38 protein-coding genes, 3 tRNA genes and 3 rRNA genes (2 of these 44 cut by a window edge) are annotated in these 57,671 nt (G+C 35.2%); 25 read left to right on the top strand and 19 right to left on the bottom strand.

Annotated features, from left to right (window positions below; translation table 11 throughout):
• Positions 1–1,143, bottom strand: partial view of a pyridoxal phosphate-dependent aminotransferase gene (locus tag DNC80_RS01375; protein ID WP_182648564.1) — the 5' portion only. 51 nt of this gene lie to the left of the window's left edge; the window shows 1,143 of its 1,194 coding nt (coding positions 1–1,143); it begins with the start codon at positions 1,141–1,143; its stop codon lies beyond the left edge, outside the window.
• A gap of 127 nt (positions 1,144–1,270) precedes the next feature.
• Between DNC80_RS01375 and DNC80_RS01370 the strand changes: the two genes are divergently transcribed.
• Entirely contained in the window at positions 1,271–2,602 is a 1,332-nt protein-coding gene (locus tag DNC80_RS01370; RefSeq protein WP_220485184.1) for a retropepsin-like aspartic protease, read from the top strand.
• A 24-nt stretch (positions 2,603–2,626) separates the two neighbouring features.
• Here the strand turns inward: DNC80_RS01370 and DNC80_RS01365 are convergent, their stop codons facing one another.
• Complete coding sequence (locus DNC80_RS01365) at positions 2,627–3,013, bottom strand: DUF1573 domain-containing protein (RefSeq protein WP_182648563.1); 387 nt, start codon at positions 3,011–3,013, stop codon at positions 2,627–2,629.
• A 182-nt stretch (positions 3,014–3,195) separates the two neighbouring features.
• Between DNC80_RS01365 and DNC80_RS01360 the strand changes: the two genes are divergently transcribed.
• Positions 3,196–5,829 carry a valine--tRNA ligase gene (locus tag DNC80_RS01360; protein WP_182648561.1) on the top strand — a complete coding sequence of 878 codons (2,634 nt, stop codon included), beginning with the start codon at positions 3,196–3,198 and terminating at the stop codon, positions 5,827–5,829.
• A 223-nt stretch (positions 5,830–6,052) separates the two neighbouring features.
• Entirely contained in the window at positions 6,053–6,430 is a 378-nt protein-coding gene (locus DNC80_RS01355; protein WP_144893321.1) for a hypothetical protein, read from the top strand.
• Positions 6,431–6,521: 91 nt separating this feature from the next.
• Here DNC80_RS01355 and DNC80_RS01350 read toward each other — a convergent pair whose 3' ends face one another.
• From DNC80_RS01350 to DNC80_RS01315, 8 genes are all read right to left on the bottom strand, one after another.
• Positions 6,522–8,861 (bottom strand): TonB-dependent siderophore receptor, encoded by a 2,340-nt coding sequence (locus DNC80_RS01350; protein WP_182648559.1) that lies wholly within the window; start codon positions 8,859–8,861, stop codon positions 6,522–6,524.
• Between the two features lie 380 nt (positions 8,862–9,241).
• The gene (locus tag DNC80_RS01345; RefSeq protein ID WP_255493144.1) at positions 9,242–10,252 is read right to left on the bottom strand and encodes an FAD:protein FMN transferase; all 1,011 of its coding nucleotides are present in this window, start codon (positions 10,250–10,252) and stop codon (positions 9,242–9,244) included.
• Between the two features lie 167 nt (positions 10,253–10,419).
• On the bottom strand, positions 10,420–12,615 hold the full coding sequence (locus tag DNC80_RS01340; protein WP_182648557.1) for a PepSY domain-containing protein: 2,196 nt from the start codon (positions 12,613–12,615) through the stop codon (positions 10,420–10,422).
• 137 nt (positions 12,616–12,752) lie between these two features.
• A complete protein-coding gene (locus tag DNC80_RS01335; protein WP_182648555.1) occupies positions 12,753–13,235 on the bottom strand; it encodes a DUF2271 domain-containing protein in 483 nt (160 codons plus the stop codon).
• 4 nt (positions 13,236–13,239) lie between these two features.
• Positions 13,240–14,745, bottom strand: coding sequence for an ankyrin repeat domain-containing protein (locus tag DNC80_RS01330; protein ID WP_182648553.1), 1,506 nt, complete (start codon positions 14,743–14,745; stop codon positions 13,240–13,242).
• A gap of 202 nt (positions 14,746–14,947) precedes the next feature.
• Positions 14,948–15,421 (bottom strand): DUF6265 family protein, encoded by a 474-nt coding sequence (locus DNC80_RS01325; RefSeq protein ID WP_182648552.1) that lies wholly within the window; start codon positions 15,419–15,421, stop codon positions 14,948–14,950.
• A gap of 188 nt (positions 15,422–15,609) precedes the next feature.
• A complete protein-coding gene (locus DNC80_RS01320; protein WP_182648550.1) occupies positions 15,610–17,901 on the bottom strand; it encodes a DNA topoisomerase 3 in 2,292 nt (763 codons plus the stop codon).
• Positions 17,902–18,396: 495 nt separating this feature from the next.
• The gene (locus DNC80_RS01315; RefSeq protein ID WP_182648548.1) at positions 18,397–19,488 is read right to left on the bottom strand and encodes a M42 family metallopeptidase; all 1,092 of its coding nucleotides are present in this window, start codon (positions 19,486–19,488) and stop codon (positions 18,397–18,399) included.
• 82 nt (positions 19,489–19,570) lie between these two features.
• Between DNC80_RS01315 and DNC80_RS01310 the strand changes: the two genes are divergently transcribed.
• From DNC80_RS01310 to rrf, 6 genes are all read left to right on the top strand, one after another.
• Positions 19,571–20,248 carry a DUF4294 domain-containing protein gene (locus DNC80_RS01310; RefSeq protein WP_182648546.1) on the top strand — a complete coding sequence of 226 codons (678 nt, stop codon included), beginning with the start codon at positions 19,571–19,573 and terminating at the stop codon, positions 20,246–20,248.
• An 876-nt stretch (positions 20,249–21,124) separates the two neighbouring features.
• Positions 21,125–22,638 (top strand): 16S ribosomal RNA (locus DNC80_RS01305).
• A 131-nt stretch (positions 22,639–22,769) separates the two neighbouring features.
• Positions 22,770–22,843: transfer RNA gene (locus DNC80_RS01300), tRNA-Ile, on the top strand.
• A gap of 104 nt (positions 22,844–22,947) precedes the next feature.
• Positions 22,948–23,021 (top strand) — tRNA-Ala (locus DNC80_RS01295).
• An 18-nt stretch (positions 23,022–23,039) separates the two neighbouring features.
• Positions 23,040–25,925: ribosomal RNA gene (locus tag DNC80_RS01290) — 23S ribosomal RNA — on the top strand.
• 150 nt (positions 25,926–26,075) lie between these two features.
• Positions 26,076–26,185 (top strand): 5S ribosomal RNA (gene rrf / locus DNC80_RS01285).
• The 16S, 23S and 5S rRNA genes sit together here with 2 tRNA genes alongside, the layout of an rRNA operon.
• Positions 26,186–27,306: 1,121 nt before the next feature.
• On the opposite strand, the gene murF is transcribed toward rrf, so the two are convergent.
• Positions 27,307–28,590 carry a UDP-N-acetylmuramoyl-tripeptide--D-alanyl-D-alanine ligase gene (murF, locus tag DNC80_RS01280; RefSeq protein WP_182648544.1) on the bottom strand — a complete coding sequence of 428 codons (1,284 nt, stop codon included), beginning with the start codon at positions 28,588–28,590 and terminating at the stop codon, positions 27,307–27,309.
• 65 nt (positions 28,591–28,655) lie between these two features.
• Positions 28,656–30,335: a gliding motility lipoprotein GldJ gene (gene gldJ / locus DNC80_RS01275; protein WP_182648542.1), complete on the bottom strand. Its 1,680-nt coding sequence runs from the start codon at positions 30,333–30,335 to the stop codon at positions 28,656–28,658.
• Positions 30,336–30,539: 204 nt separating this feature from the next.
• Between gldJ and porU the strand changes: the two genes are divergently transcribed.
• The 6 genes from porU (at position 30,540) to DNC80_RS01245 (ending at position 39,665) form a co-directional block, all read left to right on the top strand.
• Positions 30,540–34,370, top strand: coding sequence for a type IX secretion system sortase PorU (porU, locus tag DNC80_RS01270; protein ID WP_182648540.1), 3,831 nt, complete (start codon positions 30,540–30,542; stop codon positions 34,368–34,370).
• Positions 34,371–34,408: 38 nt separating this feature from the next.
• Positions 34,409–35,578, top strand: a complete 1,170-nt coding sequence (gene porV, locus DNC80_RS01265) for a type IX secretion system outer membrane channel protein PorV (RefSeq protein WP_182648538.1) — start codon at positions 34,409–34,411, stop codon at positions 35,576–35,578.
• Positions 35,579–35,658: 80 nt separating this feature from the next.
• A complete protein-coding gene (gene cdd, locus DNC80_RS01260; protein WP_144894288.1) occupies positions 35,659–36,141 on the top strand; it encodes a cytidine deaminase in 483 nt (160 codons plus the stop codon).
• A 143-nt stretch (positions 36,142–36,284) separates the two neighbouring features.
• Positions 36,285–37,283 carry a pyruvate dehydrogenase (acetyl-transferring) E1 component subunit alpha gene (gene pdhA / locus DNC80_RS01255; RefSeq protein ID WP_144894289.1) on the top strand — a complete coding sequence of 333 codons (999 nt, stop codon included), beginning with the start codon at positions 36,285–36,287 and terminating at the stop codon, positions 37,281–37,283.
• 7 nt (positions 37,284–37,290) lie between these two features.
• On the top strand, positions 37,291–38,955 hold the full coding sequence (locus DNC80_RS01250; RefSeq protein WP_182648536.1) for a pyruvate dehydrogenase complex dihydrolipoamide acetyltransferase: 1,665 nt from the start codon (positions 37,291–37,293) through the stop codon (positions 38,953–38,955).
• A 338-nt stretch (positions 38,956–39,293) separates the two neighbouring features.
• Positions 39,294–39,665: a RidA family protein gene (locus DNC80_RS01245; RefSeq protein WP_182648534.1), complete on the top strand. Its 372-nt coding sequence runs from the start codon at positions 39,294–39,296 to the stop codon at positions 39,663–39,665.
• Between the two features lie 40 nt (positions 39,666–39,705).
• On the opposite strand, the gene DNC80_RS01240 is transcribed toward DNC80_RS01245, so the two are convergent.
• Complete coding sequence (locus tag DNC80_RS01240; RefSeq protein ID WP_370628665.1) at positions 39,706–40,941, bottom strand: glycosyltransferase; 1,236 nt, start codon at positions 40,939–40,941, stop codon at positions 39,706–39,708.
• Between the two features lie 346 nt (positions 40,942–41,287).
• Here DNC80_RS01240 and DNC80_RS01235 point away from each other — a divergent pair, with 346 nt between their 5' ends.
• The 6 genes from DNC80_RS01235 (at position 41,288) to DNC80_RS01210 (ending at position 48,531) form a co-directional block, all read left to right on the top strand.
• Positions 41,288–41,869, top strand: a complete 582-nt coding sequence (locus DNC80_RS01235; protein ID WP_182648532.1) for a tRNA-(ms[2]io[6]A)-hydroxylase — start codon at positions 41,288–41,290, stop codon at positions 41,867–41,869.
• Between the two features lie 270 nt (positions 41,870–42,139).
• Positions 42,140–42,505 carry a hypothetical protein gene (locus tag DNC80_RS15955; protein WP_255493143.1) on the top strand — a complete coding sequence of 122 codons (366 nt, stop codon included), beginning with the start codon at positions 42,140–42,142 and terminating at the stop codon, positions 42,503–42,505.
• A gap of 865 nt (positions 42,506–43,370) precedes the next feature.
• Positions 43,371–44,906: a hypothetical protein gene (locus DNC80_RS01225; RefSeq protein ID WP_182648531.1), complete on the top strand. Its 1,536-nt coding sequence runs from the start codon at positions 43,371–43,373 to the stop codon at positions 44,904–44,906.
• Positions 44,907–45,191: 285 nt separating this feature from the next.
• On the top strand, positions 45,192–45,815 hold the full coding sequence (locus DNC80_RS01220) for a hypothetical protein (RefSeq protein WP_182648529.1): 624 nt from the start codon (positions 45,192–45,194) through the stop codon (positions 45,813–45,815).
• Between the two features lie 352 nt (positions 45,816–46,167).
• Positions 46,168–48,066: a hypothetical protein gene (locus DNC80_RS01215; RefSeq protein WP_182648527.1), complete on the top strand. Its 1,899-nt coding sequence runs from the start codon at positions 46,168–46,170 to the stop codon at positions 48,064–48,066.
• 126 nt (positions 48,067–48,192) lie between these two features.
• A complete protein-coding gene (locus DNC80_RS01210; protein WP_255493142.1) occupies positions 48,193–48,531 on the top strand; it encodes a DEAD/DEAH box helicase family protein in 339 nt (112 codons plus the stop codon).
• 231 nt (positions 48,532–48,762) lie between these two features.
• Here DNC80_RS01210 and DNC80_RS01205 read toward each other — a convergent pair.
• Positions 48,763–48,837, bottom strand: a tRNA-Val gene (locus DNC80_RS01205).
• A gap of 86 nt (positions 48,838–48,923) precedes the next feature.
• Positions 48,924–50,144, bottom strand: coding sequence for a folylpolyglutamate synthase/dihydrofolate synthase family protein (locus DNC80_RS01200; protein ID WP_182648525.1), 1,221 nt, complete (start codon positions 50,142–50,144; stop codon positions 48,924–48,926).
• A gap of 128 nt (positions 50,145–50,272) precedes the next feature.
• Between DNC80_RS01200 and DNC80_RS01195 the strand changes: the two genes are divergently transcribed.
• Together DNC80_RS01195 and DNC80_RS01190 are read left to right on the top strand one after the other, a co-directional pair.
• Positions 50,273–50,968 (top strand): MotA/TolQ/ExbB proton channel family protein, encoded by a 696-nt coding sequence (locus DNC80_RS01195; protein WP_182648522.1) that lies wholly within the window; start codon positions 50,273–50,275, stop codon positions 50,966–50,968.
• A gap of 1 nt (position 50,969) precedes the next feature.
• Positions 50,970–51,365: a biopolymer transporter ExbD gene (locus DNC80_RS01190; protein ID WP_144894004.1), complete on the top strand. Its 396-nt coding sequence runs from the start codon at positions 50,970–50,972 to the stop codon at positions 51,363–51,365.
• A gap of 203 nt (positions 51,366–51,568) precedes the next feature.
• Here the strand turns inward: DNC80_RS01190 and DNC80_RS01185 are convergent, their stop codons facing one another.
• From DNC80_RS01185 to DNC80_RS01170, 4 genes are all read right to left on the bottom strand, one after another.
• Positions 51,569–52,474, bottom strand: a complete 906-nt coding sequence (locus DNC80_RS01185) for an energy transducer TonB (protein ID WP_182648520.1) — start codon at positions 52,472–52,474, stop codon at positions 51,569–51,571.
• Positions 52,475–52,649: 175 nt separating this feature from the next.
• The gene (locus DNC80_RS01180) at positions 52,650–53,876 is read right to left on the bottom strand and encodes a Glu/Leu/Phe/Val dehydrogenase dimerization domain-containing protein (protein WP_182648518.1); all 1,227 of its coding nucleotides are present in this window, start codon (positions 53,874–53,876) and stop codon (positions 52,650–52,652) included.
• 90 nt (positions 53,877–53,966) lie between these two features.
• Positions 53,967–54,551, bottom strand: a complete 585-nt coding sequence (locus tag DNC80_RS01175; RefSeq protein WP_182648516.1) for a chalcone isomerase family protein — start codon at positions 54,549–54,551, stop codon at positions 53,967–53,969.
• Positions 54,552–54,697: 146 nt separating this feature from the next.
• The gene (locus DNC80_RS01170; protein ID WP_182648514.1) at positions 54,698–55,762 is read right to left on the bottom strand and encodes an anhydro-N-acetylmuramic acid kinase; all 1,065 of its coding nucleotides are present in this window, start codon (positions 55,760–55,762) and stop codon (positions 54,698–54,700) included.
• 88 nt (positions 55,763–55,850) lie between these two features.
• Here DNC80_RS01170 and DNC80_RS01165 point away from each other — a divergent pair, with 88 nt between their 5' ends.
• Positions 55,851–56,990, top strand: coding sequence for an acyl-CoA dehydrogenase family protein (locus DNC80_RS01165; protein WP_144893994.1), 1,140 nt, complete (start codon positions 55,851–55,853; stop codon positions 56,988–56,990).
• 213 nt (positions 56,991–57,203) lie between these two features.
• On the top strand, positions 57,204–57,671 hold the 5' portion of the coding sequence (locus DNC80_RS01160) for a DinB family protein (protein ID WP_182648512.1). 21 nt of this gene lie beyond the right edge of the window; the window shows 468 of its 489 coding nt (coding positions 1–468); its start codon is at positions 57,204–57,206; its stop codon lies beyond the right edge, outside the window.

The following is a 57,671-nucleotide window of genomic DNA, read 5'->3' as shown; positions in this document are numbered from 1 at the left end:
TATTAAATCTTCTTTCTTTAAAACATACGCAATTCTAACTTGATTTAGTCCCATTCCTGGAGTTGAGTAAAAACCAGCAGCTGGTGCAACCATTACAGTTTCTCCATTCAAATCAAAACTTTCTAGTAACCACTGTGCAAAAGCATCAGCGTTATCTATTGGCAATTGTGCGATACAGTAAAAAGCACCTTTTGGCTTGCTAATCACAACACCATCTATTTTGTTTAATTCTTCAATTAGGGTATCACGTCTTTCTCTATATTCTGATATAACTTCGTCAAAATAAGATTGTGGTGTGTCTAGAGCTGCTTCGCTAGCAATTTGTTCAATAGTGGGAGGACTCAAACGTGCTTGTGCAAATTTCATAGCCGCTGCCATCACTTCTTTGTTTTTTGATGTGATACAACCTATTCTTGCGCCACACATACTGTAACGTTTTGATACAGAATCAATCATTATGGCGTGCTCCTCAAGTCCAGGAATACTCATTACAGAATAATGTACATCACCATCGTATGTAAATTCACGGTACACTTCATCAGATATTAAGAATAAATCATGCTTTTTTACAAGTTCTGCCAGTTGCAAAATTTCTTCTTTTGAGTATAAATAACCTGTTGGATTTCCAGGATTACAGATTAAAATTGCTTTTGTTTTTGGTGTAATTAACTTTTCAAAGTCGGCTATGGCAGGTAATGCAAAACCGTTTTCGATAGTTGATATTACTGGAACAACGGTAACACCTGAAGCAGTTGAAAAACCATTGTAGTTTGCATAAAAAGGTTCAGGAATAATAATTTCATCCCCTTGATCCATGGTGCTTCCCATTGCAAAAAGTAATGCTTCAGAACCTCCAGTGGTAATTATAATATTTTCTGTAGATACATCAATACCTTGTTGGGTGTAATAATTCGATAATTTTTTACGATACGATTCATTTCCAGCAGAATGACTGTATTCTAAGATGGTTAAGTCAATATTTTTTACAGCTTGCATTGCAACTTCAGGAGTTTTTATGTCCGGTTGTCCAATGTTTAGGTGGTATACTTTATGACCTTTCTTTTTTGCAATTTCAGAGAATGGGACCAATTTACGTATTGGTGATTCAGGCATTTGTTTGCCTTTGTTCGATATAGTTGGCATATTTTTGAATTATTGATGCACAAAATTGCGATTTTTTTTCGAAAGTAAATGCAATAAAAAGGTTTATCAATTGTTAAATCTTTATTTTTTAACTTTTTATTTATTATTTTTATGACAAATATAAATAATGAAAGCAATTCTACTTTTCTTCTTACTGTGTGTAATTTTTCCTATTTATTCTCAAGATGGTTTTCAGTTTCAAGGTAAAGCGACTAAAACGGTTGTTCCTTTTCAGTTGATTAATAATTTAGTTTTTGTACCCATAAAAGTAAACGGTGTTGAGCTTAATTTTTTATTGGACACAGGTGTTGCCGAAACCATTCTTTTTAGTCTAGAAGAAAAAAAAGAGTTCCGTTTTCTAAATACAGAGAAAATAACCTTAAGAGGTTTGGGAAGCCAAAAATCTGTAGAAGGATTAAAATCAACTAACAATACACTAGCCTTTGGTCATATGATTAATAGAAATCATTTGTTGTATATTGTTTTAGATCCAGAATTTAATTTTTCTTCTCATGTGGGTATTCCAGTAAATGGAATCATAGGTTACCAGTTTTTTAGAAATAATCTGGTAGAAATTGATTACCAGCATAAGAAAATTATTGTTTACAAGGATGATGAAAAGAATCGACTAAGGGTATCTAAAAAAGCAACTGTTTTACCCATTATAGTAGAAAAATCTAAACCTTATATATATAGTAATGTAAGTATTGATACTAGTTTTATTCCTGTTAAATTATTAATTGATATAGGTAATAGTGATGCGTTATGGTTGTTTAATAACAATGGAAATGATTTGCAAATTCCCTCTAAAAATTTTGATGACTTTCTAGGAAGGGGTTTTAGTGGAGACATTGAAGGGAAAAGAGCTAGAATAACTCGTTTTGAGCTGGGATCTTTTCATTTTGATAGTCCATTAGCTGCCTTTCCTGATAGTGTGTCTATTAAAAATGTTGAAATGGTTCCTGGTAGAATGGGATCGGTGGGAGGTGAAATTATGCGTAGATTTAAAGTGGTTTTTGATTATAAGAAACAAAAACTTTTTTTGAAAAAAAATAGTAATCTTAAAAGCTCATTTACTTATAATAAAAGCGGCATAGAGATAGAACATTACGGTCTTGTATGGGTACAAGAAACAGTAAAAATGGAAAGTGTATCTTCAAGTGTAGGTTATAGTAAAAGTAGAGGAGGAGTAACAGTTTATCCCAATGATTTTAAATACAAGTTTCAGTTAAAACCAATTTTTCAAATATCACATGTAAGAAAAAATTCAGCAGCTGCAAAATCAGGTTTGAAAAGTGGTGATATAGTTGTGAAGATTAATAGACTCAATCCTTATGAAATGACACTACAAGAGATTAGAGCTTTGTTTAAATCCGAGGATAATAAGTGGATTACTCTAGATGTAAAGCGTAATAATATACCCCTAAAATTTCAATTTCAACTGGATGATATTTTGTAGTTTATCATCCAGAGAAATAAAGAATTAGTTTGTAATGACTTCGCCTTTTATTTTTAGAGCAATTCTACCTCCTTCATAATTGACGGCATTAGATTCAACAGTTATTGTTTTTCTAATTGGACCTGGAGCCATGTTGTATTTTACACTTATTTTTCCAGTTTTTCCCGGCATTATTGGCTCGTTTGGTTTGGTTGGAACAGTACATCCGCAGGTAGATAACACATTTGTAATGATCAATGGAGCGTTTCCGGTATTTGTAAAAATAAAATCCCGAACTCCATTTTCTGTATTTTTAACTTTTCCGTAGTCAATGGTATTGTCAGGAGCTTCAAAATCAATTTTGGGTCCGTTTTGGGCAAAGCCAATACTTGAAAACAGAATTAATGTCAATAGTGTAATAGTTTTTTTCATTGTAGTTCTTGATTGGGTTAGGTAAATATACCGTGTTTATAATTATAGAACAAAATTTTATTTCTCTTTTTATAGTCTACTTAATTATTTACTTTTGTTCACTATATATAAATACAAATATCAGACCAAAGACTACAGCTGCATTTTTTGGAATGTTCAACTGTCTTAAAACTCTAAATAAAATGACTATTCCTGCACAATTTGACGCTAAAACCATTGAAAATAAGTGGTATGATTACTGGATGAAAAATAATTATTTCCATTCTGAACCCGATCATAGAACGCCATATACCATAGTAATTCCACCACCAAATGTAACGGGAGTTTTGCACATGGGTCATATGCTTAACAACACCATTCAGGATGTATTGATAAGAAGAGCACGTCTTAAAGGATTTAATGCATGTTGGGTTCCTGGTACAGATCACGCATCTATAGCAACTGAAGCGAAGGTTGTAGCCAAGTTGAAAGCAGAAGGGATCAATAAAAATGATTTGACTCGTGAGGAATTCTTATCGCATGCGTGGGAATGGACAGATAAATATGGTGGTGTAATTCTGGATCAATTAAAAAAGCTTGGTGCTTCATGTGATTGGGAAAGAACTAAATTTACTATGGATCCTGATATGTCTGCATCAGTAATTAAATCTTTTGTTGATTTATACAACAAGGGTTTGATTTATCGTGGATATCGAATGGTAAACTGGGATCCTGAAGCTAAGACTACACTGTCAGATGAAGAGGTTATTTATGAAGAACAACAAGGAAAACTCTTTTTTCTTAAATATAAAATTGAAGGGACTGAAGATTTTCTAACAATTGCTACAACACGTCCCGAAACTATTTTTGGAGATACTGCAATTTGTATCAATCCTAACGATGAGCGGTTTGCTCATTTGAAGGGGAAAAAAGCAATTGTTCCTATTTGCGGAAGAGTAATTCCGATCATTGAAGATGAGTATGTGGATATAGAGTTTGGAACAGGTTGTTTAAAAGTGACTCCTGCTCATGACATGAATGATAAAACACTGGGTGAAAAATATAATTTAGAAATTATTGACATCTTGAATGATGATGCAACACTTAATAGTTTTGGTTTGCATTATCAGGGGAAAGATCGTTTTGTTGTTCGTGAAGCAATTGCCATTGAGTTAGAGTCTATCGGAGCATTATTGAAAACCGAAATTCACTTAAATAAAGTAGGAACTTCAGAAAGAACAAAAGCGGTTATAGAACCACGCTTGTCTGATCAGTGGTTCTTAAAAATGGAGGAATTAGTAAAACCAGCTATCAAGTCGGTATTGGAGGATGGTGATGTAAAGTTGCATCCAGCTCGTTTCAATAATACGTATGCGCATTGGTTAAATAATATCCGCGATTGGAATATTTCGCGTCAATTGTGGTGGGGACAACAAATTCCTGCGTATTTCTATGGTGATGGGAAGGAAGATTTTGTAGTTGCGGAAAACATTGAAGACGCCTTAAAATTAGCACAAACCAAAACTTCAAACCTATCACTTCTAACCTCTGACCTTCGTCAGGATGTGGATGCATTAGACACTTGGTTTTCTTCTTGGCTGTGGCCAATGTCTGTTTTTGGAGGAATTATGGATCCTGAAAGTGAAGATTTTAAATATTATTATCCAACGAATGATTTGGTTACAGGTCCAGATATTTTATTTTTCTGGGTAGCCAGAATGATCATTGCAGGATATGAATATACAGGACAAAAACCTTTTACAAATGTATATTTAACAGGTTTAGTAAGAGATAAGCAGCGCCGAAAAATGTCTAAATCTTTAGGGAATTCTCCTGAGCCTTTAGAATTGATTGAAAAATTTGGCGCTGATGGTGTTCGCGTTGGATTGCTTTTGAGTGCTTCTGCTGGAAATGACATTATGTTTGATGAAGAGTTGTGTAACCAAGGGAAAGCGTTTACAAATAAAATTTGGAATGCCTTCAAATTGATAAAAGGTTGGGAAGTTTCAGATACAATTGAGCAACCCGATTCATCAAAAGTAGCAATCGAATGGTATCAAGCAAAATTGCAACAAATATTAGTAGAAATTGAAGATAATTTTGAGAAATACAGAATTTCAGATGCTTTGATGGGGATTTACAAATTAGTTTGGGACGACTTCTGTTCTTGGTTTTTAGAAATGATTAAACCAGCATATCAGCAACCAATTGACAGCGTAACTTTTGCGAAAGCGATTGAAATGCTTGAAAACAACCTGAAATTATTGCATCCTTTTATGCCTTTCTTAACTGAGGAAATTTGGCATTTAATAGCAGAGAGAACGGCTGATGAAGCTTTAATAATTTCGACTTGGCCAGAATTAACATCTTTTGATTCACAATTAATTACAAGTTTCGAATCTACAATAGAAGTAATTTCAGGAATTAGAACAATTCGTAAAGATAAAAACATACCCTTTAAGGACGCTATTGATTTTAGAGTAGTAAATAATGAAAATGCGTCAACTTATTTTGACAGTGTTATTGTTAAATTAGGAAACATAAAAAACTTAGAATACGTATCAGATAAAGTAGAGGGAGCACTTTCTTTCCGAGTGAATTCTAATGAATATTTTATCCCAATCACTGGAAATATTGATGTGGCTGCCGAAATTGCAAAATTAACAGAGGAACTCAACTACATTAAAGGTTTCTTGAGATCAGTTCAAGTTAAATTGTCAAATGAAAAGTTTGTTGCCAATGCTAAACCAGAGGTAATTGAAAACGAGCGCAAGAAAGAAGCAGATGCGCTCTCAAAAATCGAAACCATTGAACACAGTTTAGCAGGACTTCAATAAGTTTTTACATTTTATTTATTTCAAGCCCATTTCAACTAAAAATTGAAATGGGTTTTTTAATTTATGCATATTTTTTAAAAGAAAATCCTTGTAAAACATCGATGAAAGACATCCTGACTGCTATTTAAAGAGTATTTTATCCTTTAATCGATATTAAATTGAGTTGCTGTTTTTTGTGTGTAATTTTGGAGGATAATTGTATAAATACCACATTTACAAATACATGAGAAAAATATTTAGTATTGCTTATAAGCAAGATTATAATAAAGGATACGCTATTGGACTAAATCCTTTTTTAGAATACAATAGCAACATGCAAAACGATGCTTGTATAGCAGGATTTAATGCAGGAAGATCTGATTATGAGCGAATGAATGGATTTATTAGAGATGGAATTCCTAGTAGAATTGTTACTGAAAAAGTTTTAGAAGATTTTTTAATTGCGGGATTATTAGGATTACCCATAGATGATTCAGGATATACTTCTTATCAACTTGGAATTATTGCAGAATGGTACCAAAGCGGTACTGAGAAATATGAACCAAATTATAGCGTTTCCTTATTAAATGTTTTAGACAGTATAGGTATAGAGATGGGATAGACTATAGCAATTAAAATAAAAAAACACCTCCAAAGCAATTGCTTTGGAGGTGTTTTTTTATCCAGTTAAAGTATGAAATAAAGAACCAGAATTATAATTTATACTTTAAAATAGCCATTATTTGTCTAGGAGCAATTGGATTTGTACTGTAATTTTCGTGAACTGTATAATTCAATTCATTAGTAATGTTAGAAAGTTTACACAAAAGTGAAATTTTATTCCATTCATAACCTAGTGATGCATCAACTGTAATATATCCTTTTAATGGGATGTCTCTGTCTTCAATTTTTACCGTGTACGTTTTTGGTGTTGTAGCAGGAGTAACCTCTGTCCAAACGTAACGGTCGTTCCATCCGCCCAAACGATTTCCTATATAATTACCCATGGCTCCTATTGTGAATCCCTTTAATTTTCCAGAGGGCACTTTGTAAAAGAAACTTAAGTTTGCCGTATTTTTTGGAGTTCTCACAAATAAATCACCTACTACAAAACTACCACTGGTACCAGATGATTTTGAAATTTTAGTTTCATTAAAACTATATCCAGCATTGATGTTTAAACCTTCTATTGGTCGTGCAATAATATCAATTTCTAATCCCTTTCCTTTAGTCGCTCCTACTAACTCGCGTCTATTAGTATCTACATTTGGGGTAACACCGTCTGCACCAAATTGAGCTGTTTGTGCAAGATTATTATTTTCTATTTGGTAAACAGTAACATTTGTACTTAAAATTCCTTTCCAAAAATCTTTTTTAACACCTACTTCGTATTGATCAATAATTGAAGGATCAAGTGGTTTTAAATCTACAGTTGTTCCTGTATTTGGGGTAAATGAGTTGGAATAACTTGCAAAAAAAGAAACCTCTTTATTGGGTTGAAATACTATACCTGCTTTTGGAGAGAATGCTCTGTTAACTGTTTTACCAGAAGTTACAGGTTTTGCATTTTCATAAGTAGTAGTTATAGTGTTGACATTATTGATACGTTCAATTACTTCTCTTGTTGTTGTAGCATCATTTTGCTGCCATGACCATCTAATCCCCGCAAGAACCTTAAAATAATCATTTATCGAAATTAAATCTTGTGCAAAAACTCCAAAGCGCTGTGTACTTGTAGTTGCAAGTTGCGTTACTCTGCTAGGAAATGGTACATCAAGACTTTGTGTATTGTAATTGTAGTTTAACAAGTTTATGGCAGTTGTTTCGGTAGTTATTAGGTCTGCTGGTTTTGCTGAAGCAAAAAATCCGAAAGTATAACTAGGTGCCGAAGAGTCTTCGTAGTCAACACCTGTAAACAATTGATGTTTTATTTTCCCAGTACTGAAAGTACCTTGTAAGCTTAATTGATCTGCAAAAATCTTCTCCGCAGCATCAGCTTGTGTTAAACCTCTTTTCCAGTTTATTTGTTGAACACCATTAGTAGTAGTATATGCTAAATTAGATAATTGCGCTGTTGATTTTTGTGTTCTATTGTAGGATTGAAAAGAAGTATTAAAACCTAATTTCCAATTGTCATTTAAATCATGATTTACAAGAATAGATGCACTTGATGATTTTGTATTTCCTCTTGACCATAATGCTCCAAAATTTACGTTGCGCGGTGTATTGAGTATTTCTTTACCTACAATTCCAGTTCCAAAATCTGGAGTCCAGTCGGCGCTTAAATAATCACCTTGTACGGTTATTTGAGTTTTGTCAGAAACATGGAATAATAACGAAGGATTAATATAAATTCTATCATTTTTTACAAAGTCTCTAAAGCTTTCTGATTTTTCATAAGAAGCATTCACACGATAAGCAATGCTCTTACTCAAAGGGCCATAAAAATCTATTGATGGTTTGTAATAAGAAAAACTTCCCATTTGCATAGATAATTCTCCACCAGCAGTAAACTTTGGAGTTTTTGTTACCAAGTTCAAAATACCTCCTGGAGCCACATTTCCATATAACAATGCCGATCCACCTTTTAAAAATTCTACTTTTTCTAAACCAGAAACTTCTGGAATCGAACCTCCATTGTATCTAAAACCATTTTTAAGCATATTGTTACCTGACATGTCGTAACCTCTTGAAAAAAATGACTCTTGAGCACCACCTCTTGCTGAACCTACATAAATACCGTTAGCATTTTTTATAACATCACTCAACCTAATAGATTGCTGTTGACCAATAATTTCAGATCCTATAACTTGTAAACTTTGTGGAGTATCCATTGGTTTTAAACCAGAACGCAAAGCAGATATTGTTTTTTTCTCTTTATTGCTTGAAACAACAACTTCTTTTAATATTTGTCCTTTTTTATTTTTTACAGTATCAACTGCTGTGTCCATGTAAGCTTCAATTTCCTTTGTCTCTTTCGTGTTTAATCCAGTTTGCGAAAAACTAGAAAGACTCATAAAAAATGCAGCTACGGGTAAAAAAATATATTTCATTTGTATTTATTTAGAATAATTAAAAATAACTTTGCAAATATAAAACCCATCTTTTGAATTACAAAGCTTATTTAGATTAAATACTAATAAAAAATTAATAAATATTTAGTAGTTTGATTTGTAGGGTATTAAATTAGTATTTTTGGAAGAATGAAAGTCTAACTTAACTTTCTATGTTTCAATTAGACCAATTAAATTGTAAAAAAGTAAATGAAAAACGGCAAGATTAGTCTTCTGAATGACGCTTCTGGAAAATAGGAGGTAAGTCAATCTGCAAAAGTGATATTCAATATAGTGATATAAATACCTCTTTATTATTAATTATGGTAAAGAGTGTTAATGAAGTTTCTTATCTAGAATAATACAAAGGGATGCATGAATTACTTCAATTGTAAAAATGAATTTTTTTTCATTTTTTTGAAGGTGCTCGTCTTAATTGTTTTTCCGGTATCTAATATCAAAATACCTGAATAGTCTGGATATCTTTTTAACAACTGTAATCCTTCCTTTTGACCAAGAACCATAATAGAGGTGCTTAATCCATTGGCTGTTTCAGCATTTGGACCTATAATTGTTACGCTACACAACCCCGTTGCAGGATATCCCGTCAAAGGGTTTATAATATGAGAATAGCGTTTGCCTTCAAGAAGTACAAATTTTTCATAACTTCCAGATGTGGTAATAGCACCATCAAAAATAGGGATTATAGTCATTAATTTTTCAGGTTTAAATGGATTTGTAACACCTATTTTCCAAGATTCTCCATTGGGCTGTTTTCCCCACAAACTCATATCTCCAGATCCATTAATGATGCCAGCACTTATACCTTTAGATTTCATTATGGTTCGGCATTTATCGGTTGCATATCCTTCGCCTAGAGCACCAAAACCTATTTTCATCCCTTTTACTTTGAGATAAATGGTAGACTCTAAACTGTCCAAAATGATATTTTCATAACCCACCTTTTCAACTGATTTTTGAATAGCTTCTGCTGTGGGTATTTCGGTCATGGATCCATCAAATTTCCAAATTCGATCCATTGCCGCAAAACTGATGTCAAACCTGCCCTGTGTTTCTTTTGATAATTGAATGGCTCTCTGCGTAAGTTCAAAAACTTCACGATAAACTTTTACAGCTTTTATACCCGCATTTTGATTCACTGCTGACACCTGCGAAGTAGACTTCCAGTCTGAAATCAAATTCTCTATTCGTGTAATTTCGGTAACAATTTCATCAATACTTTGTACAGCTGTTGTAGTATCTTGAGCCACTATAGAAATGTCAAAACGACCACCCATCAATAATGTGGTTCTTTTTTTTAGAACTTGTGCCTCTAGGTTTTGGCCTAATAAGAAGGTTACTAGCAATAAAAATAAACGATATGGAATCATTACTTATTAATTTTTTTAGGGCGTGACCCTCAGTTTCTTTCCAAAGGACGAAACTGAGGGTCGTGCTGTTCGTTCCCGCTTTTATAGAAAAGCCCCGAAAAAGGCTTTTCTATAAAGAGCTCCACTGCCATCACTCACGCAGAGCACACGCGTACAGTAAGGTTTTTTTAATAGCAGTCGGACAGAATTTGATTTTTATTTTTGTAGAAGGCAATTCCAACTCCAGAATGTGCAAGACAAATAGTATCTAAAACACGTTCAACATCTTGCTGCATGGCTAGTGAACCACAAATCATGACTACTCCGCCAGAACCTAGTAATTCTATAAAAAAGGAAGCATCACGCTGAATTAAATCCATGACATACATAGCATTTTCCTCACGAGATAGTGCCACATGAAATTCAGCCAGCTTCTTTTTCTCTATCATTTCATTTAGGAAAAACTCATACCCTTGTACGGTTTCAGTTCTTTTCCTAAAACCACAATATAAATAGGTTGGGACTTTTGTTTTATTTTGGTCAATCATTCCTAAAAACGGAGCAATTCCTGTTCCATTTGAGATCATTGCAATTTTTGTAGCCTGCGCTGGAAAATAAAATGACGGATTAGGTAATATTCTGCCCTCAAAAACATCTCCTTTTTTTAAGTGATACAAATAACGAGAACCCAAACCATGCGGATGTAATTTCACTACAAGTTGCATAGTGTCTTCTAGTATACCTATTGAGTACAGTCGTTCTTGATTGTCGTTTGCAGGATAAATGGCAAGTAAATCTCCTGATTTTATTTTGTTTCTTTTGGCATATCCTAGATTCATAATAAAAGTTTGGTCTGTAGGTGTGACTTCTGTTTTATCAAGTACAACAAGTTTTTTAAGTCCTTTTGGTACTGAATTGTATAAAGATGGAGTAGTAGCCAGCAGGATTTCCGTTTTGGCATTCCACAAGCGTACCCACTCTATAAATTCAGCAACTGATTTGTCATTAACAGTTTGTAAATCGAGTAATCGTACAGCCCAATCTTGCTCTTCTAAAATACTATCAACTGTAGAGGCAAATTCACAAAAGTCAGGATAAGCACGAGATCCAAAACCCAATACTGAAAAATTTATCTTTTGGTTTTGACCGTTTTGATTGACTAGTGAAGTAAACTTAGTAGCATTTGCTGGCGCATCACCTAATCCATGTGTTGCTGTAAAAACCAATATATGTTCTGCTTGAGGATAGGTTTGAAACGAGTTGAGTTCCGTTATAAAGACTTTATTTCCTGCCGCAATAAGTTGTTTCTGAATCGCATTTGCAAAAACGAGTGTGCTGCCGTTTTCCGAACCTACTAAAATAACGATGTTACTTTCGTCTTTTTTGAATTTGTTTTTAATTCTGCTTGATCTACGTTTGAGTGTCATGGCAAATCCAGAATAGATAAAAAACAATATGTTGATACTTGCAAAACCCAGAATTAATGCCCATAAAATACTTGTTCTCCCGGTATGTAAATTAAGACTCCAGCTTGAAATAAGCGTTTGCAATGGGAAAGGTATTTCGCTCACTACCGCTCCAGTTAATTGATTTACTTCAATTTCTTTATCGCCCAATGTTATGATGTAATTTTCCTCAGGATCATCAGAAAACGGGAATTCTATTTTTTGAATATCGCTCAGTAAGGTGTTTTTAAAAAAGGATTGAGGTGTTTTTTTTGTTAGAGTATGGGTTATAGTAGTTGTATTTTTGGTATCTGTTTCAGTTGAATCAATAAAAAAATTGAACTTCTCTAGTGTTAAAAAAGTTCCCGTTGCAGCAAGAATAAGAATCGGAATTAAAGACCATCTTCCTAAAACAATATGGTAGTATTGTGCAAAATTTTCCTTTACAATTTTTGAGAATAAACCACGGAAATTTTGTTGTCTTTTGATAAGCAGTGCTAAACCTGAAATACTGATTAAAACCAGTAACAAGGAGATAAAACCAACGATGAATCTTCCAGTTTCTTTTAAAAATAAAGACCTATGAAGGGCAGTTGTCCATAGGATAAAGTCACTTTTTTTTTCGGGTTTTCCTAAAATTTTCCCATTATTAGGATCTATGTATGCGTTGACATCTTGATCTTGACCGTCTATTCCCTCTAAAATTACAAACTGATTGTGATCTACACGTACCAAAGTTATTTCTGGGTAAACGTTTCTAACTGCTGTAATAGTTTTGTCTAATGTGAGGGTATCAAAATTAGCAACTTTGTAAGGTGGAGTTTTTTCCTGAATTGCATCAACAGCAAGAATCACTCCTGTAACTGATGCTAATATTAAAAACAACGCCGAGAATAAAGCTAGAGCTAAATGTGATAATCGCCAAAAAGAAAGAGTCATAATAAAAAAGTAATTACTTATCCGTTCTAATTATATTTTAGATAGTGGATTAAAGTATGTGATTTATTTAAAAATGACCCTTGCATTCATTTAAAAAGCAAGGGTCAATTAGTTTGAGTTGAAGTGTTATAGGAGTACTAAATTTTATTTAAACGCACATATCTGATGTAATTATTACCTTCAGTTTTAGCCGCAATTCCTTCAGTACTAAGTGGAATTTCAATATCGGTGGTGTGGTATTTGTGATCTTCTACAGCGGTTTCAAAACGCAATTTAAATCCTTTATTGATTTTAGCATCTTCAATTTCAATAGTGGTGATGCTACGGTCGCCTCCTGTTACAGATGCGCCTGTTTTAGCACTTAAATTTTCAGGTTTTTTAGCATAAAATTTATGCCATTCCTTTAATGTTTTGTACCATTTTTTATCATCGCCCATTACATAAAGCGTTTTTACGTATTCTCCTTTTGCATTCACTAGTGAAACTACAATGTAAGCTCCTTCGCCCATGTAGTTTGACATTTGTAACATGCATTTGTATTTACTACTTTGAGCAGTTGCTTGATTTGTTGTGAAACACAATAATAATAGGGTTAACGATATTTTAAGTATGGATTTCATATTTTTATTTTAAAAATTCTAGATCAATTTTGTTTGTGGTAAGCGTCTCGTTTTCTTTAGCCAAAGAGTATGCCGTTTCATCAAATTCAGTAGTAATATCTTTTTTTACTCCTATACTTAATAAATATTTTAACATAACATCATCCTTTGCAATCATGGCGGCTTTGTGAAGTGCCGTTAATCCATCTTTGTTTTTTGAATTTAAGTCTATTGGCAAAGAAGACAATTTTTTGACTAATCCCAAATCATTTTTTGCAACTGCAAAATGGATTAAAGTACTGCCGTCTTTTTGTGGTGCAACCATATCAAGACCTTTTTCTTGTAAAAATTTCATTTTAAGATCAAATGGATCTTGAACGGAACCGTTTGCATTTTCGGGTTTGCCGGTCATTGGTCTGTAGGATTGAATTAAATAGTACCCTAGATTGTTTTGATCTTTGTCTAATACTTTTGGATTTGCACCTTTGTTTAGTAATGCTGTAACTGCTTCGGGAGTTCCTGATTTCACAGCAATAGTCAATGCCGATTCTCCTTTTTCATTTTGAGCATTGATATTTGAAACAAGTGGTAATAATAATTCTAATGCAGCTATATCTCGAGCTGCAGCTGCTACAATTAGTGGAGTATTTCCCTCATTATTACTTGTGTTTACAGGAACACCTTTTGATAGAAAATAATTGATTATTTCAATTTGGTTTGGCTTTCCTGCTAAAAAATGCAAAACCGTTTCTCCGTTTTTATTGGCAGTAGTAGGTTTAAGTTTTAAATCTTCAACTAAATATTTATAGGTTTCTAGTGAAGTTACCTCTCTTCTTGATCCTTGAGCAGCAAAAAGTAATGCGTTGTTGGTATATTTTACTCCTTTTTCAATAAGTGATTTTAGCAAGGCTATATTTCCTGATCTTGCAGCATAATCAAAAGCGGTGTTTCCATCAGCATCAGTATCTTTTAAAGACATTCCTTTTGAAGTGAAATAATTGGTCAGTGCTAAACTTTTATCACCAGCAATAGCCATGTGCATCAAGTTTACTCCGTCTCTATATTTTTTCTTAGGATCTGTCCCTGCTTTAAAAAAAGCTTCGTAAAGTGCCGTGTTGCTTTGGGCTCCAATTGCGGCAAAAGTAAGTGGGGTTTCGCCTTTACTATCCTCCAAATTGATATCAGACCCTTTAGAAATTAAATGCTCTACAATTGCCGTATTCCCTTTGTTTGCTGCCCAATGTAAATAAATACGATTGTCATGTGTCAATTTACTGACTTCATTGCCGGGTTGTTCTAAAAGGTATTTTATAGTCGCTTCTGGCGCATCATTGTTAATGGCCATTACGGTAACATCAAAAGCGTTTGCTGTTTGTCCTGCTGGATCATTCCCTTTTTCTATTTCAGCTTTTACAGTATTCACATCTGGTTTTGTTTTCCAAAAAGTGGATTCTAATAAGGTATTTTTTTGCTGTGCACTTACTAACAGTGTTGTTACGAAGGCTAACGAAACAAAAAGTTTATTTTTCATGTTAATAGTATTTGGATTTCTATTTTTTAGTTACTTATTTAGATTAAATAAAAATAATATGTTACAAATATAGAAACCCTTTTCGAAGAATTAAAATTATTTAGAATAAATATGAATAGTAAAGTGAAAAATTATCAAATTTATAAGGTCTGTATCAAGCAAAAAATTAATTTACAGACGTTTAACTGAAATTATAATCCAACTATTTTTTCAAAACAAATTGTTCAGATGAAGGTTTTCCTTGTTGAATTCCGCTTATTTTGGCAATTATAGATTGGGATGACACTTGCTGGTAGGTAATAGTTCTAGGATAATCGTTTTTCAGGTTTTCAAAAACCATTGTTTTTTCTGTCGCATTATTTAATGTAAAAATAACGGGTTGATCATTATGTTGTCCTTTTATTGTAGCCGTGTATGTTAGATTATCACCGTTTTGTTGCAGTACAATTGTTTCATGGTGTATGGTATCCTTATCTTGTATGTAAAATGAGGTACCTAGTAAAGTACTGTCATTGCCTTTTGTCCAGTTCTCAGTAAGGATTCCGGTTGCTGTTTTATATTTCCAGTTCCCAATGATCCATTGGGCTGCTTTAATTTTTTCTTTTTCGCTAGTTTTGTTTTTGTTACAACTAAAAATACATATTACGGACAAGATAATTAAGGCTGATTTTTTCATGGAATGTATTTAAGGATAGATATTTTGTGCCTTACAAATTTATAAAAAAGATGTGATTTCTATTGAAATATTTATTCGTCAATTATATTTTACTTGTCGTTCCTAGCCCAGATAGAAGCGGCATCCTTTTTATGATTTTTTTAAATCATAAAAAGATATAGCGGATAGCTGGATTAAGCTCTAGAAAACTAACTATTGCTTTTAAGAATTTGGTGTACAAGATCTTTTGTAGCAACGACTCCGTTTAAGTGCTCCCGAACCTTTACAAAACTTACGTTAAAGGTACATCCTACTTTATATTGGCTGCATCCGTAGGCTAATTTTCCTTTTAATACGGTTCCTTTTTTGCATTTTGGGCAGGTTAATTCGTCGGGAACGGCTTTCGCCAAAGTCTTCTTTTGTTCAAGTATAAGTTGGAAATTTTCGTCAAAACGCAATAATCCTTCTACTGTACCGGATTGTGTTTTAAAATCTTTCAAGTTTACGGTAGATCCTTTTTGCAATAAGCGCAGATATTGATTTTCTGAAATCTTTTTTTCGGCATAAACATAAGGTAATAAAAACGTACATCCAGATTGATACGCACTGCAACCGTAGGCTGTTTTACCTTTTAGTAAAGATCCTTGTTTGCATTTCGGGCATTTTTGTTGTGGAATTCCGGCAGGTGACTTTTTTATGGTTTTTGCAATTTTCTTTTCCTCATGCAGTGGTGTTGCATGTATGGCACGACGAGTTTCTAGACGAACTTCATCAACAAGTGCTCCTACCATTTGTTTCATATTATTAATGAATGAAGCGGCAGAATACGTTCCTTTTTCAATATCTCGAAGTTGTTTTTCCCAAGAACCCGTGAGTTCTGCTGATTTTACCATATCATTTTGGATGGTGTCAATCAATTGAATGCCTGTTGCAGTGGGTAATACCTGTTTCTTATTACGAATAATATATTGCCTCTTGAATAAGGTTTCAATAATGTTAGCTCGGGTTGATGGTCTGCCAATACCATTTTCTTTCATGAGTTCACGTAGGTCATCATCTTCAACTTGTTTTCCGGCGGTTTCCATGGCTCTTAATAAGGTAGCCTCGGTAAACTGGTTGGGCGCTTTCGTTTCTTTTTCTAAGAAAGAAGGTTCATGAGGGCCGCTTTCGCCAATGTTGAACAAGGGTAAAATATCGGTTTCTTTTTCCTTAGCATTTGGATCTTCAAAAACAACTCTCCATCCTTTTTTTAAAATTATTTTACCGGTTGTTTTAAAAACTACATCGTCAGCTTTACCCAGCACCGTAGTATTTGCCACAAGACAATCGTCATAAAAAACAGCTATAAAGCGTTTGGTTATAATATCGTATACCTGCTGTTGATTGTAGGACAAGTTATTTTGTACACCCGTGGGAATAATTGCATGGTGATCTGTTACCTTACTGTCATTAAAAACCTTACTTGATTTTTTAATTTTTTTATTCAGTATAGGCGCGGTCAATTGTGCGTAAGCCGTTAATTTTTGTAAAACACCAGGCACTTTTGGATACACATCACTAGGCAAAAAAGTGGTGTCTACTCTAGGGTAAGTAATTACTTTTTGTTCGTATAACAGCTGTGCAATTTTCAAAGTTTCATCTGCTGAGAAACCAAATTTAGTATTGCAATACACCTGTAATCCCGTTAGGTCAAATAATTTTGGAGCATACTCATTGCCGTTTTTCTTGTCAACAGCAATAATTTCAAACGGGCTTTCTTTTACTTTTTGAGCCAGAATTTCACCTTCTTCTTTCTTTAAAAACCTACCTTCTTCATAATTAAAAAGAGTTTCACGGTACATGGTTTGTAATTCCCAGTAGGGTTGTGGTTTGAAATTCATAATTTCTTTATACCGTTCTACAACCATAGCAAGAGTAGGAGTTTGTACCCTGCCTATAGATAAGACTTGCTTGTATCCACCATGTTTTACGGTGTACAGTCGAGTGGCATTCATACCCAGCAACCAGTCACCAATAGCCCTAGAAAAACCAGCATAGAACAAGTTGTCATATTGACTGGACGGTTTTAAGTTTTGAAAACCTTCTCTAATAGCTTCGGTTGTCAAAGAGGAAATCCAAAGTCGCATCACCACTCCTTTATAGTGTGCCTGGTTCATAACCCAGCGCTGAATGAGTTCTCCTTCTTGGCCAGCATCACCACAATTAATAACCATTTCTGCTTGGTCAAACAATTGTTTTACAATTTTAAATTGTTTTTGGATTCCTGAATTTTCCACCACTTTGGTTTCAAATTTCTCAGGAAGCATGGGTAAGTTATTCAAATCCCAACTTTTCCAGTGGGGTTTATAATCATTAGGTTCTTTAAGCGTGCACAAATGTCCAAAAGTATAGGTAACCGCATAACCATTCCCTTCATAATATCCATCTCGTTTAGTGTTGGCACCCAGTACAGTTGCAATTTCTCTTGCCACACTTGGTTTTTCGGCAATACATACCTTCATCTTCATATACATTTAAGGGCGCAAATTAGCAATTTAGAAAGGATATCAAAAAACAATTCACACTGAGTTTTCAAAAGCTTTTTTTAAGGAGCAGTACTTCTTTCTTAGTAAGGGAAACTCCTCCTGCTATCCGCTATATCTTTCATCCCGAAAAAAATCGGGATAAAAGGATGCCGCTGCTATCAGGGCTCAATAGATTATATTCTTTTTCAAAAGGAGTAAAGTGCAACACAAGAAACTTAATCACACATTTTTATTGTAACGCCAGCGCAAATTTATTCCTGTAACAGATTCAAATTGTTCTCATGAAAATGGTCAAGTATTCTTCTTTATCGGATTTGATACACATTTGATCCAAAATATCATGGAGCTTTAACTTTTTTGACAAACTAAGTTGAGTAAATTTATCTTCACTATCCGGAAATTACCCAGATAGCGAAGAAAAATTTAAAAACAACTCAAGGAAGGTTTTGAGTTGTTTTTAAATAGATACGGTTACTTACTAAAATAAGAATACGTATCGTTGTTTTTTAATTGAAGTAAGGTTTTGTAAATAAGCTGTATCACATTTTCTACATCAGAGCGATCAACCATTTCTACTGTAGTGTGCATGTAACGTAGCGGTAAGGAAATCAAAGCCGATGCTACACCTCCGTTACTATAAGCAAATGCATCAGTATCTGTACCCGTTACTCTTGACGAAGCTAATCTTTGAAACGGAATCTCATTTTCAATGGCTGTATCAAGAATTATTTCGCGTAGTGTATTGTGTACAGCTGGGGCATAGGTAATCACTGGACCTTTACCTATTTTGGTGTCGCCTTCTATTTTTTTATCAATCATAGGAGTGGTTGAGTCATGACATACATCGGTTACAATAGCAACATTCGGTCTTATGGTTTTGGTAATCATTTCTGCTCCACGTAAACCCACTTCTTCTTGCACCGAATTGGTAATATAAAGACCAAACGGTAGTGTGATTTTATTTTCGTGCAACATTCTAGCTACCTCGGCAATCATAAAACCACCCATACGATTGTCAATGGCTCTACAAACAAATTTGTTTTCATTTAAAATCATGAATTCGTCTGGATACGTAATTACACAGCCTACATGAACACCCATAGCTTCTACTTGATCTTTGGTTTCACAACCTATATCAATAAAAATATTCTCAACTTTGGCAGTTTCCTCTTTGGCTCTACTTCTTGTATGTATAGCCGGCCAGCCAAATACTCCTTTTACAATACCTTTTTTAGTGTGAATATCCACTCTCTTTGATGGAGCAATTTGATGGTCAGACCCACCGTTTCTTATCACATATAGTAATCCATCTTCAGTAATGTAATTTACATACCATGAAATTTCATCAGCATGTCCCTCAATAACTACTTTATATGGAGCATCAGGGTTTATAACTCCTACAGCAGTTCCATAGGTGTCCGTTATAAAGGTATCTACATACGGTCGTAAATAATCCATCCATATTTTTTGACCTTCGCTTTCGTAGCCCGTAGGGGAGGCGTTGTTTAAGTATTTTTTTAAAAAGGCTAAGGAAGTTGTATTTAATAGTGTTGTTGTACTCATAAAATATTTTTTTTGCTAAATTAAAAATTTGGCATCACACTTGTACATATATTGTATAATTTTGATTTTAAAAATTCGAAACATGAAACCATTGCTTATAGCGTTATTAATTATTTTTTGTGTTCACTTCTCAAATGCACAGACAACACCTCAAGACACTACAAAAATAGGTTACGAACTTGGTGAAGATGAAAATGTAATAAATGACACCATACAACTACCAGAAATATTAATTTCAAAAGAGAAACTAGACCCTGAAGCTAGAAAGCAATTTCTTTTACTTCAAAGTAGAGTATATCGCGTTTATCCATATGCAAAAGTAGCATCAGAGCGATTGACTAATCTTAACAAAGGCATGGCGAATTTAAAAACCAATAAAGAGAAGAAAAAATATTTTAAGATTGTCGAAGGTTATTTGAGCAATGAATTCGAAGCCAAACTCAAAAAACTATCCCGCAAGCAAGGCCAAATATTAGTAAAGCTTATTCACAGGCAAACAGGTACTACTACTTATGAGCTTGTAAAAACCCTCAAGAGCGGTTGGAAAGCATTTTGGTCAAATACCGCAGCAAGTTTATTTGATATCAATCTTAAAACTAAATACGCTCCATACACCGTAAACGAAGATTATTTAATAGAAACCATTTTATTTAGAGCATTTGAAACTGGAAGACTTCAAAATCAAAAACCAGCAATTGTCATAGATTATGATACTTTAAATGATTCCTGGGTAAAACGAGCTGAGAATTTAAAAAAATGATCGTCTATATTTCTTTCTATTAAATTAGAGTTTCAATAAGTGTTAGTGCTATTTGATTTTTTCCAGAATAGATCTGCGCTCCACTTTACTATACCTTAAAGAAAAGACAATTAAGGAATTGTTGTTTTTCCTTATAATGTATGTGTCTCTTTAATAGAGAGGAGTCAATAGCGAGAATGGAATAAGAGTTGATTTGAGTTGTACCTTAATATAAAGTCTACCTACCTATATATAGTAATAAAACTATCAAATCCCCATCAATGCTATGATTTCACTGTAAAACTATACTAATTGTAATTAGCTGAAAAAAAGTTTAGGTTTTAAGAGTCGTTTAATCAGTGCTTTAGTTTAAAAGTTAAGAAAAGATCAAAAAAAGGTTTAAAAAAAGCTTGTAAAAGCGAATAAAGGTTGTAGTTTTGCACCCGCAATAGCGCAGACGTTCATTAAAAGACTGGCAAGTAAAACAAAGTGAATAGGGATTTAATCTTTAAAAAAAACTTTAAAAAAAGCTTGTGAGATTTAAAAACGAAAGTTATCTTTGCACCCCGCAAAACAACGGAAGTTCCTTGAGAGATTGATAAGAGAAAGCGAAGCAAACGAGATAAAAATTATCTCAAAAAAACTTCAAATTTTTCTTGCCAGTTAAAAAAAGAATAACTACTTTTGCACCCGCTTTGAGAAACAAACGAAAGGCGAAAAGAAACTGAAATAAATTCAGTTTAAAATAGTAAGATACGTTCCTAGACATATTGAATTGACAGCCGTTTTGTTCGCAAGAACAGAACAAAAGAATAAGAGTAATAGAATCGGAAGATTTGAAAAAACCACTAGAATTTAGTCGAATAACAATAGCTTGATTTATCAAGCAAACAATATACGATGAAGAGTTTGATCCTGGCTCAGGATGAACGCTAGCGGCAGGCTTAACACATGCAAGTCGAGGGGTATAGGTTTTCGGACCTAGAGACCGGCGCACGGGTGCGTAACGCGTATGCAATCTACCTTTCACAGAGGGATAGCCCAGAGAAATTTGGATTAATACCTCATAGTATAGCAGTTTCGCATGAAACCACTATTAAAGTCACAACGGTGAAAGATGAGCATGCGTCCCATTAGCTAGTTGGTAAGGTAACGGCTTACCAAGGCAACGATGGGTAGGGGTCCTGAGAGGGAGATCCCCCACACTGGTACTGAGACACGGACCAGACTCCTACGGGAGGCAGCAGTGAGGAATATTGGACAATGGGCGCAAGCCTGATCCAGCCATGCCGCGTGCAGGATGACGGTCCTATGGATTGTAAACTGCTTTTGTACAGGAAGAAACACCTCTACGTGTAGAGACTTGACGGTACTGTAAGAATAAGGATCGGCTAACTCCGTGCCAGCAGCCGCGGTAATACGGAGGATCCAAGCGTTATCCGGAATCATTGGGTTTAAAGGGTCCGTAGGCGGTCAGATAAGTCAGTGGTGAAAGCCCATCGCTCAACGGTGGAACGGCCATTGATACTGTCTGACTTGAATTATTAGGAAGTAACTAGAATATGTAGTGTAGCGGTGAAATGCTTAGAGATTACATGGAATACCAATTGCGAAGGCAGGTTACTACTAATGGATTGACGCTGATGGACGAAAGCGTGGGTAGCGAACAGGATTAGATACCCTGGTAGTCCACGCCGTAAACGATGGATACTAGCTGTTGGGCGCAAGTTCAGTGGCTAAGCGAAAGTGATAAGTATCCCACCTGGGGAGTACGTTCGCAAGAATGAAACTCAAAGGAATTGACGGGGGCCCGCACAAGCGGTGGAGCATGTGGTTTAATTCGATGATACGCGAGGAACCTTACCAAGGCTTAAATGTAGATTGACCGGTTTGGAAACAGACTTTTCGCAAGACAATTTACAAGGTGCTGCATGGTTGTCGTCAGCTCGTGCCGTGAGGTGTCAGGTTAAGTCCTATAACGAGCGCAACCCCTGTTGTTAGTTGCCAGCGAGTAGTGTCGGGAACTCTAACAAGACTGCCAGTGCAAACTGTGAGGAAGGTGGGGATGACGTCAAATCATCACGGCCCTTACGCCTTGGGCTACACACGTGCTACAATGGCCGGTACAGAGAGCAGCCACTGGGCGACCAGGAGCGAATCTATAAAACCGGTCACAGTTCGGATCGGAGTCTGCAACTCGACTCCGTGAAGCTGGAATCGCTAGTAATCGGATATCAGCCATGATCCGGTGAATACGTTCCCGGGCCTTGTACACACCGCCCGTCAAGCCATGGAAGCTGGGGGTGCCTGAAGTCGGTGACCGCAAGGAGCTGCCTAGGGTAAAACTGGTAACTAGGGCTAAGTCGTAACAAGGTAGCCGTACCGGAAGGTGCGGCTGGAACACCTCCTTTCTAGAGCCTTAGTGTTAGTAGTAATACACGCTAGGGAAAGAAGACTAAAGTTCAAGTTGGAAACAGATACCAACATTTTATTACTCTTGCTGTTAATTTAAAAAAAAAGAATAAAAATTTAAGAATAAGAGTGTCTCGTAGCTCAGCTGGTTAGAGTACTACACTGATAATGTAGGGGTCGACAGTTCGAGTCTGTCCGAGACAACTATTTACTCTTAGAGAAGGAAATTTTAGAAGAAGAGTGAAATCACGTTAAAGTGAGCACGTTATCCAACTGCGAACTGCGACTGATAACTGCCAACTAAAAACGGGGGATTAGCTCAGCTGGCTAGAGCGCCTGCCTTGCACGCAGGAGGTCAACGGTTCGACTCCGTTATTCTCCACAANNTTTAAGATTGGTACAATAAGCAAAATAAGGGCGTATGGGGGATGCCTTGGCTCTCAGAGGCGATGAAAGGCGTGATAAGCTGCGAAAAGTTACGGGGACGAGCACACATCGTACGATCCGTAAATACCTGAATGGGGCAACCCACTATGTTGAAGACATAGTACACCGATAGGTGGGCAAACCCGCTGAACTGAAACATCTAAGTAGGCGGAGGAGAAGAAAACAAAAGTGATTCCGTAAGTAGTGGCGAGCGAACGCGGATTAGCCCAAACCAATGTTGTTACGGCAATGTTGGGGTTGTAGGACCACGAGATTTTATGTACAAGGAACCGGAAGTTACTGGAAAGTGACACCATAGAGGGTGATAGTCCCGTATGGGTAACGAGTATAATGAATAGTGGTATCCTGAGTAGGGCGGGGCACGTGAAACCCTGTCTGAATTTGGCGGGACCATCCGCTAAGGCTAAATACTCCTGAGAGACCGATAGTGAACCAGTACCGTGAGGGAAAGGTGAAAAGAACCGTGAATAACGGAGTGAAATAGATCCTGAAACCATACGCTTACAAGCGGTCGGAGCCCTTTCGTGGGGTGACGGCGTGCCTTTTGCATAATGAGCCTACGAGTTAACGTTGCTGGCAAGGATAAGTGGTTAAGCCACGGATCCGTAGCGAAAGCGAGTCTGAATAGGGCGCTTTAGTCAGTAGTGTTAGACGCGAAACCGTGTGATCTACCCATGGGCAGGATGAAGCGCTGGTAACACAGTGTGGAGGTCCGAACCGGTTGACGTTGAAAAGTCTTCGGATGACCTGTGGGTAGGGGTGAAAGGCCAATCAAACTCGGAAATAGCTCGTACTCCCCGAAATGCATTTAGGTGCAGCGCACGGCGTAAAGTTATATAGAGGTAGAGCTACTGATTGGATGCGGGGGCTTCACCGCCTACCAATTCCTGACAAACTCCGAATGCTATATAATGTTTCCGTGCAGTGAGGGCTTGGGTGCTAAGGTCCAAGTCCGAGAGGGAAAGAACCCAGACCATCAGCTAAGGTCCCCAAATATACGCTAAGTTGAAAGAACGAGGTTTGTCTGCCCAGACAGCTAGGATGTTGGCTTGGAAGCAGCCATTCATTTAAAGAGTGCGTAACAGCTCACTAGTCGAGCGGACGAGCATGGATAATAATCGGGCATAAGCGTATTACCGAAGCTATGGATTTCATATTAAATTATGGAGTGGTAGGGGAGCATTCTAACAGGGTTGAAGGTGTGTCGTAAGGCATGCTGGACTGGTTAGAAAAGAAAATGTAGGCATAAGTAACGATAATGCGGGCGAGAAACCCGCACACCGAAAGACTAAGGTTTCCACAGCTATGCTAATCAGCTGTGGGTTAGTCGGGACCTAAGGCGAACCCGAAAGGGACAGTCGATGGACAACGGGTTAATATTCCCGTACTAGTTATTACTGTGATGGGGTGACGGAGTGATGAAAGCGCCGCGAACTGACGGAATAGTTCGTTGAAGTACCTACCTATAAGACCCGCAGGCAAATCCACGGGTTTTGGGGAAATACGATAGTACTCGGATACTTCGGTAGAAGAGATAGTGCGCCTAAGGGCTTCCAAGAAAAACCTCTAAACTTCAGGTAATAAGTACCCGTACCGCAAACCGACACAGGTAGTCGAGGAGAGAATCCTAAGGTGCTCGAGAGATTCATGGCTAAGGAATTAGGCAAAATAGACCCGTAACTTCGGGAGAAGGGTCGCCAGCAGCAATGCTGGCCGCAGTGAAGAGGTCCAGGCGACTGTTTATCAAAAACACAGGGCTCTGCAAAATCGTAAGATGAAGTATAGGGCCTGACACCTGCCCGGTGCTGGAAGGTTAAGAGGAGATGTTATCTTCGGAGAAGCATTGAATTGAAGCCCCAGTAAACGGCGGCCGTAACTATAACGGTCCTAAGGTAGCGAAATTCCTTGTCGGGTAAGTTCCGACCTGCACGAATGGTGTAACGATCTGGACACTGTCTCAGCCATGAGCTCGGTGAAATTGTAGTAGCGGTGAAGATGCCGCTTACCCGCAGTGGGACGAAAAGACCCTGTGCACCTTTACTATAGCTTAGTATTGACCTTGGATAAATGATGTGTAGGATAGGTTGGAGACTGTGAAGTGGCGTCGCTAGGCGTTGTGGAGTCATTGTTGAAATACAACCCTTTGTTTATCTGAGGCCTAACCCCGTAATGCGGGGGACATTGCTTGGTGGGTAGTTTGACTGGGGTGGTCGCCTCCAAAAGAGTAACGGAGGCTTCTAAAGGTTCCCTCAGTACGCTTGGTAACCGTGCGTAGAGTGCAATGGCATAAGGGAGCTTGACTGAGAGACATACAGGTCGATCAGGTACGAAAGTAGAGCATAGTGATCCGGTGGTTCCGCATGGAAGGGCCATCGCTCAAAGGATAAAAGGTACGCCGGGGATAACAGGCTGATCTCCCCCAAGAGCTCATATCGACGGGGGGGTTTGGCACCTCGATGTCGGCTCGTCACATCCTGGGGCTGGAGAAGGTCCCAAGGGTTGGGCTGTTCGCCCATTAAAGTGGCACGCGAGCTGGGTTCAGAACGTCGTGAGACAGTTCGGTCTCTATCTACTGTGGGCGCAAGAAATTTGAGTGGATCTGATTCTAGTACGAGAGGACCGAATTGGACAAACCTCTAGTGTATCTGTTGTCACGCCAGTGGCACCGCAGAGTAGCTACGTTTGGAAGGGATAAGCGCTGAAAGCATATAAGCGCGAAACCCACCACAAGATGAGATTTCTTTTAAGGGTCGTGGGAGATGACCACGTTGATAGGCTATAGATGTAAAGGCAGTAATGTCATAGTCGAGTAGTACTAATAACCCGTAAGCTTATGTACACCCTTTTCCTCCCGAGCAATCGGGAGGGAGAAACTTTCTAATACACTTTTTATATTCTTTATCTCAGTATGTTAAGATATTATGTAACTGATGTTTATAATACAAAGTAAACAACATTACAAAAATTGTCCAAAGCAATTATAACTTCTTAAGGTGGTTATTGCGGCGGGGCTCACCTCTTCCCATCCCGAACAGAGTAGTTAAGCCCGCCTGCGCAGATGGTACTGCAGTTATGTGGGAGAGTATGTCGTCGCCTTTCTTTGAAAAGCCTATCTGAAAAGATAGGCTTTTTTGTTTTATAGTTAAGTGTGTCGTTTTCTGATTTACGTCTTCTTTACTTAGCCCACTTGTCTAAAGCTGTATGTTATTTTAATTACCCCTCGCTTAATGATAAGGGGTTTTTTGTTTTAAAAATCTTTAAATTTTGTTAGTATGGTAGTAATAAATGCATAAGTGTAAATATGATGTGTTATAGGATTGCTGTTTTATAATGGATCAATATTCTTTGTTAATAAAGGATAATTATAGGAGACATTGTACTAGATAACTCGAAATATATTGTTTCAAGCTAGTACTCTAGATTCGTAATTAATTTTTAAAAACTAAGTATTTATATTTCGTGTGATTCTTTTAGTAATTATATACAATTAATTGAAATTATTTGGATTGGAATATTTAACACATTATTGCAAATGATACTATCTTTAAAAAATAATACATTAACTAGTTTGAATTTATTTTAAAATAAGAAATTACTTGATGAGAAATGTTTTTCTTAGTTTAAGCAATGATTACTGTCTAACATTATGTTGTGTTGTGAAGGGTAATCATCCAAGACAAGCAGCATCGTGGGTAATAATCGCTGATTTTAATGGTGTTACTATGCGGGTAAAGATTTTATTAAAGGTTGTAGATATTCATCTTCAAAAACTAATTTAGTAGCACTAGACTTTACAAAGTGTAAGTTTTGGTATGTATAACCTCATAGCTAATATTAGCCGAAACAATGGTTGAATTACGTTATAATGTGTAATTAATATAGTTATCTGCTTTGGACGGTAAACATCGCTTTGAAATATCATTTTATATGTACAAGATAGATTCCACTAATGATTAGTAATTTTCCTTTTTTATAAGTTTCCTTCAGTTAACGCCCCAGTCAACTTAGTAGAATGAATTAAAATAATATTATGTAAAGGAAGTTTCTGTCTCCATGCTTATATTGTGCTCCTTATGAACGAGACAATGATATTAATTATATAGCTATTAATTTTATTTATTTTAAGTCTTTAAATAATCTCGTAATCATTCATCTAGTTTATGAAAATAGAAAAAGATATAAATAATATCCTTTTCTATTTTTAAAGATAAAGCTTAAATTTATATTAAATCTAACGTTCGTTCTAATGCCATTCCTCGAGATCCTTTTATTAAAATGGAAGTATTTTTTAATTTTGCGTTTAGAAAAGCACTAGAAAAACTTTCAAATGTTTCATAAAACCAAAAATTTGTCTTGTCTATTTTTGTTTCGTAAAATGCTTTGCCTACAAAGTAACAAAACACATTTTTCGAATTGGACATCATTTTAATAATTCCTTCATGCTCCTTCATGCTATCTGTCCCTAATTCAAACATGTCGCCTAATACTAGAATTTTATTTTGGTTTTCTAACTGTAAAAAGTTTTCAATTGCTACCTTCATACTACTTGGATTGGCATTATAGGCATCTAAAATAATCGAATTTGTATTCTTTGTAATCAATTGGGACCTGTTGTTTTCAGGTATGTAATTTTCAAGTGCTACTTTAATATCTATATCTGATATCTTAAAAAATGTCCCGATTGTTAATGCTGCATTTATATTGTTAGCGTTATATAAACCTATTAATTGGGAATTGATAGCGTTATTTTTATATATGACTGTAACTAGTGGGTTTGCCGTAACAGCATCAATTGATACATTGGCTAGTTGGTTGTGGATTCCAAATGTATAATTAGTAATTGCATGAGATTGTTTTACTTGAATAGCGTCATCAAGATTTATAAAAACAACTTTATTATTGATTCGCAAAAAATCATACATTTCACTTTTCCCTTTTATAACTCCATCAATTCCACCAAATCCCTCAAGATGGGCTTTCCCAAAATTTGTAATATAGCCGTAATCTGGTTTAGCTATCTCGCAAAGAAAAGCAATTTCTTGTTGATGATTGGCGCCCATTTCAACAATACCTATTTCGGTTTCATTTGTAAAAGAAAGTAAAGTTAAGGGCACTCCAATATGGTTATTTAAGTTCCCAACCGTTGATTTCACATTAAATTTCATAGCAAGAACTTTTGAAATAAGTTCTTTTGTAGTTGTTTTGCCATTGCTTCCGGTAAGAGCAATAATGGGTAAGCCTAAAAAAGTTCTGTGGTACTGTGATAGTTGTTGCAATGCTTTTAAACTGTCCAGAACGAGTATTGTCCTGTTATCTATAAAGTAGTCAGAATTGTCAATTATGACGTATGCAGCACCTTTTTCCAATGCTTCTTTAACAAATGTATTAGCATCAAAACGATCTCCTTTTAAAGCTACAAACATGGAGTTTTTTTCAATTTTTCGAGTGTCAATTGAAATGGAACTGCATTTTAAAAACAAACTATGAATTTCCTGTATATCCATATGAAATAATTTAAAAAAATAATAGCCCTAAAAAGGGCTATTATTGTATATATTATATAATGTGTTTATTTATTTCTAACAGATCTTTTCTTATCTGCTTTTGGTCCAACCCTTGACATAGCACATCTAAATCCGATATAATCAGTAGCCATATCTTGTGGAAAATAACGTCTTTGAGCTGGGTCTAACCAATATGCTCTGTCTCTCCAAGAACCGCCTTTGTATACTCTTGATTGATCGTTTATTAAAGTAGTTCTTTTGCTAGATTTGTCAAATTTACGAACCATTTTACCTAAACTGTCTGTAGTTACATTGTGTTTAGGAGAGTTGTACATTGTTCTTTCTGATTTTGCTTTGTCATCATCTGAGTCACCAAAATCATAATATCTTGTTGACTGCTTATCTCCATCTCTGTAGTTGATGTTGTTGCTTTTATCAAAGTTTTGTCTCAAATAAGTTTCTTGCTCATCAACAGGAACTTGTGTAATTTGACCTGGTAAATTTCTCGCTACAATTTTACCATTACTTAAAGTGTCATATTTAATATTGTCTTTGGTTACAATAACTATTTTGCCATCGGCACCAATCATATTTTTGGTATATAAGTTACCTCTAAAGTAGTTGAAATCATTTGCTTCATTATCTACTATAGGTCTGTAAACATCTTGTACCCATTCTGCAACGTTTCCGGCCATATCATATAAACCAAAATCATTTGCTGGATATTTTTTAACCTCATTTGTGATATCAGCACCATCATCAGACCATCCTGCAATTCCACCGTAATCTCCATTACCTTGTTTGAAATTAGCAAGTTGATCGCCTTTTGATTGTCTTTTTCCTGAACGGGTGTAACCACCAGACCATGGATATTTCTTTTGACCCTTGTAGATGTTGTACTCTCTTTGTCCTGCATCTGCAGCAGCAGCATATTCCCATTCTGCTTCAGTTGGTAATCTGTATTCTGGTAGTAAAATTCCAGATGATCTTTGTGCATAAACATTTTTAGGTTCAATGGCTGCACCATTTTTACCACCTTTGGTTTGTTTTTTAGCATTTCTACCTTTAAGAACAATAGTCTCGTCTCCACCGTATGCAGAAGTTGGAGAGTTCAAATAAGTTTCAGTGTCGAAATTACTTTCGGCTGTTACATCATTTGTCTTGGCATTTTTCTTTAAATACCCATTTTTCTCTAACAATGCTTCGTTTACACGTTGTGTTCTCCAGTTGCTAAATTCCACTGCTTGAATCCAATTTACACCTACTACTGGATATTCAGCATATGATGGGTGTCTCAAGTAGTTATTGGTCATAGTCTCATTATAACCTAATCTATTTCTCCATACTAATGTGTCAGGGGAAGCACCTTCGTATATGTTTTTGTAATTCTCTTCAGTTGGAGGGTATACACTTTTTAACCATTCTAGGTAATCAAGATACATAGAGTTTGTAACTTCGGTTTCGTCCATGTAAAATGACTGAACGTGTTGTTGTGTAGGTGAGTTGTTCCAGTCGTGCATTACGTCATCTTCAACTTTACCCATGGTAAATGTACCTCCCTCAACAAAAACCAATCCTGGTCCAGCTTCTTGTTTCTTTTTGCTGGCTCCTTTCTTGCTGTCCATGTTCCAACCGGTTGCTCTTGATGTGTTTTTAGAGCTGGATTTTTTACTACAACTAGAGAAACCCACAATCAACATGATTGAGAGTAACACTTGTAGGCCCATAATTCTGTTTGCTTTCATATTATTTAGTAGGTAATAATTTAGTGCTGCAATATATTTACTAATGATAAACAGCGTAAAAATTGTATTATAACGTAAAACTCAGTTTTAACATTAATTTATATATCACAACGCAAATTTATAATAATTATTATTTAAAACGATATGTTTTGATTTATTTTTACCAATAAATACTAGGAATAAACAAATCACGTTAAAAAAAGAATGAGAAAAATAATTTTGTTTTTTTTGGCCTTCATTCCGGCACTCAGTTTTTCACAACTAAGTGGTGAAATAAAATTGAATTGGTTTGAAAAAAAAGAGATGTACTACGGCGCAAATCAAATAGTAATCCCCTATTTTTCTGGAGATGAGTTTCATTATGATGATTCTAGACAAACTATTAAAGCTTATTATGTAATTCCAAATTATAGGGGTTTTCAAGATGGGAATTTACAAGTTAGTTCTATAGTTTATGAACCCATAGATAAAGAATTGCTAGGTGATTTAAATCTTAAAAACATACCGACTGAAGCTGATTTTGATCTTGTACTTTCAACTGCAAGAGATTTAGTAACTGCTCAAATTATTTTTGCACCTATAATAAAGGATGATTTTGGTTTTAAGAAAATTATTTCTTTTAATTATTTTATTACTGCAAACACATCTGTAACCAACCGCAGTTTTAAATCTACAGCTGGAATCTCTAATTCTTTATTATCTAAAGGAAATTGGTATAAATTTTATATTGAAAAATCTGGTGTTTACAAATTATCAAAAAGGTTTTTAGAGCAGCTGGGTATTGATTTTAAAAATGTAGACGCAAGGAAAATAAAAATATTCGGAAATGGTGGCAGGATGTTACCTTTAAGTAATAACATAGCATACCCAAATGATTTAATGGAAAATACCATTCAAGTTATTGGAGAAAATGACAGCACGTTTGATGACTCGGACTATGTGCTTTTTTATGGTGAAGGTACTGATACATGGAATGAAGAAAGTCGGACCAATATTAATTTATATGATTCCAAATCCTATTATTACGTCAATATTCAAGGTGAAAATGGTAAAAGAATTAGTCCCTTGGTACAACCCACAGCAAATCCTACATTATTATTAAATACATTTGATGATTATCAATTTTATGAAAAGGATATAACAAACATTGGTAAATTGGGCAGGCAATGGTTTGGGGAGTCATTTGAAATTAAAAACGAGCAAGAATTCGATTTTAATTTCCCAAATGTTGATACCTCAGTTCCTATAAAAATCATGCTGTCTGCTGCATCGGCTGCGTTTACGGCAACTTCATTTAGTGTGACTTCAAATGGAAGTGCTCTTGCAACACTTACTTTTCCTGCGCTTAGTAATACATCAAGTACGGAGTTTTTCGTTAGTAATTTGCCTAATAACACCACAATAAATGGTTCTGAAAATGTTAAAATAAAACTCAATTATAATAACAATGGTGTTCCTGGTTCTAAGGGATTTCTTGATCAAATTCGACTAATAGCAAAAAGGAAACTTCAGGGTTACGGGAAGCAATTCCGATTTCAAAACGATGCTGGTAACGCCGCGAATGGAATTGTGAATTACACGGTTTCTAATGCAGCCGGTATTTCGCAGATTTGGGATGTAACGGATATTTATAACGTTAAAACGGTTGTGAATTCCAGTCAAAATACGATTGATTTTAAAGCCAATTTAGGTGAAATTAAAAAATATGTTGCGCTTGTAGATGCAGACTTTTTTACGCCTTTGAAAGATGCTCAAACACGAGTTTCTAATCAAAATTTAAAAGGAACACTTTTTACAAATAGAGCAGGTAATTTTCAAGACATAGATTATGTAATTATTTCGCCAACTGTACTCGTGCCGCAAGCAGAGACACTGGCTAATTTCCATCGTATTAATTCGGGCTTAAATGTAAAAGTAATTCCGCTGGAGTTAATTTATAACGAGTTTTCGTCGGGAAAGCAAGACATTGCGGCGATTAGAAATTGTATTAAATACATTTATCAAAATGCGTCAAGTCCTGACAAAAGACTTAAATACATTAACCTTTTTGGTGATTCTTCGTATGATTACAAGAATAGGATCGCAAATAATACTAATGTAGTACCTATATATCATGCCTTAAATAGTAGCAGTTCAGGAGAATCTTCTTATGCGTCGGATGATTTTTACGGCTTGATGGATGCTAACGAAGGTAATATTACTTCTTCTTTTGGAGGTATTGATATTGCTGTGGGAAGAATGCTTGTTAACGATGCGAAACAGGCTAATGAAATGATTAATAAAGTTTTGGAATATCACAACTCAGAATCGTTTGGTAGCTGGCGTAATAATTTCGTACTCATTTCAGATGATTCAGATGTGTTATCCGATGCCAATTTGCAAAACAAACAAAATAATCTAGCGAATACGATAGCTACTGAGAAACCATTTTTTAATGTCAATAAAATTCTTTTGGATTCATACATTCAAGAGGCAGCTGCAGGCGGTGCTCGATATCCAAAAGCTAGAACAGATTTTTTTAATGCTTTTGAAAAAGGAGCGTTGGTTTTTAATTACTTAGGTCATGGTGGCGAGGACGGACTATCAGTTGAGCGTATTTGGGAAAAATCAGATGGTCAAAATTTAAGTAATCAATTCAAATATCCTTTATTCATAACTATCACTTGTGAGTTTTCAAGATTTGACAACCCTTCACGACCTACTGCGGGTGAATTTACGTATTGGAATCCAAAAGGCGGTGCCATAGCTATGATTACTACTATACGATCAATAGGGCAGTTTAGCGCTGAAACATTCAATGATACGTTTACAAAAAATTTACTTTCTTATGGTTCTAATCAATACACCTCTATAGCTGAGGCACTTCGGATTTCAAAAAATAGCAATCCAAACTCTGCTACAAATGTTGTATTTTACATTGGTGATCCAGCTTTAAAGCTCGCTATTCCAAGACCTAAAATTAGATTGACAAAAATTAATGATGTTCCTGTAAGTCAGGCGATAGAAGATTTTAAGTCTTTGTCAAAAATAAAAATTACCGGTGAAGTTAGTGATGAAAACAATAATATTATTTCAAATTACAATGGTGAAGTTACCTCGATGATTTTTGATAAAATGCTCAACAGAACAACGCTTAATAATGACGGTAATAGTCCACCCATTAACTTTAATGTATTGGGCGAAACTATTTTTCGCGGAAGCGCTAGTGTTGTAAATGGACAATTTGAATACAGTTTTATTGTGCCAAGAGATATTAGAATACCACTTGCAAACGGAAGAATTAGTTTTTATGCCAAAAAGAAAGATGCTTTACAAAACGAAAATGGTTTTGATAGCAATATTAAAATAGGAGGGATTAATGAAAATGCCCCACTTGATACAACAAGTCCTAGAGTACAGTTGTATATGAACGATGAAAATTTTGTATCTGGCGGAAATACGAATGAATCTCCTTTTTTACTTGCAAAATTAAGTGATGAAAGCGGAATCAACACGGCAAGTGGAATAGGTCATGACATAGTTGCTGTTTTAGATGGTGATGTAAACAATCCTTTTGTGCTTAATGATTATTACCAAGCAGATTTGGACGATTTCACAAATGGAACATTAAGGTTTCCGTTGCGAAATTTAGCTCCGGGTTTACACATCATAAGTTTTAAAGCATGGGATGTGTACAACAACCCAATCACTGCCGAAATCCAGTTTGTGGTAGTAGGTAATGACACGCTCACTTTGAGTAATGTACTTAACTATCCTAACCCATTTGTGAATTATACTGAGTTTTGGTTTACACATAACAAACCATTTGAACCGCTAGAAGTTCAAGTTCAAGTGATGACAGTGACTGGAAAAATTGTTTGGACAAAAAATCAAATTATAACAACGGACGGTTTTTTATCAAAAGAACTCACTTGGAATGGAAGAGATGATTTTGGAGATAAGCTAGGAAAAGGAGTTTATGTGTATAAACTAACTGTAAAATCGAATGCGACTAATAAAAAAGCAGAAAAATTCGAAAAACTTGTAATACTTTAATAATATACTATATTTGTTTAATAAATAGAAGCCTCGTAATGAAAAACATAATACCAATTCTTGCATTGCTTTTTTGCATGAATATCACATCCGCACAAGACAGAACAATCAATCCTGGAGTACCATTTTTATTAGTCGCTGCTGATGCTAGAGCAGCTGGTATGGCTGATATGGGAGTAGCAACATCTGCTGATGCTTTCTCACAACAATGGAATCCTGCTAAGTATGCATTTTCTAAAGATGCTCAGGGATTCTCAGTAAGTTATACTCCTTATTTGACTGATTTAGTAAATGATATTTCCTTAGGTCAGTTAACGTATTATAACAAACTAAACGAAAAAAGTGCGTTTGCTGGAAGTATTCGTTATTTTGGTCTTGGCGAAATTGAACTTCGTGAAACTGGAGATCCTAATGAGGCTGCTCGTGTAGTTTCACCAAATGAATTTGCAGTGGATTTATCGTATTCCTTAAAATTGAGTGAGAAATTTTCGATGGCTGTTGGAGGGCGATTTATCAATTCTAACTTGAAGGTAGCTTCAGATGCTAATGATGCAACGGCTGCAAGTACTTTTGCAGTAGACGTAGCAGGTTTTTTTCAATCAGAAGAAATTGCCTATTCTGATTTTAACGGACGATGGAGAGCTGGATTTAATTTTCAAAATTTAGGACCAAAAATTAGTTATGACAATGATGATATTAATAATAATTTTATCCCCGCTAATTTAAAGTTAGGTACTGGATTTGATTTTATATTGGATGACTTTAATAAAGTAGCGCTTAACGTGGAGTTCAATAAATTGCTAGTTCCTACTTTTCAAAAAAACGACTTGAATGGCGATGGACTGACCACACCTGAGGAAGCAAATCAAAATTTAGAAAATTACAGATCCATAGGATGGACTTCGGGAATTTTTAAATCATTTGGTGATGCGCCAGATGGAATCAGTGAAGAGTTAAAAGAAGTAACCTATGCTGTAGGTGCTGAGTATTTGTATCAAGATTCATTTGCCATGCGAATGGGATATTTTCATGAAAGTCCTCAAAAAGGAGCACGACAATTTTTTTCATTAGGAGCAGGATTTAAGTACACTACTATCAAGGTAGATGTCTCTTATTTATTTTCGGCATCCAAGGTTAGGAACCCACTAGAAAATACATTACGATTCTCCTTGACTTTTAATTTTGGAGATCAATACGATGAATATTAAAATTTAGATTAATTACTTATAGATAATCCAAATTGCACCTTTGTTAAAAGTGTAATTTGGATTTTTTTTCCCTTACAAATATGAAAGAAATAATAATTTCAACACAGTTTACCGTTTTCGAAGATGCACAAGATATGCCAACGGATGTTCAAGATTTAATGAAACAGGCTGTAGAGGTTCGTAAAAATGCATATGCACCCTATTCGAAATTTAGAGTTGGAGTAGCAATTTTATTAGATAATGGAGAGGTTATTGTAGGTTCAAATCAAGAAAATGCAGCTTATCCATCAGGATTGTGTGCAGAGCGTGTAGCTATTTTTTATGCTGGTGCAAAGTATCCCGATGCAAAAGTTTTAAAAATGGCTATAACAGCAGCTTCAGATACGAATCAAACTACTGCGCCAATTCCACCTTGTGGATCTTGCAGGCAATCAATTGCAGAATATGAAATCAAACAAGAAATGCCTATCGAAATCTATTTTATGGGGGAAATAGGTTTGGTTTACAAATCAGACTCCTTAAAAAATTTATTGCCATTTATGTTTGATAAAAAATTCCTTTAAAATTCCCAAAAACTAGCCATTATATTTTAGTTCTTACGCGGAATGTCTTATTTTTGCGTTTCGCAAATTTGTGGGAGGAAACTATTTTGCGTTATAGGTTCAAATTGATTCAACAATAACACTTAAGCAAAAGAAAAATTCAGATGAAAGAAGTTACAAGAGAAGTATATGTGAAATGGTATGAAGATATGCTATTTTGGAGAAAGTTTGAGGATAAACTGGCAGCATTATACATTCAACAAAAAGTTAGAGGTTTTTTACATTTATACAACGGTCAAGAAGCAGTATTAGCAGGAGCGCTTCACGCTATGGATTTGACTAAAGACAAAATGATTACCGCTTATAGAAATCACGTACAACCAATAGGTATGGGTGTGGATCCTAAGCGTGTAATGGCAGAATTACTTGGTAAAGTGACGGGTACTTCAAAAGGAATGGGTGGATCTATGCACATTTTCTCAAAAGAACACCGTTTTTATGGAGGTCACGGTATTGTAGGAGGTCAAATTCCAGTAGGTGCTGGTTTAGCATTTGCAGATAAATATTTTAATACTGGCGGTGTGACTATGACCTATTTTGGGGATGGAGCAGCACGTCAAGGTTCTTTACACGAAGCTTTTAATATGGCTATGCTATGGAAATTACCTGTAGTTTTTATTGTTGAAAACAATGGATACGCTATGGGAACCTCTGTAGAAAGAACTGCAAATCATACGGATATTTGGAAACTAGGTTTAGGATATGAAATGCCTTGTGGTCCAGTAGACGGAATGAATCCTGTAAAAGTTGCTGAAGCAATGACAGAAGCAATTGATAGAGCACGTCGTGGAGATGGACCAACGTTCTTAGAAATGAAAACATACCGTTATAGAGGTCACTCTATGTCGGATGCTCAATTATACCGTTCTAAAGAAGAAGTTGAAGAATACAAAAAAATAGATCCAATTACACAAGTTTTAGATGTAATTAAAGATCAAAACTACGCTACAAGCGAAGAAATAGAAGCTATAGATCAAAGAGTTAAAGATTTGGTTGAAGAGTGTGCTACATTTGCCGAAGAGTCTGATTACCCACCAATTCAACAATTGTACGACGTAGTCTACGAACAAGAAAACTATCCTTTTATACCTCATAAACTATAAATCAATTATGGCAACAATTATTACAATGCCTCGTTTGAGCGATACGATGACGGAAGGAACGGTAGCGACTTGGCTAAAAAAAGTAGGTGATAAAGTAAGCGAAGGAGATATTCTTGCCGAAATTGAAACCGATAAAGCAACAATGGAATTTGAGTCTTTCAACGAAGGTACTCTTTTACACATAGGTATACCTGCTGGTGAAACAGCAGCAGTAGACTCATTATTAGCTATCATAGGAAAAGAAGGTGAAGACATTTCAGCATTACTTGCAGGAAAACCAGCTGAGGCAACTCCTGCTGCAGACGAAGCAAAACCTGCTTCAGAAGCGGTGGCTGTTCCAGAAGTTACTAAAGAGTCATCTGCAGTAGCGACTTCTTTACCAAAAGGAGTAGTGGTAATAACAATGCCTCGTTTAAGTGATACGATGACCGAAGGAACTGTTGCAACCTGGTTGAAAAAAGTAGGAGATGCAGTTGCCGAAGGTGATATTCTTGCTGAAATTGAAACCGATAAAGCAACAATGGAGTTTGAGTCTTTCAATGCAGGTACATTATTATATGTAGGTATTGAAGAAGGAAATACTGCTCCTGTTGATAGCCTTTTAGCAATTATAGGTCCCGCAGGAACCGATGTTGCTGGAATTGCTACAAATTATAAAGCAGGCGGAGCAACGACAGCTGCTCCTGCTGCAGAAGTTAAAGAAGTTAAAGAAGAAGTTGCAACAACAACGGCAGCGACTGAGCCAGTTGCTCAAGAAGCTGCAGCTGATGGACAACGTATTTTGGCTTCACCATTAGCAAAGAAAATTGCAAGTGATAAAGGAATTCAGTTGAATCAAGTTAAAGGTTCTGGTGAAAATGGTAGAATTGTAAAAAGCGATATAGAAAACTTTACACCAGCTGTTGCTAAACCAACTGCTGATGCACCAGCTGCTAAAACTGAAACTGTTGTTTCACCTACTGCGCCAAAGGTATTTGTTCCTGCCGGAGAAATATTTACAGAGGAAATCAAGAATTCTCAAATGCGTAAGATTATTGCAAAACGATTGGCTGAATCCTTATTTACTGCTCCGCATTACAACTTAGTGATCGAAGTAGCTATGGATGATGCAATGGCTTCAAGAGCAGTGATTAATACCGTGCCTGATACAAAAGTGTCTTTTAACGATATGGTAATTAAAGCTTGTGCAATGGCTTTAAAAAAGCATCCAAAAATAAATTCACAATGGAAAGATGATGCCATTACGATCAATCACCATGTGAATATTGGAGTTGCTGTAGCGGTTGAGGATGGTCTAGTAGTTCCTGTATTGAAATTTACAGATGCTATGAGTTTGTCTCAAATAGGAGGTAGTGTACGAGATCTTGCCGGAAGAGCAAAAAACAAAAAGCTATTACCCACAGAAATGGAAGGAAGTACTTTTACAGTTTCTAATTTAGGAATGTTTGGTATTGTTGAATTCAATTCCATTATTAATCAGCCTAACTCCGCAATCCTATCTGTTGGAGCAATTGTTGAGAAACCAGTTGTTAAAAATGGACAAATTGTAGTAGGAAAAACTATGATGTTATCTCTTGCTTGTGATCACCGTACTATCGATGGAGCAACTGGAGCACAGTTCTTGCAAACTTTAAAACAATACATTGAAAATCCAGTGACCATGCTTGCATAACTAAGGATTCAATTTAATAATAAAACCCATCACTTTTTTTTAAGCTGATGGGTTTTGTGTTTTTTGGGCATGTCCCAGCTTCCACTAGCGTTGCAGCACGGTCAGGCTATACGCTATATCTTTTATTACGCTAGCGCTTCATAAAAGGATGCCGCTCCTATCCTTCATGCTCACGAGATCTTATTAGATAAAGTAGCGGCGCAGTATATGTATTTTTGAAAACGAAAGATAAACAAAGTAGTTTTCAGGTTGTAGTATCACTTGTTTAAAAAATGTTTTTATTAAGGGACTTTCAATAGATAAACTATTAATTTTGTATCGACTTAATATGCTACAAAATGATTGAAAAGGAATACATTGATCCTAGTGAAGGTTTTTCGCAAACAGTACTGGTAAAAACGGGTGATTTCAAAACTCTTTATATTTCAGGGCAAATTGGCATTGGGGATACACTAGAAGCTCAAGTAATTGCTACTTTTCAAAACTTAGAACAGCAATTGCGAAAATGCAATGCTACATTTAAGGATGTGGTTAAAATGAATACCTATATCGTAAATTTTAATCCAGAAACCGATTTGCCGATTTTTAGAAAAATTAGAAACGAATTTTTAGGAAATGAGAATTATCCAGCAAGCACCCTTGTTGGTGTTTCGGTATTGGGTAATAAAGATTGGCTCATTGAAATTGAAGCAATCGCTGTTATTGAATAAATACAGTTTGAAATTAATTAGTTTAGAATTGAATTTCGTTCTAGTTTTTATTTTTCTCAGCAATCCATTTTGACATGTACATGGTACTTTTCAAGGTATGATGCTGTAGCAATGCACCCATAAAATTGTCTAAACGGTGTTGTTCTAGATTTTTCTGTATGTTTTGCATTTGATTATTGAATTCAGTTTCAAATAATGTTCTTGCATAACGTTGCTTGATTATTTCAAATCCGTTTTCTTGAGCGGTTAGCCATGTTTTTTCATTTTGATACAACAACACTGCTTGGTTGGCAAAAAGTTCGGGATTGTCTTGGATAAAACCATTCCATGTTAAATCACCATGCATTGATTCGGCGCCAATTGTAGTAGTTACGCTAGGTGTACCGCATTGCATGGCTTCGAGCAATTTTCCTTTTATTCCTGCGCCAAAACGCAAGGGTGCTAGAACAACTCGGGCCTGTTTTACTACTTCTAGCGCATCCTCTGCCCGACCCAGAATTAAGAATCCTTCTTTAGCGTTATGTAGTTGCAGCACTTTTTGGGAAGGATAGGCACCATAAATTTTGCAAACAGCTTCAGGTACTTGTTTTTTAATCAAGGGCCAAATGGTTTGTTTTAAATACTGAACCGCATTCCAATTGGGTTCGTGTAAAAAATTACCAATAAAAGTAAAGTCACTTCTGTTCTCAAAGGATGGTGTTGTAGTTGCATTTAAAATTGCCTCAGGCTCAAGTAAAAGAGGCAGGTATAATAGTAGCGACTGATCAATTTTGAAAGTAGTGGTTAGTATTTCAATTTCATATTGAGAAATCATTAAGGAGATATCGCAGCGCAAAATACTAGCAATTTCTCTTTTGGCAACTTCTTCAACAACTAAGTCTTGGGTTGTGTATACTCGGTTTTCCTTAAAAGCTTTTTGTCTGGCAAGACGCAAACAATGTAAGTCCTCAGTATCTAATATTCGGATAGCATCAGGGCAATTTTCGGCAACACGCCAGCCAAATTGTTCTTCAATCATAAAGCGATCAAAGAGCACTAGAGCCGGATTTAGTTCTTTAATAAACGCATCAAAAGTAGACGAATTGAGAAGGATTGTTTTCTTTTCAACATTTAGGGACGCAAGATCCGTACTAAAAGCGCTGTCTTGCGCTGGAGAGGCAAAGGTGATTTTAAATCCTTGTTTTTGATACAGCGAAATTAATTGTATCATTCTTCCGCCGGCAGCTGAGGAGTTGGGTTCAGGCCAAACAAAACCAATAATTAAGAGTGATTGCACTTTTTTGAGAGATGAAAATTACGGTTGCAAAATACTAATTTAATGTGGTATTGTAGCTTTAGAGACTTGTAAATTCTGATGAAAATAAAGGCTTGTATTTCAGGTTAGATGCTGCGTGAGTGATAGAAGCGTATAGCCCGCAATGGCGTTGTAGCGTAGCAAAAACGCGATGAGGACTTGAAGCGGATAGCCCGACAGCAAAAAAATGGCTAAGTAGAATGTTGCTAGGCCATTTTTTTGGTGGCACGCCCTAATTATTTTTGTTTTATTAAGGGTTCAATTTGATCTTGATGGATGTGTCTATGCAATAAATCACTAATTTTGTAGTACATTAAATGATATTGAAATGTTAGGATTAAAATTAGTTACGGACCCACGATGGGTGAATATAGTGGAGTCAAATATTGAGGAAATATTGACAGACCACGCTTGGTGTGAACAAAAAGCAGCATCGAACGCAATAAGTTTGATTACTCAAAATTCAGAAAAAGAAGAGCTGGTAACTGAATTGATGATTATTGCTAGGGAAGAATTAGAGCATTTGCAAATGGTGCACGACTTGATAAAAAAGAAAGGGCTCTCGTTAGGGCGCGAGCGCAAGGATCATTATGTGAATGAATTGTTTAAGTTCATGAAAAAAGATGGAAGTAGGAATGATGCTTTGTGTGAACGTTTGTTGTTTTCGGCTATGATTGAAGCAAGAAGTTGTGAGCGTTTCAAAGTGCTTTCAGAAAACATTGCTGATGATGAATTAGCTAAGTTTTATAGAGATTTAATGATTAGTGAAGCGGGACATTACACGACTTTTTTAGGATTTGCAAAAAAATATGCAGATCATGTAGATGTGGATAAACGCTGGAAGGAATGGATTGCCTTTGAAACTTCGATAATTGTGAACTATGGTACAAGTGAAACCATTCACGGCTAAACTGAAAGTTAGTTTTCAGGTTAGTGCAAAAAAAAACTTCTCAATTTCTTGAGAAGTTTTGTGGGCCGGATGAATTTTTTATGAATCATTTTGTTCAAGATGAAAAGAAATAACCGTTTGCAGGATACACACCTTTGCATAATCGGGTTAATTTTTACAACTGATAAAACGAGCAGGTTTCAAAAGATATTGTTTACCGTTCTATTTTAATTACGATCGAAACATTTTGATGTCCCAAAAGTATCAAAATGGAAGTATCTAAAAAATCATTTGCCTGCGTTATGTGAAATTATCGAAAAACAGGATTTTCATGAAATTAAAACATCTTTAGAGATTCGTGTCAATCAGCAAGACACGCAAACATTTGTGATGCAGACGTCTAGAAGCGAAATTTACAATCGTGATTATTTAATTGTTTTACTGGCTTCAATTCAAAATGTAATTGAGAAAAAAGAAAAAGAAGCTTGGGTCAATTTAATGAAAGTGATTTCACACGAGCTGTTGAATTCGATAACTCCCATTCGGTCACTTTCTCAAAATTTACAAGACCTAGTGCAGCAGGAAACCATTTCGGCAGAAGATTTAGACGATATGAAAAGTAGTGTTACCACGATGTTGAGACGAAGTGACCACTAGCAGCAATTTGTAGAAAGTTATCGGAAACTGGCCATGTTGCCATCTCCCAAAAAACAAATAATGGAACTATCAAAATGGATTGACAACAGTTGTCAAATCATGAATCCATTGTTTAAAAAGGAACACATAGACCCGAAAAGAAGGAGCCGGGATTGGTTTAACTTTATCTAAAAGCATAGTTGAGGCTCACGGAGGCTACTTGGCGTATAGAAATGATGAAGGAATAACAACTTTTGTGATTTGTTTGGTTGAAAATTGATCCTAATTTAGATATGAATAAAAATTAAAGTTTAAGTTAAGCGTAGTAATTTATCAAGTACAAAAGTTCTCTTTGCTCTATAAATACATCTCTCTATAAAATAACTCAAAACTTTAATAACTGTATAGATTTTTAATGTAAATTGAAAAGGTTTTCTTTATTTCAATAGCTGGCACCAATACTATTTCTTGGAACAGACAATAGCGACTCAGAAAAAAAGCCTATTATTAGTCAGTCAAATCTATTAATTGCATCACTCTTTTTCATCTTGTTTAGTCAAATAAATTTAATATACATATTTTGTAGAAGGATTATCTCCTGTTAAAATACTTTAGTTTAACTACTTGTAACTGGTGAAGGATCGCAATGGAAATCTCGAAGCAAGGCACAGGAAGTTCCACGACTTTTAATGTACTGTCTATCCATGAACAGATTATAATAGACAATTTTTTTAAAAAATTAACTCTCAAGTGATGAGCATTGCGAGGGTAGGTCAAAAAAAAATAAAAAGCAGGTATTTATACGTTAAACTATCTGCTTGGCTTGTCATATTTTTGGTTAAACAATTACTAACAAAAACTAATAGAAACGAAACCATTACTCCCCATGAAAAAAACAATTACCAAATTAAGTGTCGTAGCCTTCTTAGGGCTCACCATTTTTATAGCTTGTAAAACCCAAGAAAAAACAGAAGCTTCAAGCTACTTACCAATCAATGTTTTACCTTCTTGTGTAGTCACTCCTTCTGAGTTTAAGACTTGGTTTGTGGGTGGTAATCCTACTGAGAACGGAGCTGTAGAACCTGCTAACAGTGTGACTTTTGGTCATGAAGACAATGGTGATTTTTACCGATGGTCTGAGCAAATGTTTTTGTGGATTACTTCGCCAAGCTCAGGTATTTATGGACAAAGTAAGACCATTTTTGAATCACCTGTTTTCTTTACCGTTTCACCAGAATTTGGTGTCAATGAAAGAAAATTAATTCCGCATAGACCTGGTATATTGTTGAGTGCGCTACCTAATATAGAAAAAAGTAGAGGTGTTGACAGCGAGGAAGGACAAGCCACTGGCGATGCTTTGATGTCAAAAGATGGTGCCTTACTCTATTATATTACCATGGTAAATGATGTGTATGCACAGTTTATAGCGGCGGTTAATGCAGGCAAAATGAAAGGCAAGCAATTTCCAACCACACAAGCTGAACTAAATACTATTATAGCGTATGCTAAAAGCCAAAATATTGTTTTACCAGACGCCAATGCCTTAGCCATCGAACTTAAAACTTCGTGGGTTGATGCCAGTACTGTGAAAGATCTGAGTAAATATATTACTATAGATGCACTTGTTCCTACTTATATTAAAACATCAAAAAAGTGGACTATCATTCCTAATAAAACTCAAAAAATAAAATTAGCCCTATTGGGTGTACACATTGTGGGAAGTACGGCTGGACATCCAGAGATGGTGTGGTCAACTTTTGAACATAAAAACAATGCCCCTAATTTAAGTTACACCTATTTAGATACCGCAAAGAAGCAACAGAAGATTGCGGCAGATACAAAAGGCCTTTGGGTTTTGAATTCGGCACCAGCAGATACGACCAACATTAATATTTCTCACATGAAGTTTAAAAACGATACTATTTCTGCACAGTGGACTACTAAGCCTCTACCGCCTGCAAATAATACCATTAGCCCGAGTAATACTACCAGAACCAAGCCTTGGGGTGTGGCGAATAAAGGAGTTCCAAACCCTGAGAATGCGACTGCAGCGGCTTCCAATAGTCAGATCATATCGATTAACAATTCGGTGCTATCCCAATTGGTTGGTAATGACATACGAAAAAATTATCTTTTTATAGGATCCACTTGGACGGATGGTGGCGCAGCACCTAATGGTCAAAGTTATTCAGCTACCAATACCACAAGCGGTGTGGCGATAGGTACAAGTCAGTTGGCAAATAGCACAATGGAAACCTATGATCAAAGTACGGCCTATAACCCAAATGGTTCTTGTTTTAGTTGTCATCATGATTATAAGTCGCCTACACCTACTTTAGACCCTAATTTTTTAAGTCACGTGTATGCTGATATTAGAAGAGGAGATTCTATCTCAGGAAAAAAGGTTAAGTTAATTCAGTAATAGATTGAAAAGAGTTTAAAAGTGTAAGGTTTCCATAGATCAATAGATTATGGACAGCCTTACACTTTTGGCTTATTCAAACCGGATGGGTAGAATTAAAAAACACATTTTAAATTGATTGTATCCATTACAATCAGAGCCAGGAGAGTGACAGTAGGTCGAAATAATGGGTTTGAAATCATAACTACACCCAACGGGCTACTTAACTTTTAAAACACATTAATTTCTAAAGAAAATATTAATTTTAAGAAATAACCAAGACACTGTCTTACAGCACCATAATTTATGAAGGGTATAAGATTAAATTTCATTAATCATTCAAATGATATGAATAATAGTAGCATTGTTATTTTTTCTAAAAATAGTGCTACAGATTTTGAAGAGCTGGCTATTGCTTGGAAAGTAATCGAAAATTGCGGTATAGGAGAACATCATCCTTTAACTTATGACCTAAATGTGTATGTTTCGGCTGGAGATTCTTATGGGAATTATACCCCTGAATTATTAGCCCAGCACGGTCAGCAATTTGAGATGATTAAGAACACTTCTGGGGATATTTTACAATTGAGCGGAAAATCCGCTGTGAGCCCTACTGAAATAGAAATTGCTAATAATTTACCTACGGGTTCTATTAGCGGGAATGTATATCGTAGTGGTAGCTTATATGCTTCAACTCATAATATAGCGCCAAGTCAAAAAGCAGTGTTTTCATTTAAACCTACTATTTGGATTGGTGTTGTTTCTCAAATAACCGAAGGTGAAGTAATAAATTCAGCCATTATGTCGCAAATAAACACTGAGATTAGTTTGTTAGGGATCTCTAGTGCCGATATTGTGATGACTGGCGGCGGTCCTGGTTCTTCTTCTACCCCATTTACATTTAGCTTGCAAAATGTTCAAATGGCTTAAGGCTTAACTTTTTCAAAATATAGTCTAAGATATAATGAGATGATAATTGTTTAGTTTAAATTAAAAATTTGTTTAGACGGCTTCCAGTGGGTAGGAAGCCGTTTTTTTGTTCCATACTTTAGTTTACTTCATGGTTGCGAGTTTGATGCTAAGGAATGTTCATTTGGGTTTAAAGGATGTGTGTGACTGATAAAAAAGGGTATTTTCCCCCTAGTTATATTTATCAATAATTTTTACGTTTACATCTGAAAAACAGGTATTTATACTTATGTCTAGCTTTTTAATAAAGATTAGATTTGGTAAATTTATTTGGTATTTATAACAATTTTGAACAGCTCTAAAAACTAAAAACATGAAAAAACTATTACTCGTATTTTTACTCTTATCAGGGGTAAGTATTTATTCTCAAACTAATCCCGAGGATAAACAAACAACAAAGGAAGATTTGGAGAAAGAACTAAAGACTGAATTAAATAAAAATCCACAAGACTCAAAAAAAGTCGAAGAACTAATAAAGAAAATAGCAGTAATAAATAAAAAAAGCAATGTTCTAACTGTTATTTATGATTTTGAAACACAAGCTTATACTTCAAATCAATTAAAACCCAAACACAAACAACCAATTGTATTCAAAATAGATAACATCAATAAAATTGCAAACAAAGTAGAAATCACTTCAAATGATGTAAAAATAAACGATGATTTTTTAAATGGTGATGAAAAAAAAGTAGCTTCATTAATTGCAGAAGACAAGCCAAAAGAAGAAATTAAAGCAACAGCATTGAATGTTAATCTAGAGGTTTCAGAAGAGGTTAAAAGAGGAAATAATAAAAAAAATATAGAGGAGAAATTTAATCCTGCAAGTGGCATAAAAGAAAAAAGTGATTACATTGTACAACTAAGTGGAGAAATTAAAGCACTTGAAAATAAAATTCAATTAAATTCAAATCTTTTAGATCAAAAACAAAAAATATTAAATGACTATCAAATAAAGAAAGCCGACGAACAGAAAAAAGGAGAACTTGCTGATAGTCAAATAATCGCTAACTATTCCAGCACTATTACAACTATTGGAAATGAAATACTCACATTAGAAAATAACATTCTCGTAGAACAATCTACCCTTGTAAATAAAAAAAATGAAAACATAGATAAAAAAAATGAGCTGATAAAGCTTAGTGATGATTTAGGGAAATTTACAATTAAAACCAATTCTTTACTGGCAAAGTATAACTGTGTTTACGGAAAAATTAAAGATATTAATAAAATAAATTCTGCTTATAATAACTTTATCGATTATATCATCAATCCCTCTTTAAACTTTAATCAGTACAATAATGATTCAGAAGGAATCTGCTCTATTTTAAAAACTGATAAGAGAAACGGATATTATTCTGTTGTCTCAATATTTGATGAAGCTTATGCTGATTTCATTCAAGAATACAACTTCTTTCATAACGATGAATTGTTTTATACAATAAATAAATTAGATGAAAGTTATGCAAAATTAGTAAAGACACAAATTGAGACATTAAAAAGAGATGTTGAAGCGCTTTATCTATTGGTAGATGTTACTGGATTGAGAAAAAAACTAAACAATGTAGAAATTATCAATAATGTTTTATCTAAAAAAAAAGCCTTTACTGTGGTATCAAATCCGGTACAACCGCTCGAAGATTACATAGAGTTTAAAGTAAAAATAAAGCAAAACAATGAACTAGGAAGCTCTATTATAAAAGAAAATGATAAAGATTTTACTTATATGGAATATGTAAGACAAGGCGTAAGATGGGATGTAAGTGTAGGTCCCGTATTTGATTTTGGTATTAAAAATCAAGAATACGAAATAAAAAAGGTTAAAGATGCTACATTTCAAATAGTTGAAAATAACACCTCTAAATATAAGCCAACAATTGCAGCAATGCTTCACACAAGTTTTAGAAGTAATAGTATGTTTGCCTTTGGGTTTTCGCTAGGCGTATCTATTAATGTGGTTGATTTAAATTTTAATTCTTTTTTTCCTGGTGTCAGTGCACTAATTGGCAAAAGAGAAAAAATAGTATTTACCGTTGGTCCAGCTTTTAAAAGAGTAAATCAAATTAAAAGTATTTATAAAAATGATGCAGATAGAATACTCGCTGCAGAAATTCAAATAAAGGATATAACCACTGAGCAATTTAGAATTGGCTATTTTTTTGGGATTACTTACAATTTAACTAGTAAGCAAGTAAGTAAGATCAAAAAAATATAGCTGTAAAATTTTTCACAAAAAAAACCGTAAAACTAATCCTTTTACGGTTTTTATATTTATAAAAGAGTAGAAATAGGAGGGGGATAAAATGTTTAGATTTGTTAAAGACCAAATTAATAGCAAAGGATGAATAACCAAAATCCTAACGAAACTCGTTTCGAACTTAAAGAAGCAATTCCTGCAGGCCACATCGAAAAAGTGCCTATTGAGTTTTTTGATTTTCTAGTCATTGACGAATGTCATAGAAGTATTTATAACCTTTGGAAACAAGTCTTGGATTATTATGATGTGTTTCAAATTGGTTTAACCGCAACGCCTGATAACAGAATGTTTGGTTATTTCAATCAGAATTTGGTAAAGAAAATAAGTTTTTCAAAAAAAACACCTTCCGAGTTGAAGAAGACCCAAAAAGTGTCTTGCAACAATGTCGTAACGATTATTACCCGCGTATTGCTGTTACCGTAGATATGATTGCCACAGGCACCTTATATATGACCTCTAGAAGTATTGTATTTTATGCGTGATGTAAAAAGCCTTTAGAAGTTAGCTTAGAGGGGTAAGGAAAATTGATTTCTTCTTATTCATGATTGCCTAATCCCCAACTTTTGAACTTGATCCAATTGTATTAAGATATTTTACTAAAAAGCTGTTGATTTTTGTGCAAAAAAAAACTTCTCAATTTCTTGAGAAGTTATGTGGGCGATGAGGGGTTCGAACCCCCGACCCCCTCGGTGTAAACGAGGTGCTCTGAACCAGCTGAGCTAATCGCCCTAATGCAATTCGATAATTTTCATTTCCTTATTGCGAGTGCAAATATAAGACTGTTTTTTGGATTTGCAACTAAAAAACAAAAAAAATTACAAAATTTCTGCAACTACAAAGGTACTCCCACCTAAGTAAATGAAGTCGGTCTCTATTGCATTTTGCAATGCTATTTGATAAGCTTCTGATACAGAATTGTATACTTCGCCTTGAAGTGCAAATAACGCGGCTTTTTGTTGTAAGTTTGAAGCGTCTAGTCCACGAGGAATATTGGGCTTACAAAAATAATATTTTGCATTTTTTGGAAATAAAGGCAAGATTTCTTCTAAATCTTTATCATTTACTACACCTAAAACAACGTGTAACGTGTCAAATTTCTCTTTCTGTATTTGCTTTAATACGATTTCAAGCCCGTTTTTATTATGCGCAGTATCGCAAATTACCTTTGGAGCCGTATGTATTTGCTGCCACCTGCCTTGAAGTCCTGTGTTTTTTACCACATGTAACAAACCATCTTGCATATTTTGAGGTGTGATTTCAAATTCAGTTTGCTTATTTAAAACCTGTATGGTTTGTATTACTGTCTTTTTATTGTGCATTTGATAATCGCCAATCAGGTCTGAAGGATAGCTTTCTGTAATTAAATCAGAGGCAAAATAAATTTCTGAATTTCCTTCTTTGGCTTTGGTCAAGAAAACGGGTTTTGTTTCAGAGGTGTATTCTCCAATAATTACGGGAACATTGGGTTTAATAATTCCTGCTTTCTCAAAAGCAATTGCTTCAAGTGTATTGCCCAAAAATTGGGTGTGATCCAGTCCTATATTGGTCACAACCGAAACCAATGGGGTGATAATATTGGTTGCATCTAGTCTTCCGCCCATTCCTACTTCAATAATAGCAATGTCAACTTTTGAAGTAGCAAAATAATCAAACGCTAATCCAACGGTCATTTCAAAAAAACTCATGTCATTTGCTTCAAAAAAGAGCTGATGTTCAGTAATGAAAACTTCAACAAATTTTTCAGATATTTCGATCCCGTTTATTTTAATTCGTTCTCTAAAATCTTTTAAATGTGGTGAAGTGTACAAACCTACTTTATATCCCGCTTCTTGTAAAACCGATGCTAGCATGTGTGATGTTGATCCTTTGCCATTGGTTCCTGCCACATGAATGCATTTCAACTGCTTCTCTGGATGATTAAGGTGTGCAGCAAGTTTATGGGCGTTACTTAAATCTTTCTTGTAAGCTTGTGCTCCTTGAAGTTGGTACATTGGGAGTTGATTAAACATCCAGTTTATAGTGTCTTGATAATTCATTTTGATGGTAAATAGGAATTGTTTAAAATATTTTTCAATTTTTTTAGTTTAATATTACATCGAAAAGTATCTTTATTGCAAAATTGAAATAAATTTTAGAATTAATGATTAAAATACAATAATATTATATGTTTAGTTTTATACAATTACAGGCGGACACCCTTACTAATGCTGCATCAAATGTAGTTATTGAAAAAATTGCTCCTAATACTGAGGTTTCTACTTTAGGATTTTTATTAAAAGGAGGAATATGGCTAATTCCTATTGGGATTTTATTGTTTTATACTTTTTACCTTATTGTAGAACGCTATTTATACATCAGTAAAGCTTCAAAAGTAGATAACTTGTTGCTTCGTGATGTAAGGGATCAGTTAAATTCTGGAAACTTGGACTTAGCAAGATCTATTGCAGAACGAAGCAGCACTGGGTCTGGAAATATAATTAAAGAAGGTATTCTTGTTATTGGTAGGCCAATTAGTGAAATCGAATCGAATATGGATCGTGCAGCCGATATTGAAATTGGCGAAATGGAAAAACACTTAAGCCATTTGGGACTTATTGCGGGTATCGCGCCTACCTTAGGTTTTATTGGGACAATTTCTGGAGTTATTAAAATATTTTATAGCATATCAGTTACTGAGAATATTAGTATCGGAAACATTTCTGGTGGATTGTACGAAAAAATGATCAGTAGTGGAGCGGGTTTAATAGTAGGAATTGTTGCTTACAGTGGATACCACTTGTTGAACGGAAAAATTGATAATTTTGCATTAAAAATCCAAAAACAAGTTCTTGAGTTTGTAAATATTATTCAAAGATCATAACATGTCTATAAAAAGAAAAAGAAGATTCCATGCTGAGGTCGCGACTTCTTCGTTAAGCGACATCATGTTTTTTTTACTGCTGTTTTTCTTGATTATTTCAACACTTGCTAATCCAAATGTAATCAAGATGACCTTACCAAAGGCACAATCAAATGAAAAAACAAACAAGCAATACATCAGTTTATCAGTCACGGAGGATAAAAAATTCTACATTGACAAAGAGCCTGTTTCATTTGAAGAACTCGAGACTACACTAATGTCGAAAATGGGTTCGGCAAAAGATCAAACCGTTATTGTTAGAATTCCATTTAACTTACAAGTACAAGATTTAGTCGATGTCTTGCAAATAGGAGTGAGGAACAATCTAAAATTTGTGATTGCTACCAGTCCTAAATAAATAATAGGGCACGTTTTTAAAAGTTGCTATTTTGGGCGTGACCAGAATAAATAAAAGGGGCTAATCAACTTTATAGTGATTAGCCCCTTTTTTTATTCCGGTCGGGCTATTCGCAGTACTTCGGTACTTGCGGCTATCCCTCACGCGGCCCAACGTTCATTTGAAACCTATTTTTAAAATGTATTGTGGTATAAACTAACCCACTAATTTAAATTGAAATTATAAACAATCTTTCCTACTTGTTTCTCAGGTGCATCACTGCTTGCGTCCCACTTGCTGTTCATGGCAGCAATTCTAGCTTGATCTAGCAAGCATTTTGCCGTATTTGTAGTTCCTTTTATACCAGCAACGGCTTTAGTTGTACGTCCGCTGCGATCTACAGTAACCTCAACTACAACCCTGCCTTGTTCATTGTCTTTGCAAATATTTTTTGGTTTAGGTAGATCCATCGCTTTTCTATTGCCTACTGAATAGCCAACGCCACCGCCAGAACCACTTCCAGATCCGCCTCCACTTCCAGATCCATAGCCACTCCCAGTTCCTATGCCAGTTCCAGTTCCGTTTCCTCCGCCTGTTCCACCACCAGAACCTCCAGATCCATAATATTCTCCAGAGTTTAAGCTTCCGTTTGCTTTTCCTTTGTTTCCGGCTGTTTTGTCATCCCCATCGCCACCTTTGTTTGAGCCTTTGAGAATACTCGACAAAGCGTCATTTGTAGTATTCGAAACTTTGGGTTTTACAACTACGGTTTTTATTTCTTCTTTTACTACAACTGTGGGTTTCTTTGTTTTCTCTTTTGTAGGAATAACAACGCTTTCATCTGTACTGTTTTCTTGTGAAAGTATCGCTTCATCAGGTGTAGTATTTACTGGAGTTTGCTTAGATTGGTTAGTTACCTCTAGTACTTCACTTTGATAATCAGCTCCAGACCCAAGATCACTATCTCCAAAATTGACTGTAACTCCGCCACCGCCACCACCGCCAGCAAGTTCATCTGCATTTGCAGGAGGCCAAAATCGGATAAAAAATAAAATCAACAACATTGTCGCATACAAAAGAGTAGTGATGATTAAAGATTTCTTTTGATTAGATGAAATGGTGGAACTCATTTTTGTTTTATTTGTAAAAGTGTATGATTAAAAACGTTGAAAAGTACTAAAAATTGTCAAGAGTAAAAAGCGAGTGCTCAAATATAAATTTGAGCTTTTTAAAAGTAAAATGGGAATTAGTAGCTTTTATGACTACTAATTCCCATTTATATAAGTGTAATTATGATTGCTTGTATTAAGTAAGCTGTTTTAGTGCAATTTCAAATGCAGTTGCGCTGATGTTAGTTTTGCTAGGATTGATTGCGTATGCTTTCTCGATAGCCGTTTTGATGATTTCAGAAGTGTCTTGAAATATAGCTTCATCAGTCATTTGAACTTTCTTTTCCATGAAATAAGCAAATACACGTGCCATACCGCAATTAGAAATAAAGTCAGGAATTAAGCTCACTTTGTGATCTACATCCTCCATAATTGGACCAAAAAATATTTCTTTGTCTGCAAAAGGAACATTGGCACCGCATGAAATTACTTCAAGACCATGAGAAATCAAACTATCAATTTGAGATTGAGTCACAAGTCTTGATGCTGCACATGGAGTAAATATTTCAGCCCCAATAGTCCAAATCTTTTGGTTGATTTCTTCAAAAGGAATCATGTTCTCGGCAACCAGTTTATTTCCGTCTTTGGCTAAAAACAAAGCTCTTATTTCTTCGAAAGAGAATCCTTCTTCATTAATCAATCCGCCATCTCTGTCAATAATACCAATTACTTTGGCACCCATTTCGGCTAAATAAAAAGCAGCTGCAGAACCTACGTTACCAAAACCTTGAACAATAGCTTTTTTTCCTTTTACATCACCGCCATAAATGGCATAAAAGTTACGAACGGCTTCGGCTACACCGTAACCAGTAATCATATCAGCAACAGTATATTTTTTAGAAACATCTGGAGAGAATTTTGGGTTCTCTATTACTTTTACAACACCTTGACGCAACTGACCTATTCTGTTAATTTTATCAGCTTCAGTAGGTTTGAAATGACCGTTGAACACGCCTTCTTGCGGGTGCCAAACGCCACATTCCTCAGTCATAGGAATAACTTCGTGAATTTCGTCTACATTCAAATCTCCACCTGTACCGTAATAACTTTTCAATAAAGGAGAAACGGCTTTGTACCAGCGTTGCAATACCCCTTTTTTTCTTGGGTCATTTGGGTCAAAATTTATTCCAGATTTAGCTCCACCAATGGCAGGTCCAGAAACCGAAAATTTAACTTCCATTGTTTTGGCAAGTGATAAAACCTCGTTCATGTCAAGGCCTTTTCTCATTCTTGTACCACCACCGGCAGCACCTCCGCGAAGAGAATTGATTACAGTCCAGCCTTCGGCTTCGGTTTCAGGATCTTTCCAGTTAAAAACAATTTCAGGCTCTTTATTTTCGAATTTCTTTAATAAATCTTTCATTTGTTGTGATATGTTTATATCTGCAAATATAAAAAAAGCAATTTTGCTAATTGTTTATTCTGCAAAAAAAAGAATAAAGATTTTTTTTAGTTATTCTTTTCCTAATAAATCTTCTTTCAATGTTTTGTCAACAGGGTTTTCAGATAGCCAAATTCCGTAGAATGCTTTTTTGAATTCTAGTCCTTTAATTTTACCTCTGTAAATTTTATTCTTTGTAATCCATAATGATTCATCTTGAGGATTAAAGGTAAGTTCAAAAACATCACCAGATTTAGTCTCTTCGGTGCTTAATAAGTCTTCAAGCTCTTGAAGTTCTTTGGTAAATTTCAGAACTCCGGATTCTCCTACAGATTTTTCCATCCCTTTTGCAAGCGCTTTAGATAGTTTTTTTGAAGTGATCAATCCAGACGTGATGTGAAGTGCAACAGCCATTTCATTACCGCTTTCAAGAATCTGTTTAGCATCTTGATTAAACTTTGTCAAGTATAAAGCTTGAATGTATAAGTCAGTAAAAAATTTAGAGCGTTGTCCGACTCCATTAAGGGTAAGATTTACTCCTTTAAATTCAATTGTTCTAGGAATATTAACTCCGTTAACAGTAAAGTTTTTTTGTGCATTTACGGTATTAAATTGTAGGGCACTCATTAAGGCGAATACTATCAGTACTTTTTTCATAATGTGGTATTTAATTAAAAAAAATGGATTTAAAACAGTCTGCAAATATAGCTCAAAAAAAGGATTGTAATGGTATTGAGAATAATGTACTTTTAAAATTATGATTTCTGTTTTAATTTGTCTTAAAATTAATGAAAAATATTTATTTATTCATAAATTTTTCCTGAACTATGATTCATTTTGGCTCCTGTCACACTTTTTAATACATTGATTTTGTTTTCTAATCGCAATATTCCAAGTATTCCAAAGATCAGTGCCTCTTTGAATTCGATAATTTTAGGTGAAGGAATTATAATTGTAGCCAGTGGCAATTCATTTTGTATTGTTTCAATTAAAAAATTATGGTAAGCTCCGCCTCCGGTAATAAATAGTGTTCCAGTTTTGTTTGGCAACGCATTTGCTATTTGTATAGCAATATGATTTGTAAAGGTGTTAAGCTTATCTTCAATTGATAAGTCATATTGGTCTATCAAGGGAATAATTATTTCTTTAACAAATTCAAAGCCCAGTGATTTAGGGTGTTTTTTTTGGTAATAGTCTAATGCGTTTAATTTTTGTAATAAGGTAGAATGACATGCGCCTTTTTTTGCAATAGCACCTTTGTCATCATAAGCCAATCCCAGTACATTAGAATAGTGATTTAATACCGTGTTTACAGGGCAGATATCAAAGGCTATCCGTTCTTGATTTACTTCAAATGATAGGTTTGAAAACCCACCTAAATTCATGCAATAGTCGTATTCACTAAATAAAATGCGATCTCCTATAGGTACAAGTGGTGCGCCTTGGCCCCCTAGTGCTACATCTTGAACTCTGAAATCACAAACTACTTTTTGTTTTACTATTGTTGCTATTTGTGGTAAATTTCCAATTTGTAAAGTAATACCCTTCTCTGGCTGATGTAAAATAGTATGTCCGTGGGAACAAACGGCATCAATAGAGTTGAGCTTGTTTTTTAAAATGAAATTTGCGATAACCTCACCTAGTAACTGTGTATAAGATTCATTCAGTTCAATTAATTTTTCAGTAGAGAAAGAAACGGCACTTTTTAATTTGTTTAACCAATCTGGTGAGTATGAAACAGTTTGAGTTTCTAAAATTTCAAATTCCCATGTATTGTCTTTTGTAGTAAAAACAATGTGTGCCAAATCAATGCCGTCTAGCGACGTGCCTGACATTACACCTATAATATTGTATTTTTCTTTAAACATTGGCTAAAATTGCGAAATCGTTTGAAATCTGATATTTAATAATTACTTTTGGGGGCAAATTTAAGAACAATTAATTTACAACAAAAATATGGATTTTAATCTAACCGAAGAGCATTTAATGATTCAGCAGGCTGCTAAAGATTTTGCAGTTGCAGAATTATTACCAGGAGTGATTGAGCGTGATGAACATTCAAAATTTCCTACTGAGCAAGTGAAGATGATGGCCGAATTGGGTTTCATGGGAATGATGGTAGATCCTAAGTACGGAGGGTCAGGTTTAGATAGTATTTCATATGTATTGGCAATGACCGAAATAGCAAAAGTAGATGCGTCTGCTGCTGTTATTATGTCTGTTAACAACTCATTAGTTTGCGCTGGTATGGAAAAATATTGTTCAGAAGAACAAAAAATGAAATACCTAGTGCCACTTGCTAAAGGAGAAGTTATTGGTGCGTTTTGTTTGTCTGAGCCAGAAGCAGGAAGTGATGCAACTTCTCAAAAAACAACTGCAATAGATAAAGGGGACCATTATTTATTAAATGGTACTAAAAACTGGATTACAAATGGAAGTACGGCTTCTACATACCTAGTTATTGCACAAACAGATGTTGAAAAAGGACATAAGGGTATCAATGCTTTTATTGTTGAAAAAGGTTGGGCTGGTTTTGATATTGGACCAAAAGAAAAGAAAATGGGAATTCGTGGTAGTGATACACACTCTTTAATGTTTACAGATGTTAAGGTTCCTAAAGAAAATAGAATTGGTGAGGATGGTTTTGGGTTTGCTTTTGCCATGAACGTATTAAACGGAGGTAGAATTGGTATAGCATCTCAAGCATTAGGTATTGCTACAGGAGCTTATGAAATAGCTTTGAAATATTCAAAAGAAAGAAAAGCATTTGGTAAAGAGATTTTCAACCATCAAGCTATAGCTTTTAAATTAGCGGATATGTACGTAAAAGTCACTGCTGCTAAATTATTAGTAATGAAAGCTGCTTGTGAAAAAGATGAAGGTAAAGATATTGCACACTCTGGTGCAATGGCAAAATTATATGCTTCAGAAATTGCTCTTGAGGTAGCTAATGAAGCGGTTCAAATTCATGGAGGAAACGGTTACGTTGCTGAATATCATGTAGAACGTATGATGCGTGATTCTAAGATTACACAGATATACGAAGGAACTTCAGAGATTCAACGTATCGTGATTTCAAGAGGATTGGTTTCCTAAAAGTTATACAGATCTAGTTTAAACCCTTTTCAATTTCGATTGAAAAGGGTTTTTTTATGGTCTTAATTAGTATTTTAAGATTTTTTAAGATTTTTATTGTTTAAAAATGATTTCGGGACTCTTTTTAATTTGATACTAATTGCTTTTCTTTGTTGAGTTGTGATTTTAGATTTCTTTTTTTAAACCATTGCAACACTCAACTAATACATTTTTATGCTGATACCTTCTATACATAATAGTTTAAACGAACTGATAGATTTGCTAGGTCAATTGTCACAAACAGAATATTCAAATTCTTGTGCAGAATTAAGCAATGCTACTATTGGAGAGCATACGAGACATATTATTGAAATGTTTCAATGTCTTGAAAATCAATATGATTTAGGAGTAGTGAACTATGATAAAAGAGAGCGTAACACCCTTATTCAAACGGATACGACTTTTGCTATAGAAAATATTAGGGCTGTCCAACAAAATTTAGAGAAGGAAAATAAAAACATAACCTTATTGCAAATTATTGACGGAGAAGAAATCCGAATCGACAGTAACTATAATAGAGAATTGTTATATAATTTAGAACACTGTATTCACCATCAAGCGCTAATAAAAGTTGCGATATTACAATGTGAAACCGTTACCATTGATCCAAATTTTGGTGTTGCAAGATCAACCATAGAATAT

The sequence above is a fragment of the Flavobacterium sp. SOK18b genome (genome assembly GCF_014156605.1).
Lineage (GTDB): Bacteria > Bacteroidota > Bacteroidia > Flavobacteriales > Flavobacteriaceae > Flavobacterium > Flavobacterium tiangeerense.
Note: the sequence above shows the minus strand (reverse complement) of the source record. Positions and strands in the feature narration are given on the sequence as shown.

Bases quoted from the DNA above. Each gene is read 5' to 3' on its own strand.
- DNC80_RS01370 (WP_220485184.1), top strand. From the start codon at position 1,271: ATGAAAGCAATTCTACTTTTCTTCTTACTGTGTGTAATTTTTCCTATT.
- DNC80_RS01365 (WP_182648563.1), bottom strand. From the start codon at position 3,013: ATGAAAAAAACTATTACACTATTGACATTAATTCTGTTTTCAAGTATT.
- DNC80_RS01360 (WP_182648561.1), top strand. From the start codon at position 3,196: ATGACTATTCCTGCACAATTTGACGCTAAAACCATTGAAAATAAGTGG.
- DNC80_RS01355 (WP_144893321.1), top strand. From the start codon at position 6,053: ATGAGAAAAATATTTAGTATTGCTTATAAGCAAGATTATAATAAAGGA.
- DNC80_RS01350 (WP_182648559.1), bottom strand. From the start codon at position 8,861: ATGAAATATATTTTTTTACCCGTAGCTGCATTTTTTATGAGTCTTTCT.
- DNC80_RS01345 (WP_255493144.1), bottom strand. From the start codon at position 10,252: ATGATTCCATATCGTTTATTTTTATTGCTAGTAACCTTCTTATTAGGC.
- DNC80_RS01340 (WP_182648557.1), bottom strand. From the start codon at position 12,615: ATGACTCTTTCTTTTTGGCGATTATCACATTTAGCTCTAGCTTTATTC.
- DNC80_RS01335 (WP_182648555.1), bottom strand. From the start codon at position 13,235: ATGAAATCCATACTTAAAATATCGTTAACCCTATTATTATTGTGTTTC.
- DNC80_RS01330 (WP_182648553.1), bottom strand. From the start codon at position 14,745: ATGAAAAATAAACTTTTTGTTTCGTTAGCCTTCGTAACAACACTGTTA.
- DNC80_RS01325 (WP_182648552.1), bottom strand. From the start codon at position 15,421: ATGAAAAAATCAGCCTTAATTATCTTGTCCGTAATATGTATTTTTAGT.
- DNC80_RS01320 (WP_182648550.1), bottom strand. From the start codon at position 17,901: ATGAAGGTATGTATTGCCGAAAAACCAAGTGTGGCAAGAGAAATTGCA.
- DNC80_RS01315 (WP_182648548.1), bottom strand. From the start codon at position 19,488: ATGAGTACAACAACACTATTAAATACAACTTCCTTAGCCTTTTTAAAA.
- DNC80_RS01310 (WP_182648546.1), top strand. From the start codon at position 19,571: ATGAAACCATTGCTTATAGCGTTATTAATTATTTTTTGTGTTCACTTC.
- murF (WP_182648544.1), bottom strand. From the start codon at position 28,590: ATGGATATACAGGAAATTCATAGTTTGTTTTTAAAATGCAGTTCCATT.
- gldJ (WP_182648542.1), bottom strand. From the start codon at position 30,335: ATGAAAGCAAACAGAATTATGGGCCTACAAGTGTTACTCTCAATCATG.
- porU (WP_182648540.1), top strand. From the start codon at position 30,540: ATGAGAAAAATAATTTTGTTTTTTTTGGCCTTCATTCCGGCACTCAGT.
- porV (WP_182648538.1), top strand. From the start codon at position 34,409: ATGAAAAACATAATACCAATTCTTGCATTGCTTTTTTGCATGAATATC.
- cdd (WP_144894288.1), top strand. From the start codon at position 35,659: ATGAAAGAAATAATAATTTCAACACAGTTTACCGTTTTCGAAGATGCA.
- pdhA (WP_144894289.1), top strand. From the start codon at position 36,285: ATGAAAGAAGTTACAAGAGAAGTATATGTGAAATGGTATGAAGATATG.
- DNC80_RS01250 (WP_182648536.1), top strand. From the start codon at position 37,291: ATGGCAACAATTATTACAATGCCTCGTTTGAGCGATACGATGACGGAA.
- DNC80_RS01245 (WP_182648534.1), top strand. From the start codon at position 39,294: ATGATTGAAAAGGAATACATTGATCCTAGTGAAGGTTTTTCGCAAACA.
- DNC80_RS01235 (WP_182648532.1), top strand. From the start codon at position 41,288: ATGTTAGGATTAAAATTAGTTACGGACCCACGATGGGTGAATATAGTG.
- DNC80_RS01225 (WP_182648531.1), top strand. From the start codon at position 43,371: ATGAAAAAAACAATTACCAAATTAAGTGTCGTAGCCTTCTTAGGGCTC.
- DNC80_RS01220 (WP_182648529.1), top strand. From the start codon at position 45,192: ATGAAGGGTATAAGATTAAATTTCATTAATCATTCAAATGATATGAAT.
- DNC80_RS01215 (WP_182648527.1), top strand. From the start codon at position 46,168: ATGAAAAAACTATTACTCGTATTTTTACTCTTATCAGGGGTAAGTATT.
- DNC80_RS01210 (WP_255493142.1), top strand. From the start codon at position 48,193: ATGAATAACCAAAATCCTAACGAAACTCGTTTCGAACTTAAAGAAGCA.
- DNC80_RS01200 (WP_182648525.1), bottom strand. From the start codon at position 50,144: ATGAATTATCAAGACACTATAAACTGGATGTTTAATCAACTCCCAATG.
- DNC80_RS01195 (WP_182648522.1), top strand. From the start codon at position 50,273: ATGTTTAGTTTTATACAATTACAGGCGGACACCCTTACTAATGCTGCA.
- DNC80_RS01190 (WP_144894004.1), top strand. From the start codon at position 50,970: ATGTCTATAAAAAGAAAAAGAAGATTCCATGCTGAGGTCGCGACTTCT.
- DNC80_RS01185 (WP_182648520.1), bottom strand. From the start codon at position 52,474: ATGAGTTCCACCATTTCATCTAATCAAAAGAAATCTTTAATCATCACT.
- DNC80_RS01180 (WP_182648518.1), bottom strand. From the start codon at position 53,876: ATGAAAGATTTATTAAAGAAATTCGAAAATAAAGAGCCTGAAATTGTT.
- DNC80_RS01175 (WP_182648516.1), bottom strand. From the start codon at position 54,551: ATGAAAAAAGTACTGATAGTATTCGCCTTAATGAGTGCCCTACAATTT.
- DNC80_RS01170 (WP_182648514.1), bottom strand. From the start codon at position 55,762: ATGTTTAAAGAAAAATACAATATTATAGGTGTAATGTCAGGCACGTCG.
- DNC80_RS01165 (WP_144893994.1), top strand. From the start codon at position 55,851: ATGGATTTTAATCTAACCGAAGAGCATTTAATGATTCAGCAGGCTGCT.